Genomic DNA, 54823 nt, shown 5'->3' with positions numbered 1-54823 from the left:
GCCTTTCCCCAGCAGGGCCGCCTCGAGGCCGATCGGGAGTTCTCGGGCAAACCCCGTCAGGATGGAGAGCGGATGCTCGCTGCGGTTTACGGCCTGGCCCTCTACGCGCAGGGTGTACTCGAGGCGAATTACAAAGTGCTGCGGCACGTTCACCCTCATACCCTAACATCCCCATGCTGCCAGCGCTCGCGGTGGGGTATCGTGGGGCTATGCGGTTCCAGAAGCGCATCCCCGTAAGCGTGATCGGCGGTTTTTTGGGCGCCGGCAAAACCACCCTGGTCAACCATCTGGTGAGCACCGCCCCGTACCGGTTCGGGATCATCGTCAATGAGTTCGGCGAAACCGGGATTGACGGCAGCCTGATTGAAAACGTAGATACCGACGGCATCGCGGAGCTCTCCAACGGCTGCTTGTGCTGCGTGGGGCGCGACGACTTGGTCTCGGCGATGTTTAAAATCACCTCGCGAAAGGACCCCCCCGATTATCTCCTGATCGAGCTCTCCGGCCTGGCCGACCCCGTACCGGTGGCTCAGACGGTGATGGACCCCTTTGCCCGGACCAAATTCGAGCTGGATGGAATCATCGGTGTAGCCGACGCCCGCAACCTCGAGCAAACCCTGCGCGATGGCCCCGAGGGCGCAGTGCAGTTGGCCTATGCCAACACCATCGTGCTCAACAAAACCGATCTCGCCACCCCCGAGCAAATAGACCAGGCCGAGCAGCTCCTCCAGCAAATCAACCCCCTGGCCGAGGTACGGCGGGCCGACCATTCCAAAGCCGATCCCCAGGCCCTCTTGGGGCTCAAGGCCTTCGGCCTGGAATGGAAACCCCAGGGCTACCAACACCTCCACGCCCCCAACCTGCAAACCTTCACCCTCACCGCCGAGCGGCCCTTGGAGCGCCATAAGGTCAACGAGTTCATCGACAGCCATTTGATCTCGCGCCCCAACGCGGTGTTCCGCGCCAAGGGGTTTCTCCAGGTGCGGGGCTTCAAGCAGCAAATCCTGTTCCAATCGGTGCGGGAGATCTTCAGCCTCGAGCAGGCCAACCAACCGGCCCAGGCCCCTTCTAAGCTGGTGGTCATCGGTCGCGGCCTCAACCCGCTCGAGTACGAGGAGGCCTTCCGGGCCACCCAGCAGCGCTAACCCCTAGCGCTGAGGCCAGCGCCGCTCGAGGTAGTCCAACCTTTTCCCCCGCAGCAACCAGGCCGCTATCAACGTGGTCAGCGGCACTGCCAGCACCAGGGCCAACGAGCCCAAGAGCATCGAGACCAGCTCTCCAGCAAAGGCCTCTTGGTTGAGCAAAACCAGCAGAGGAACATCGCTGAGGTGTACCAGCAGCAGCAGCGGTAGGGCCCCCGCAGCGTAGGCCAAGATCAGGGTATTGACCAGGCTACCGATGTGGTCAAACCCCACGCTCATACCGCGGTTGTACAGCTCGCGCACGCCATAGCGTGGATTGGCCTGCACCAAGGCCTGCACCACCGAGGCCTGGGTCACGGTCACATCGTTCAGCGCTCCCAAAGCTCCCACCACCACACTGGCCAAGTACAGCGAGACCAGATCCAAGTTTCCCAGGGCAAATTGGGCCAAAAAGGCCTCCTCTGAGCTGAGGCCGGTGAACTGCATCCGCTCGGCAGCCAACACCGCCAGCACCAACGCCACCAACGCCGCCACTGTGGTGCCCAGCAGGGCTGCGCTGGTCTTGCGGTTGATCCCATGAACGAAGTAAATCGAGAGCACCAGAATGCCAAAGGCCCCCACGAAGGTGATGAGCAAAGGGTTATTTCCCTTAGCGATCTCGGGCACGATGAATAAGGCCAGCACCGCCATGCTGGCGAGGGTTCCGAGCAGGCCGCGCAGGCCCTTCCCCCGCCCCAACAGCCCCACCACCACCACAAATAAGGCCAACAAGCCCCACAGGTCATTCAGGCGGTAAGGCTCGGTGAGGTAGGCGGTACCCCCGCTCTCATAGACCACCACGGTCTGTCCGGCATGGAACTTGGGCAGGGAGATCTTGGTGGGAGCTCCTTGAGCGGTGGGGTCGGCGGTGGGGAGCTGGGCCTCGAGGTTGGCCCCGGCCACCTGCACGGTGGCGGTTTTCTCGCCCAGGCTTACAATTTTCCCAATGCGGTACTGCCCCTGGGCTTGGGCAGCATTACCGGCAGAGGGATCGCTCGAGGCACCTTGGGGTTGAGCCCAGGCTAAGGTAAACCACACACATAAAGCCAGCAACCAAGGCATAGGGCGACTCTATGCCCCTAAAATGAAGATGGGGTGTAAAACCCCCCCCTTATTTGAAGGACGCGCATACCGCTGCACCATTGGCTTCCAGGAGCTTTAGGTAGGTGTTGACGGTGCGGTCGAATGCGTCGGAGTAGATCAGGGCCACCTTGGCTCTGGTAGCCTCGGCAAGGGCCTTGGCTTCATTTTTGGGGAACTGGGGCTCCGCAAAAACCGTAGTGACCCCTTGACGCTGCATGGCCTGGGCCAACTGGGCAAAGCGGCGGGGGCCTTTTTCTTGACCGGCGAAATCCGCGATACTGCCTACATCGGTGATGCCGTAGTGCCTCGAGAAATAGGCCAGGGCTTCGTGTTGCGAGACCACCTTGCGGCGGGAAGGAGGTATCCCCGCCAGGCACGCTTGCACCGCTTGGTCGGCCTTTTGAATCGCCTGAATATAGCGGGCTGCGTTAGCGGTATAGGTGGCCCGGCCTGCCGGATCCAGCCGGATCAGGGTGTCACGAATGCGTTCGACGTAGCGAATCCCGTAGGTCGGATCGAGCCAAAGGTGGGGATCCGGCGTCCCTTCGCCGGTGGTGATCAGGCCGGGCTGTCCCTCGCCCAGCAGCACCTTCAAGGCATCCTGGGGAGCCTGGGCAGCAATCTTGGCGAAGAAGGGCTCGAGCCCCAAGCCATTGCCAAACACCACCTTGGCCTTGGAAACCCCCACCAAAGCCGAAGGCTTGGGTTCGAAGCTGTGAGGATCGGCAGTGGGGGGTGCAATCACCGTAAGGGCTATCCGGTCCCCCCCAACGTTCTTCACCATATCCGCGATGAAGCCCGTTGTGGCCGCCACCGGAAGAGGCCCCTTCTGGGCCAGACCCACCGTCAGCCCCAGGCCAACCATCAGTGTGAGCAGCGGTTTCATAAAGTTAATAATGATAATCCATTATCATTTTGTCAAGTACGGATTTGCTATCCTGGGGGTATGGAACGCAGTACCCGCCAACGCCAGGCCATTCGCGCGGTGTTGGAAGAGATAGACCGCCCGCTTTCCCCGCAAGAGGTGCTGAGCGCTGCTCAACACAAGGTGCCGGGGTTAGGAATCGCCACGGTTTACCGCACCCTGAAAGGCATGGTGGAAGAGGGGATGGCGGTAGCGGTTGAACTCCCCGGCAACCCCCCGCGTTATGAACGCTCCGGTAAAAAGCATCACCACCATTTTCACTGCATAGCCTGCGGCAAGGCCTTTGAGCTCGAGGGCTGCCCCGGCGACTTCGCCTTTATGGCCCCTCGAGGGTTTCAAACCCAGGGGCACGAAATCGTGCTGTATGGCCGCTGCGCAGAGTGTTGCCAGCGCAACCCAGGGGCTACAACCCCTTGAGGTAGGCTTCGAGCTGATGGGCCTCGAGCTGGCCTAAATGCTTGGCCACCAACCGACCGGTCCGGTCAAAGACAAAGGTGGTGGGTAACCCTGGAAAGCTCAGCAAATCCGCAAGCCGGGTGTTGACATCCAGGAGCACCAGGGGCAGGCTCAGCTGGGTTTCGCGCTCATAAACCCGGACGGCCTCTGGGCCCTCGCCTTGGTTGACAAACACAAAGATGACCCCCGGGTTGGCCCGTGCCGCATCCAGCAGCATCGGCATCTCCCGCCGGCATGGGCCACACCAGGAAGCCCAGGCATTGAGCACGACCGGTCGGCCCTTGAGCGAACCCAAGGCAAAGGGCTGCCCATCAAGGGACTTTAGGGTCAGGGTGGGTAAGGTTTGAGGTTTTGGCCCCACCGGCCGCATAAGGTACAAGACGGCTCCCACCGCTAAAATGGCAGCCACCAAAGCCACAGGCCATACGCGACGCATACCGTTTTAGCCTACGCTAAGACAGGAGAGAATTCCGAGGGACAAACCACCCTTACACTGGAAGGGTGCGGGTTCACTTGGTCGGAGTGCAGGCGGAATTGCGGCAAGAACACTACCGTTCGGCCCAAGCGTTTGGCTCGAGGGTACAGGCCCTCACCGCTCAAGCCGTGGCCGGGCTGCCGGTAGGTGAGGCCCGGGTGGTGGCTTTTCCTGAGGCCTTTGCCCTGCCGCTGTTGTTTTGGCTCGAGACCCCGGCCTCGGTCTACAGCGCAAACAGCGCCCTCAGGGCCGCTTTAGAGCTTCTGCGGCAGGAGTGGCGGCAAGCCCTACGCCTGGCGCTTCCCAGCCCCACCGCGTTTTATCACCTGCGGGCCCGCACCGTCTGGCCGCTCTACCAAGAAACCTTCGCTGAGGCGGCGCGCTCGGCTGGAGCCTACCTAATCGCCGGCAGCCTGTTCAGCCCCCGGATGGACTGGGAGCCGGCCCGCAGGCTGCACCCCCAGGGCTGGGGGGTGTATAACCTCTCGCTGGTGTTCTCGCCCCAGGGAACCGTGCTCGCGCGGGTCCCCAAGGTTAATCTGACCTCGAGCGAGCGCACGGCCCTGCTCTCGAGGGGTCAGAGCGGCCAGGGCCTCATTCGCACCCAGATCGGCACCCTGGCCAATCTGATCTGCCTGGATGCCTTTCACGAGTCCATGATCGAAGAAGCCGACCGCAGCGGGGCCTGGTTAGTGGTGCAGCCCTCGGCCAATGCCGCCCGTTGGGAAGGGCCCTGGTCAGGAGACCCCACCCAGCAAGAGGGCCAGGTCTGGCTGCGCGAGGGGCTCGCCCGTAAGCTCATCGGGCGGGAAAATCTGCGCTATGGCCTCAACCCCATGCTGAACGGCAATCTGTACGAGCTTTCCTTTGAAGGCCGCAGCGGGGTCTACGCCGCAGGCCAGCCACTGGCCTTAGCAGAATCCCCGGTGGGGGATGCCGTCGTCCGGGCCAGCGTGGTTATCCAGCCCACACAAGCCTCCTAAGCCAACTCCCCGCGTCAAGCGGGGAGTTGTGGCCACTTACACCTGAGCTACTGCTTCGGAGCGGCCTCCGAAGGACCCAGATTCTCCGGGAAGAGTTTGATGCCTACCTGGTCAGCCCTATGATCCAGGTACTTTTGCAGGGCCTCGCTTTGCACCCGCTTGCTGAGCTCAGGCTCGACCTCCTCAAACGATTGATACCCCGCGGGCTCGATCTTGCTGAGATAGATCACGTGAAAGCCAAACTGGGTCTGTACCGGCTTCTTGCTGGTCTCACCCGGCTTCAGGGCTACCAGCGCGGCCTCAAATGGGGCCACATAGGTACCCCGTGGCTCACAACCCAGGTCTCCCCCCTGATCCTTGCTGCCCGGATCCTGCGAAAGCGACCGGGCCAGCTCTGCGAACGCCTCGCCCTTGGCCAACCGGTCAATCACCTGCTGGGCCTCCTTAGCGGTCTTGAGGAGAATGTGAGCCGAGCAGTAGCGCGTGGGAACAGCAAAATCGCGCTTGGAGAGCACATACAGCACCTTTAGCGCGGCATCGCTGGGCTGGAATTTCCCCTCCAAGCTCTCGAGGTACGCGTTGTAGGTCAGGGCCTCATACACCAGGCGCCGGTAGGTGGCGAGGTCGGGAATCCCCGCCTCGGCAAGGGCCTTGTCCAGCGCTTCAGGCGAATCAAACTGCCCTTTGACTTCCTCAATGGCGGCATCCACCGCCTGGTCCTTGGCCGCAAACCCCGCGGCCTCAGCGGCTTGGGTGATTGCGGTCTCACGGGCCATGCGCTCGAGGAATTTGGGCTTGTAAACGTCCAGGCTGGCCGCAGCCTCAGCAGAATAGGGCAACCCCTGGCGCTGCAGCGCGTCGTGAACAAAAAGGTTGAATTGCAGATCAAATTCGCTCTTCAGGATATTGCTCTTGCCAACCGTAGCCACCACCGGGTCGGTGGGGGTGGTCTGGGCACTCGCCAAAGCCACTAAAACCAGTCCGCTCCAAAGGGCCGTTCGTATCATCATCTCCGCCTTTCCCTGCCAAAACCGGCCCACGCTGGGCCGGAGCCCCGTCATGTTAACATGCCGGGATGATCGGGGGATTTAGATGAACTCGGCCAGAATACGCTCGACCTGGTCGGTCTCGATCAGGAAGGCATCGTGTCCGTGGGGGCTGTGAATCTCAGCGTAATGCCCCCCAGCCAGCCGGGCAGCCTCGCGCACCTCGGCCGCGGTGTAGAGCAGATCCGAATCTATGCCCACAAACAGACTGGGAATGCCCTGGAGGGCCTCCAAAGCCCGATCTACCCCGCCTCTCCCCCGCCCCACATCGTGGGTATCCATGGCTCTGGAGAGGGTTAGGTAGGCGTTGGCATCAAACCGACGGGCGAACTTCTCCCCCTGGTAAAGCACATAGCTTTCACCCCGCTCCGGAGTATGCCCCCAACGCAAGTTAAAGGAGTCGGGGGAGCGAAAGGAGAGCATGGTTAGGGCTCGGGCCATTTGCAGCCCTAGGGGCTGCTCGGAATACTCCCCCGATTGGTAGGCTGGGTCTGATTCAACTGCCTCCCGCGCCAAACGGTTAAAGGCTCGAGCCCACGGCCCATGAACCGCAGGGGTTGCCAGCACCACCAGCTTGTTCACCCGCTCAGGGAAGAGCAGGGCAAATTCCAGGGCCACCATCCCCCCCAGGCTGCCCCCCAGCAAGGTGACCCGCTCAATGCCGAGAAAGTCCAGCAGCCGGGCCTGAGCCCTGGCCATATCCCGCACGGTGATGAGCGGGAACTCTGAGCCGAAAGGCCGTCCGGTCTGAGGGTTGAGCGAGGTAGGACCGGTGGAGCCATAGCAACTCCCGATGTGGTTGGCGCAGATCACAAACTGCTGCTCGGTGTCGAGCATCCGCCCAGGTCCGGCCAGTTCATCCCACCAACCCTCGCTCCCAAAGGCCTGGTCTAGCTTGGGCAAAGCGGCCAGGGTTTCATGGGTATAAGAGCCCGCCAGATGGGCCGACCCGGTCCAGGCGTGAAAGACCAAGACCGCGTTATCGCGCTCGAGGTTCAGGTGGCCATAGGTCTCGTAGCGCAGCCGCAGCTCGGGAAGAAGCCCACCGTACTCGAGCCGAAACCCTCCCGCCACCAAGGCTTCCGCCGGGACCGGCGGCGGAACCCGGCCTCGGCTCTTGGGCGGCTTGATGAGGAGAGCCTCGTGGTCCCCCCAAGCTTCTTGGATGAGGAGTTCGGTCATGGCGATTCCTTTGGCTCAGGCCCCCACTTTTTCCCGCAAGGCCTGCTTGAGATCGGCCTGGAGATCCTCCAGGGCTTCCAAGCCCACCGAAAGCCGCACCAGCTCAGGATTCACCCCTGCGCGAACCTGCTCCTCGGGGCGGAGCTGGGAATGGGTGGTGGAGGCCGGGTGAATCGCCAGGGTGCGGGTATCGCCCACATTGGCCAGGTGGGAGATCAGCTCGAGGCGGTTAATAAAGCCCTTGGCCGCCTCATACCCGGCCTTGAGGCCAAAGGTGAGCACTGAACCGGGTCTGCCCCCGAAGTACTTCTGGGCTTTGGTGTAGCTGGGGTGGTCATCCAGGCCAGGGTAGTTGACCCAGGCCACCTCGTCCTGCTCACGCAACCAGTGGGCCAAGGCCAGGGTGTTCTCCACATGCCGCTCAGAGCGGAGGGAAAGGGTCTCGAGGCCCAGCAAGAGCACCCAGGCCTCAAACGGCCCCAAGGCCTGGCCCTGGTCGCGCAGCCCATCCACTCGAGCTTTGAGGATAAAGGCCAGATTGCCGAAGGCTTCGGTGAGCTTCAGCCCATGATACCCCGGCTGCCCCTCGGCCACCAGCGGATAACGTCCATTGTCCCAGTTGAAGTTCCCCCCATCCACGATCAGTCCGGCGATGGCCGCGCCGTGCCCACCAATCCACTTGGTACCGGAGTGCAGCACCACATTGGCCCCCCACTCCAGGGGCCGAAACAAATACCCACCGTGGCCAAAAGTGTTGTCCACCAGCAGGGCGATCCCCCGTTCCTGAGCCGCCGCCGCAATGCTCTCAAAATCGGGGATATTGAGGGCCGGATTGCCCACCGATTCCAGATACCAGGCCCGGGTTTTGCTGTCGGTGAGGGCAATAAACTCCTCAGCGGTCTCGGCCCGCCCGGTGAAGCGGGCCTCGATGCCCAAGCGGGGCAAGGTGACCTTGAACTGGTTGACCGTACCTCCATAGAGGTTGGGGGTAGAGACCAGGTTGTCCCCGGCTTGGGCGATGTTGGTGATGCTCAGGAACTGCGCGGCATGACCCGAGCTGGTGGCCAGGGCCGCCACCCCCCCCTCCAGGGCCGCGATGCGCTTCTCGAGCACATCGGTAGTGGGGTTCATGATGCGGGTATAGATGTTGCCGAACTCCTGCAGGCCAAACAGCCGCGCAGCGTGGTCAGCGTCTTGAAATTGATAGCTGGTGGTGGCGTAGATCGGTACCTGCCGTGCCCCAGTGGTGGGGTCAGGGCGGTAACCGGCGTGGAGCTGCAGGGTCTCGAAGTGGAGTTTCTTGTCGGACATGGCTTTCTCCTACCTTTGCTCCCGGTGCAGGGAGCTGCCGCATGGATTTAGGGCCGGTCAAAACCATCCCGGTAGGAGTTTGGCCTAACAGCAAAACCCCCTACCCAGCGTTCTCTATCGAACTCGAGGAAGGGGGCTCAAACATTGAGTTAGCACCCTTCTCTTATCTTTCCCACAACGCCTGCGATTGTGCCTAATCGTGAAATGCTGTGTGCCTACAGCAAATCGGGGGCGTTCAGGTCGGAGTTAGCACCCTCTCAGAAGCGCCGGTAATGGGGCGACGATTCTGTTGGGTTGCTGCGGCTTCGCAGGGCCGAATCCCTCTGCCGCTCTGGATAAGAGAACTTATTGATTTGGTTTTCCCCGCGCCCCAGCGCGGATACCAGCGAGTGTAGTGGGGAGGCCTCGAGCTTGTCAAGTCAGGGAAGTGCCCCTCGAGGGGAGGCGGCCTCGAGGGGCACATACACCAGCCCACGGCAAGCTGGCGGGCGGAAACTCCACCTCGGAGCTTCAAATACGGCCAGGCTTAAGGTAGCAGGTCGGGCGTTATTTCCGCGTTATGCACTCGGGCGGGCTCTGGATCCAGTAAACTAGCCCAGGTATGGCAATCCACTCGAGCGATCCTGCTGCCCTTCGCCTCAGCGCCGCTGGATGGCGGGGAGTCATTGGGGAGGAGTTCACCTTTGCAAACCTGGGCGACCTGGCCCAGGCCTATGCCAGCGCCCTGCTCGAGCAGGGGGCAAAACGCGCGGTGGTGGGATATGACACCCGCTTCATGGCCGGGAAGTTTGCCCGCCACGCGGCCCACATCCTGGCGGCCAACGGCCTCGAGGTCCACCTCTCCAAGAGCCCTCTGCCCACCCCGGTACTTTCGTATGCGGTGCGGCAGCTCCAGGCCGACGGTGGGATGATGGTCACCGCCGGCCAGCGTCCGCCCGAGTACCTGGGGCTCGAGTTCAAAGGCCCCCAGGGGGAACGCGCGGGCTCCACCCTCATGAGCGAGATGGAAAAACGGCTGGGCCGCCCGGTCCAGACCGACCCCAGCGCTCCCATCCACCCCTTCGACCTGCGCAAACCCTACTACGATGCCCTGATGCACCAGCTCGACCTAGAGGCGCTGCGGGGCTACGAGGGGGTGATGTACCACGATAGCCTGGGAGGGGCCGGGGCCGGATGGCTGGCCGGGTTCGTCAAGCATGCCGGGCTGCGGCTCGAGCTGCGGGAGCTGCACGCGGTTCCCGATCCGATGTTCTATGGGGTCAAGCCCGAGCCCACCCCCCCCAACGAGTTCACCGTTATGACCGTGCTCAAAGCGGAGGAAGGCCAGACCTTTGCCGCGGTCACCGATGGCGACGCGGGTGGGGTCGGCGCGGTGTTGGCTGGAGGGGCCGCCTTGGGCAGCCATCAGGTCTTCGCGGTGCTGCTGGCTCACCTGCTGCGCAAAGGATGGCGGGGAGCGGTGGTGCAAGGCGTTGGGGGTTCCGGGCTGATCGAGCGCCTGGCCGGGGCCCGAGGGCTGGAGTACATGACCCTCTCCGCGGGCTCCAAGCCCCTCTCCGCCGCCCTGCTCGAGCCCGGGGTGTTGATCGGTGGGGAGGCTTCGGGCCGAATCGCGGTGGCCCGCCACCTTCCCGAGCCCGACGGACTCTATACCGCCCTGCTGCTCCTGGAGTCGCTAGTGGTGAGCGGGAAGGGCCTGGGGGAGCAGGTGGCCGAGCTCGAGGCCGAGGCCGGGTTCCGCTCCTACTACCAACACCTCGAGCTACAGTTCCCCACTCTAGAGCAGCTCCAGCGGGGGATGCGCCAAGCCCGCAGCCCTAAACCCCTTGCTGGGCTGACCGTGGTCAGCCAGGACACCCCGGACGGGATCCAGTGGGGCCTCGAGGGGAAAGGTTGGCTGCTGCTTTGCCCCTCAAATACCGAGCCCCTGCTACAGGTGTATGCTGAGGCTCAGGACGAAATAACCCTCAGGGCCCTTCTCCAAGAGGCCAAAGCCCTGATGGGAGCTTGAGGGGGACCGCTTGCGAGCGCTGATTGGCTGGGTTTGGTTGCTGTTGAGCCTCGCAGGGGCTCAAAACGCTGTGGTAGAACGGCGAATCTCCTCGGAGGGGGGCGTACTCCAAATCCCTGGAATCACCGTGACCATTCCCCCCCAAGCCCTCCATCTTCCGGTGCGGTTTCGCCTCGAGCGGCTGCGGGCAGTTCCCAAGATCCCTCCTCAAGACGGGGTTTTCTTCATCCAGCGGGTTCCCGAACGGGAGGTGATGGGAATTTATCGCCTCTCCAGCAGCGCCACCGACTTTCTGCGCCCCATCTCCATCGAGGTCAAGGTCAACCCCCCTTTCAAAGCCGGCAGCCCACCCACGGTCAGCGCGGTGTACCTCTGGGATGGTGACCGCTACGTGAGCAATCAGGTGCCCAGCAGCAGCGAGACCTTTGCCCAGTCTCGGCTCCAGCTGGGCCTAGGGGCCGGGGCTGGGGGGTATCCCGCAGGGCTGGTGGTGGTGGTGTTGCGGGCCAGCGAGTTCGAACTCAAACGCACCTGCCTTTCCTTAGGGGGCCGCTGGACTGGCACAAGCTGTGAAACCCGTTAGGGGGCCCTAGTTTCCCGCATGGACTACACCGCCGGCCTCGAGCACCTGCTGCCCCACCCGCTCCCCCAGATCCAGGCCCCCGGAGCCGTCGAGGAACCAATGGATTCCGGCCCCGATCCTCGAGTCGCTGGCCTCTTTAGCCATGGCCGCAAACGTGGCCGCCGCATCGGGTAGCAAGGCGGAGAGCACCGTGGCCGCGGCCCCACTGATGGTGGAGTGCCCGGACGGATAGGCGGGGAACTTGGGGGTGCGCAGGTAAGGAGCCCATTTTGGGTCCAGGGTCTTCACCCACTGGTTGGGGCGCGCCACATAGTAGGCGAATTTGTCCCGCCAGCAGGCAATAAAGGCGTTGTGCATGGCGATGTTGAGGGGGGTTAGTACGGCCACGGCTCCCTCCGCGCCGACCTGACGATCCTTGAGCATCGCCACCACCGCCTCCTGCCACAGCCCCGCCGGGGTGACCGTCCCCCCGTCCCCAGCCCATTTATCCGCAATGGCCTTGTCCCGATCGGTTAGCTGTTGCTGCTTCTGCCAGAACGCCGCGCGGTCCTGGGCAAACTCAGGGGAATCCCAGGCGGGAGGGGGGGTAGCCCGGGCCAGTTGAGCATTGGAGATACCGATGGGCACCAAATTCCCCCAGCCCGGCTCAACCGCGGTGTACCCTAAGGTGAGCTCCCAGACTCCCGGAGCAGCCTTGGGGTATTCAGGGATAACCTGGCGGTTGGCCCCATCCTTACGGGCAAAGGCCACAACCTGCATCCCGATCTGGCGCCCAGTCTCGCTCGAGGCCAGGAGGCTCTGAGGGCTGGCTCCGGCCTGTGCGGCGGCCTGGTAGAAGTCTCGCGCTGCTCCCCGCACGGCATCTTTGAAGTTGGGGAAGGTCGGGTGCAGGTACAGCATGACCTCTCGAGCGGCCGCGGCTACCGCCACATTGGCATCGGCCCCAGGCCGCTGGGCCAACGCCGCCAAAGTGTCGTTGGCGGCCACCGAAAGCAGGGCTAGGGCTCTGGCGGTACGGGGCGGGTTCAGCATCTGCGTTTGTACGGCCAGCAGCTCTAGCCGCTCCAGCTCGTCCAGGGTGGCCCATTCCAGAGGGGTGTAGGGGGTTTGGGGCAGCTGGGAAAGGGAGCGCTCGAGCGCCGGGGAAGGGGTTGCAATCCAGCTTTTGGCCTGGGCCAGCGATACACCCATCCAGGCCACAAACAGTCCAAGTCCCAGCCAGAAAACTTGCTTTTGCATGAGGTCAGTCTAAGTCAAAACATTCCCTTGTCCAGACTTCCCCAGCTCTCAGGTCTGAACTATGATGGCGCTGATGCACTCAAGCTGGAAAGTGACGCTCTCAGGCTTCTGTTTGCTGCTGGGCTGGGGCCTGGCCCAGGTTGCGGTTCCTCGATTCGTTGAGGAGACCGAGACCTCCGGGATTAACAGCCGCTACGATGGCGACTACGTGGTGGGGGGCGGGGTGGCGGCTTTCGACTGCAATGACGACGGCCTCCCCGATCTGCTGCTCTCTGGCGGCGACAACAAGGCCAAGTTCTACCGCAATGTGAGCCGGGTGGGAGGAGCTTTGGAGTTCCGGGAGCAAACCTCAGGCCTCGAGCTGCCCCAGGTCAGCGGAGCCTATCCCATAGATCTCGATGGGGACGGCATCACCGATCTGGTACTCCTGCGGGCGGGAGAAGACCTGCTGATGCGTGGGCTGGGGGGGTGCAGGTTTCAGCCCGCCAATAAAGCCTGGGGCTTCCAAAGCAACAAAAACTGGAGCACCGCCCTCTCCGCCACTTGGGAACGCGGACAAAGCTGGCCCACGCTGGCCATTGGAACCTATGTTCAGCGCGACAGCGCGTTTCCCTGGGGGAGCTGCACCGATAACCTGCTGTACCGGCCCTCGAGCTCAGGCCAGGGGTTTGCCCCACCCATCCCCCTCAGGCCCAGTTACTGCAGCCTCTCGATGCTCTTCAGCGACTGGAACCGCTCGGGCATCCCCAGCCTGCGCATCAGCAACGATCGTGAGTACTACCGGGGGGGACAGGAACAGCTTTGGCAAATCACCCCAGGCCAGCCTCCGCGGCTCTACAGCGAAAGCGAGGGCTGGAAGCGCCTACAGATCTGGGGGATGGGCATCGCCAGCTATGACCTTAGCGGCAACGGCTATCCGGTCTACTTCCTCAGCAGCATGGGCGATAACAAGCTGCAGGCCCTGCAAGATGGAAGCCAAGGGCCTACCTACAGGGATCTCGCCTTCAAGCTAGGGGCGACTGCCCACCGGCCTTACACCGGCGGCGATGTGCACATCTCCACCGCCTGGCACGCGCAATTCGAAGATTTCAACAACGACGGCTGGATCGACCTGTTCATCGCTAAGGGCAACGTGGGCTTCATGAAAGATGCAGCCACCAAAGACCCCAACAACCTCCTGCTGGGAAAGCCCGATGGGAGCTTCCAGGAAGCGGGGGACAAGGCTGGGCTGGCCAGCTTTCTGCGGGGGCGTGGGGCAGCCCTCGTAGACCTCAACGGAGACGGGCTTTTGGATGTGGTGGTGGTAAACCGGATGGACAAAGCCCAGCTCTGGCGCAACGTGGGGGCTGGAAGCGCCGAGAGCCCTAAAGCCATGGGGCATTGGTTGGCTGTGCGTCCGCAGCAGCCAGGCCCCAATCGGGATGCCATCGGGGGGTGGCTCGAGGTTCAGCTCGGAGATCGTGTCCTGCGCCGTGAGCTCACCATCGGTGGGGGTCACGCCAGCGGCAGCCTTGGGTTCACGCACTTTGGTCTGGGGGATATGGCCTCGGCCAAAGTTCGCATTCTATGGCCAGATGGGGTCTGGAGCGACTGGCAAACCACGCCGGCCGATCAGTACCTGTGGCTAACCCGCAGCCAAGGAATCCTCCCGGCCAAGATAGGAACCCCCTCCAAGTAGCCCAAATTCCCATCCTCATCAGACCTATAGGGCATTGACGAGAATCCAGGGGTACGGTATTTTCATGGCGAGTCGAATAAAGAAGGGTAGAGCGATTTTAGAAGTTTCGGCTCAGCTGTGTTTTGGAGGAGGACGCATGAAGCCAATCGTTAAAGCCGCGGCTTTGGTCGCCACCGTGACCCTCATTGGATTGGGGTTATTCCAGCCCACCCAGGCCCAGAAAAAGATCATCGTAGGGGTGAGCTGGGACAACTTCCAGGAAGAGCGCTGGAAAACCGATGAGGCCGCAATCAAGGCTGCGCTGGCCGCCGGTGGAGCCGAGTACATCAGCACCGACGCCCAAGGTAGCACCGAGAAGCAGCTCAACGATGTCAACACCCTGATCTCTAAGGGAGCCAACGCATTAATTATCCTAGCTCACGACAAGGACGCCATCGGCCCAGCCATTGAAGCGGCCAAGGCGGCCAAGATTCCGGTAATCGGATACGATCGTCTGATTGAAGATCCTTACGCTTACTACCTGACCTTTGACAACGTCGAGGTGGGTCGGATCATGGCTCGAGACGTGCTCAAGGTCAAGCCCAGCGGGGTTTACGTCTTCATCAAGGGGGACCCCGGCGATCCCAACGCTGAATTCGTCTATGGCGGGCAGCGTGAGGTGCTCGAGCCCTCCATCAAGAGCGGCAAGATTACCGTTGGAGCGGTACAGTCCACCGAGGGTTGGAAACCGGAAAATGCCCAGCGCAACATGGAGCAGATCCTGACCAAGCTCAACAATAAGGTGGACGCGGTGATGAGCTCCAACGACGGCATGGCCGGAGGTGTGGTGGCAGCCCTGACCGCGGTCAAGCTCGATGGCAAGGTGGCAGTATCGGGCCAGGACGGAGACAAAGCTGCGCTCAACCGCGTCGCCTTGGGCACCCAAACCGTGAGCGTCTGGAAGGATGCCCGGGCCTTGGGCAAGGCCGCTGGCGAGATCGCCATTGAGCTGGCCAAGGGTACTCCCCTCAGCGGTATCAAGGGTACCCAAATCTTCAAGGACGGCCCTAAAAAGGTGCCTATGCACGCCACCCTGCTGAAGCCCATCGGAATTACCCGCAGCAACCTCAACATCGTGCTGGATGCTGGTTGGATCAGCAAGGACGTGCTCTGCAAAGGCGTGGATCCAGCCAAGGTTCCCGTCTGCAAATAACCTAAGCTACGCCTACAGGTGAGCACGTACCCATGCGTGTTCACCTGTATTGCTTCATCAAGGAAAGCCCTCGAGCTGAATCCGCTCTACCCTACCCCAGCATCGGCCCTAAGCCTTCATCATCGAGTCATTGAGGAGTGCTTTGAGACCAACCATGCAAAACGCACCCACAACCCCCTCCGCGCCGCGTCGCTCGCTCTTAGAGAGCTTGGGGGTAGACCTCCAACTGCTGACCATGCTGCTGGCGCTGGTGATCGTGTGGATCGGTTTCCAGATCTGGAGCGAAGGCACCTTTCTTTCCCCCCGCAACCTGTGGTTCTTGGCGGTGCAGACGGCCGTAGTGGGGATTATGGTGGGCGGAATGGTGCTGGTGATCGTGGCCCGGCAAATTGACCTCTCGGTCGGCAGCGTTTTGGGTTTTACCGCCATGATCATGGCGGTCCTACAATCTCATGCCCTTTCAGGTAAGGGCTGGCCCTGGGAACTGGCCCTGTTGGTGGGGCTGGGGGTAGGGGTACTGATTGGAGCCTTCAACGGTTACCTGACCGCCTACTGGGGGGTTCCTGCTTTTGTGGTCACCCTGGCTGGGCTGCTGATCTTCCGCAATGCCACCTTCTCCGTCTCCAATATCACCATCTCCCCCTTAGACCCTACCTTCCAAATTCTAGGGGGGGGCAACAACGGTTCCATCGGCGGGTTCTGGACCTGGGTGTTCGGAGGGATCGCGGCCCTATTGATCATCTGGCAAACCCTCCTGGGGCGGGCCCGCCGTCAGAGAAACGGCTTTGCGGTGCGTCCGGTGTGGGCCGAGGTATTGGTGACGGGAATTACCCTGTTGATCGTCTTTGGGTTCGTCAAGGTTATGAACGACTACCCAATTCCCGGTACCAACCCCCCGGTTCCCGCAGGAATTTCGGTGCCGGTGTTGATCGCCGTTGTGGTTTTGGGGTTTCTGCACTGGATGAGCCGTAGCACTCGCTTTGGCCGCTACATTTACGCCATTGGGGGAAACCCTGAAGCCGCCCTCCTGGCAGGGATCAACGTCAAGCGAATGCTGGTCTATATCTTCATGCTGATGGGATTCCTCACCGCGCTCGCAGCAGCAGTCCAGGCGGCAAGGCTCAATGCCGCTACCCCTGGCTTGGGCATGAACCTCGAGCTCACCGTGATTGCCGGTGCGGTGATCGGGGGAACAGTGCTCTCCGGTGGCAGCGGCACCATCCTGGGAGCTGCCTTGGGCTCGCTGCTCATCAGCAGTCTGGTCAACGGCCTAGGACTGGTGGGGGTACCCACCGAACAGCAAAACATCTATGTTGGGATCGTCTTGTTGGTGGCGGTGCTTTGGAACACCATCACCAACCGCAGAAAGGGGAGCCGATGACCCCTTTGATCGAGATGAAGCACATCAGCCTGCGCTTTGGCGGCAACCAGGCCCTCAAGGACGTGAGCGTAAACCTCTACCCAGGCGAGGTGCTGGGGCTCTTAGGGCACAACGGCGCAGGGAAATCCACGCTGATCAAGGTGCTCTCTGGAGCCTACCAGGCCGACAGTGGGCAGATTTTCGTAGAGGGGCAGGAAGTCCAGGTCAAGACCCCCCAAGATTCTCAGCGCTATGGCATCGAAACCATCTATCAAAACCTGGCCCTGGCCGACAACCTAGATGCCGTGGCCAACGTGTTTCTGGGCCGGGAAAAGGTGCGCGGGGTGGCGCTGGACGAAGACACCATGGAGCTCGAGGCCCGGAACGTGCTGGATCGTCTGCGCATCCGCATTCCCAGCCTGCGGGTTCCGGTGCAAAACATGTCGGGTGGGCAGCGCCAGAGCGTTGCCATTGGCCGGGCCATCTATTTCAAAGCCAAGTGCCTCATCATGGATGAGCCCACCGCGGCCTTGGGCCCGGAAGAGACCCGCAAAGTAGGCGAGCTGATCAAAGCACTCAAGAGCGAGGGGGTGGGGATTTTCCTAATCAGCCATGACCTGCATGACGTATTTGACCTCTCCGACCGACTAACGGTGATGAAAAACGGAGCGGTAGTGGGTACGGTCAACACCAAAGACGTAACCCACGACGATGTGCTGGGGATGATCATCGGTGGGGTGATGCCCAAAGGCGTCCCCAGCGCCGACGATCAAGCTCCAACCGCCTAGGCCTTTACACTTTGCTTGGGCCCTCGGCCCAGGGTGTTCAGCACAATCACGCCCACCAAGGCGATCCCCCCACCCACCACAGCCAGCAGGGTGGGGATTTCGCCGCGCAAAAAGAAGGCCAGCAGGTAGGAGAAGATCGGAGAGACATATAGAAAACTGGCCACTCGGCTGGCCGGGGCAATCGAGAGGGCGTAATTCCAGGTCATGTAGGCCAGGGCGCTGGGCAGAAGGCCCAGGTATATTACGCTCCCCACCGAGGCCGCCGAGGCCCTCGAGAGCTCCCCGTAAAGCCCCGGCAGAAACACCAGCAGGGGTAGGGTTCCCGCCCAAATGGAGTAAACCGTAAACCGCAGGGCGCCATACCGGCGGACCAAGGTCCGTTGAAATACGAAGTAAATCGAGGTGGAGAGCGCGGCCAGCAAGATCAGCAGGGCGCCCGGCTCCAAACGGAAGGTCCCCGGATGATTGCCGATCGCAATCAGCCCAACCCCCACAAATGCGATGGCAATCCCCAGCCAGCCCATGTGCGTGAGGCGCTCACGCTGAAATATATAGGCCATCAGGGCCACGAATACCGGCCCACAAGCGATCAGAATGGCCGCGGGCCCCGAGGCCACGTTTTGCAACCCGGTGGTGAGGGCGGTGTGGTATACGCTGATGCCCAGAAACCCCAGCCCCAGCAGCCATCCCCAGTCGCGCCAAGCAGGAAGGGGTATCCGTGTGACTACCGCATAAACCGCCAGGGCCGCTGAAGCCACCAAAAAGCGCAGCAGCACCAGGTGTACCGGGCTGAAGTCGCTGAGGGCATTTTTGATGATTGGATAGACCGAGGACCAGGGCAAAAGGGTGATGAGGATGGCAACAAGGGCTCGAGGCTCCACTCAGGGATTGTATGAGCTAAACCCAGTTTGGCCAATTAGCGGCAGGACAGCTCAGCCCCAGCCGGTGAAGCCTGCGCTTTTAGTAGTACGATCCCGGAAAGGTCTGGTTCTGGCCGGAGCTCGAGGCTTCAGCCTGAAGCAGCCGGGCTCGAGCCAGTACCTCTGAGGCCGAGCGATGCCCACTCCGACCGGTATGTCCCAGGCTGAGGGTGACCTTGAGGCCGGGATGGAGGGTGTTCCAGTCCTGCTTGAACACCGCCATCCGCAATCGCTCGCATACCCCAAAGGCCCGGTCGCCCGTAGCTCCCCGTAGGATGAGGCCAAAGGACCCATCCTCCAGCCGACCGGCCACATCCCCCCGCCGCAAAGCCCGGGTCACCAGCCCGGCTACCCGCAGCACCACCTCATCGGCTAAAGCCGCTGAAAACAGGTTCGAGAGCTGATCAAACTGGTCTATGGAGAAGAAGACCACCGAGAAGTCCCCCTCCTCTGCCAGAGCCCGCTCGAGCGCAGTGCTGAACGCCTTGGCATTGGGCAGATGGGTCAGCTCGTCCAATTCCCCCGGTGTGACCTCATCCAGTAGGGTGCTGCGGGATTTGAGCAACAGCAGGTTGCGTTCTTGGGCAAGGCGCAGGGCCTCCTCCAGGAGGGAAACCGGCCCTCCATGGGTTTGGGCTTGGCTCAGGGCCTGCTCGAGCAGCTGGGCTAACCGCAGGTCTTCGTCGCGCAGTTTCTCAGGGTTCACGGGCCCCATTCTACGCGAGCCCCCCTGCAGCACAGGGGTTTTTGACCATACCCTGATCGGCTGGGCCTAGTCTCCCGAGGCGGTATAGCTGGATACGGGCCCTGGATGCACATAGGCAGTCCAGGGCGCGGGTTTGATCCCTTGGGCCAACAAGGCCTCCGCCAGGGCCGCTTTAAGCTCAGGCAACCCCTCTCCCTTCAGGGCGGAAACCGCGATCCCTCCCAAGCGTTCCCGCACGAACTCGAGGTCGTACCCCCCGGCCCGATCCGCTTTGGAGAGCACCAAAATGCGGGGCACCTCCACCCCCAGTTCCCCCAGCAGCCCCTCAACCACGGCATGGCGCTCGAGCGCCCCCTCCTGCGAGGCGTCCAGCACATGCAGCAGAACATCGGCATGGCGCAGCTCTTCCAGGGTCGAACGGAACGCCTCGATCAGCTCGTCTGGCATGTGGCGGATGAATCCCACCGTGTCGGTGTAGAGCACCTCGCCAATCTCGCCCAGAAACCCCCGCCGAGTCAGCGGGCGCAAGGTTGCAAAAAGCTTATTCTCGCCTGGGTCGCCGGCCTTGGCCAGGGCCTGCATTAAGGTGGTCTTACCGGCATTGGTATACCCTACCACACCCACCGTTGGAACCCCGGTTCTTTCCCGCTGCCGCCGGGCCTCAAAGCGGCGAGCGGCGATCCCGGAGAGCTTTCGGGTCAGCTCAGCGATGCGGTCTTGCAGGCGGCGACGGTCTTGCTCGAGCTTGGTCTCCCCCGGCCCCCGGGTGCCGATCCCACCGCCCAATCGGGACAGTTCCTTGCCCTGCCCCACCAAGCGGGGCAACAGGTACTTGAGCTGGGCCAGCTCAACTTGAACCTTGGCCTCAGGGGTACGGGCATGCTGGGCAAAGATATCCAGAATGAGCTGGGTACGATCCAGCACCTTGAGCCCGGTCACCGCCTCGAGCTCACGGGCCTGGGCCGGGGTCAGTTCAATGCCGAAGATCAGCGTGCCGGCATTCTGGTGATAGGCCTGGCTCAAAATCTCCTCGACCTTGCCCCGTCCCACGGCATAGCGGTTGTCCAGCGTAGGCCGGAACACCAGTTCCCGGTGGGCGACCACCGCCCCCGCCGTCCGGGCCAGCTCGCTGAGCTCAGCCAGGTCCATCTCGGCTTGGGGGCCCTCACCCTGATCTATCCCCACCAGCACCGCGCGTTCCCCGGAGCCGTCCTTGACATCCAAAACCTTGGCCTGTCTCGAGAGCTCTTCCTCTAGGGCCGAGACTGCCGCCGAGACATCCCAGTCGAGGTAGTCCAGATAGGATTTGGACGGGAGGATCTGCCAGTCCTCCTCATCGGCCTTGGGAGGAGACAACAGCGCCAGATGCAGCTGGCCCGGGTGCCCATCCTCGACCTCGAGGGCCGCCAGCGCATCCAAGCGGTTCAGGAACAATACCGAGAGGTCCGAGCGTGAAAGCCCCCCAGCCCCCAGGTGGGTGTGCAGCAGGCGGTATCCCGAGAGCCGGGTCTGGACCAGCGCGCTCTGGGGCACGGGAACCTCCTTGGCATCCCCTATCGCCACCCGCAACACCCGACCCGCCCGGTCCAAAAGCAGGGCAATGGGCTTCCCCAGTTCTCCCGACAACCCCGCCAGGGTGCGGGCCAGCTCTAAGGTCAGCACGCGGTTGGCTCCCACACGGCGGTTGTACAGGTTGACCAGACGCTTTTTTTCGCTGGGCTTAAGCCCCTGGGTACGTCCAAAAATGGTCTCCACTAAGCGATCACCGAGTCGGACAAAGCACACACGCCCTCCACCGCTGGGTTCACGGTCTGGAGGGCGTGTCGAAGTCTCAACTCGAGGGTTAGTATAGCATTCACTGTGTCAGCCCACCTTGATCCAGCTCACACGCCCAGGCCCGCCTCTCTGCGCGGGGTGTTCTTCGATATGGACGACACCCTGCTTCAACCCCGACACCCCCACCCACTCCCTCTTTTCAAGGCCAAGCACGGCCTGCCGTTAGACCAACTGGTCATCGAGGGGATCCAGGCCCGCCCGCCAAGGGAGCAACGGGCCATTCTCGAGGAGTTTCAGGCTCTAGAGCGCGAACTCTCCGCCACCTCTGAGCTGCGTGAGGGCATCCTCGAGCTGCTGGGCGAACTGAGGCGCCAAAACCTGCATCTGGCCCTCCTCACCAACAACCACCGCGACTCGGTGGAGGTGGTGCTTCGGCGCCACCGCCTATGGTTTCCCCTGATTCTCACCCGCGAGGATGCCCGGCCCAAACCCGCCCCCGACCTCATCCTACGGGCCTTGGCGCACTTCGGCCTCTCGCCCCAACAAGCTGTCTACGTCGGGGATTCCCTGGCCGACCTCAGCGCGGCTCGAGCCGCCGGGGTCCACGCGGTGTTCCTCGCCACCCCGGACAACACGAACTTTGTGCCCCGCCACGCGCATCCCGCTGAGCTGTTGCAGGCGCTGCGCCCCTACCTGGCGGTGTAGACTGAAGCGGGTCATGCGCTGGCTTGTGGCAATGTTTATCTTTGGGGCGCTGCTTTTGGCCTTTCCGGGGACAGTGAGCCGCGCCTTGGAGCACCTGCAGCCCCTGGCCCTTTCGCAGGCCAAAGCCCAGTCTGGACCGCTCAAAGCGGAGTGGATCGTGGTTTTGGGGGCGGCGCAGTACAACGGTCACCCCTCACCCATCCTCAAGAACCGGCTCGAGGCGGCCTTACGGCTATATCGTGAGGGCAAGGCCCGGCGCATTGCCACCACCGGTGGGCGCTCTCCCGGCGATGCCTACAGCGAAGGCCAGGTAGGCTGCCGTTATCTGATGGAGCGGGGGGTACCGAGGTCGGCGCTCTACTGCGAAAGCCGCAGCCGGAACACCTGGGAGAACCTCGAGAACCTGCTTTCGGTAGTGGGAAAGCACCCCATCCTGATCGTCACCGATGAACCCCATCTACCTCGGGCGCTGATCTTCGCTGAGCGGCTGGGGTTGCAGGCCCGCGGATATCCGGTGCAGGGGCAGTTCAAGGAGTCCTACCGCCAACGCGAGACCCTGCTGGCCTTTCTGGCTCAGCTTGGGCTCAAGTAGGCTCAGCTCAACTGCCGCCCACTCCATGCAGCACGAGGTCGGCGCAAAAGTGGGCCAGCATGGCGTGCTCGAGGCCCCTCTTCCAGTAGAGGTAACCGAAGCCCACCCCAGCGAGCGCATTAAGGGCTAAGGTGCGCACTACCACCCCAGCGGTGAGCGGCCAAAGGGTAGAAGCCGCGGGCAGGTGAGCGGCCCCAAATAGCAGCGCGGCCAGCAGGATGGCCGCCCAGAACACCCAAGGCGGCGTCAAGTCCTGGCGACGAACAAAGCTCCGCCTCAACAGCCAGGCCAGGAGGGTCATCAGGAACAGGCGCAGCAACAGCTCTTCGGTAATACCCCCATACCCTGAGGCCAGCAAGCGCTTCCATAAGGCCACTGTGGGCAGCGTGAGCCCGGCCAAAGGGGGCAGCAATGGGGCGAATAGGCGATCCAACAGCAACAATCCCCCGCCAATCATCAGTCCCGCCACCCCGGCACGAACCAGCGTAGAGGGGGGCTGTGAAGGCGGTTGCCGCTCGAGCCAGGCCCGGACCAAAGGGGAGTCCAGCCCCAGGGGCCTACCCAGGCGCAACCCAAGCCAGGAAAGCCCCAGCAACAGCACAAAGCTCTGGGCTACAGAGGCCAGAACCAGAATGCCCAGGGGTGGAAGCTGGGCGGCTCGAGCGGGATAAAGGGCCAGGGTATAGGGCAGCACTGCCACAGTCGCCAAGGCACCCAGCACAGCCCACAGCAGGGCCAGGTGGAGGAGGGACCTTTCGGGCAGGTTGAGGCGCATCCCCGCAATAATAGGAGTCCCCTTAGCGCTTGTAAATTCGCCGTTCAGCCTCGATAGCCTTTTGTGTTTCGGAAATCTCCCGCAATAAATCCACAGAGGGCTCGGTCTTGAGCTTGGCCTTAAGCTTGTCTAGGCGCAGCTCGTAGTAAACCTCCCGCAGCCGGGCCATCGCGGTGGTCAGGTGGGCCTCAAGGTTCGCCGGCTCGAAGGTCGGGCTCTTCATCAGCACATCGATCAGCCGGGCCCCCTCTCCTCGGGCTTCAAAGTGCTTGAGCACCCGATTTTTGCCCTGTTCGCTCCGGGCAGCGCTCATGAACTCGGCCAGCAGCGTGCCCTCCGGCGGCCAGGTATGGTCCTCCACGTAGCGGCACCACCCCACGAACTCCTCCTCGGCCACCCCGTACAGGAGAGCGATCACGTCCAACTCCCGCAGCAAGCGCTTCTCGGTCAGGTCGGGGCGAGCCAGCCCCACCGCCAGCCTGGGGTCAGGGCGAAGCGGGCCCCGGCGGGATTCCTGACGGCCTCGAGCCAAGTAGTCCTCGAGCACTCGGGCAGGGAGTTCCAGCCCACTCAGCACCTTGGCCTTGAGCCGCTCCACCACCGGGTCAAAGGGCTCGTGGGTCAGAAGCCGGGGTTTGAGCGCCTCCAATACCCTTTGCTTATGCTCTGCACGGCGCAAATCCAGCCCCGCCGCCGCCATTTCAAAACGGTACTCCACCTCGGGAAGGGCCGCCTCGAGGGCCCTTTGGTAATGCGTCTGACCGTCGGGCAGCAGCAGCAGCTCGCCGGGATCCTTGCCGCCTTCCAGAAGGACCGCATAGACCAAAAAGCCTCGAGCGATCTCCAGGTTCAGGCTCTGCAAGGTGGCCTTCCGCCCGGCCTCATCGGCATCGAAGGAGAGGTAGAGTTGGCTGGCCTCGGCCCGCTTGAGGAGGTGGGCCTGCTCCGAGGAGAGCGAGCTGCCAAGCACCGCGACTGCCTCGCGGAACCCCAGCTGATGCAGGGCGATGGCGTCAAACAACCCCTCTACCACAATGGCCCGGCCACTCTCCCGAATGCCCTGCCGGGCCTGGGGATAGGCGTAGAGGAGCAGGCTTTTCTTGAACAGAGCGGTCTCGGGAGAGTTGAGGTACTTGGGGGTATCCTCCGCCGACAAAGCCCGCGCGGTAAAGGCCACAATACGCGAAAGAGGGTCCTGAATGGGAAAGGTGATGCGGTTGCGAAAGCGGTCAAAGAAGCGCCCCTCCCGCTCCATCAGCACGCCGGCCTCGAGCCCTTCCTGGGGGCTTATCCCCTGAGCGTGGAGAAACTTGAGCAGCCCATCCCAGCCCGGTGGGGCATAGCCCAGGCCAAACTGCTCCACGGATGCCGCGCTCAAGCCCCGGCGCTGGAGGTAAGCCAGGGCCTCCCCCGAGAGATGCTCGCGGAAGTATTGCTGGGCCAACTCGAGCACCTGCAAGGTCTCTTTGCGCGGCCCTGTTTTGCCCTTGTGCTGCGGAAGCTCGACCCCGGTCTCCTGGGCCAGGCGCTCGAGGGCCTCCCGGAACTCGATCCCCTCGATCTTCTGCAAAAAGGCGAAGATATCTCCCCCATTCTTGCAGCCAAAGCAATAGCACAACCCCTTGGTCTCGTCCACTTGGAAGCTGGGGGTTTTCTCCTGGTGAAACGGGCACAGGCCTTTCCAGCGCCCCTTTCCCGCGGGCTTCAAGGCCACATACCGCCCCACCAGCTCATGGATGGGCATCCGTGAGCGGATCAGCTCAATAGCCTGGGCGCTTTGCAAGTCCACCGCCAACTCCGTTCGAACCATTCTAGGTCAAGTTGGGCCCCAGGGTTAAAGCCTGGGGGTTTATTAAGCCCCCCGATCAAGGCCGCAGCCCCGCAGGGGAACGGGTCCAGGAAGGGTATACTGTCCTGGATGACGCTTTCTGCAACCAAGGCCCTCGAGGCCCTACAGGTAGGCGCGGTAGATATCATCCCCCGCGAAGAACTCTTCAAGAAGCTCGAGTCCGGGCGCCGGCTCAAGGTCAAGCTGGGGCTAGACCCCACCCGGCCGGATATCCACATCGGCCATGCCGTGGTGCTGCGCAAGATGCGCCAATTCCAAGAGCTCGGCCACAAGGTCGTTATCATCATCGGGGATTTCACCGCAATGATCGGAGATCCCTCCGGGCGCAGCGCCACCCGCCCCCCCCTAACCCTCGAGGAAACCCGGGCCAACGCTCGGAGTTATGTCGAGCAGGTCGGAAAAATCCTGATCACCGAAGACCCCCAGCGCTTCGAGCTGCGTTACAACTCAGAGTGGCTCGAGAAGCTGGGCTTTGCCGAGATCATCCGGCTCACCTCCCAGCTCACGGTGGCCCAGATGCTCGAGCGCGAGGATTTCAAAAACCGCTACACCAACGGGATCCCCATCAGCATCCACGAGTTCTTGTATCCCTTCGCTCAGGCCTACGATTCGGTTCCGATTCAGGCCGATGTGGAGATGGGCGGCACCGACCAGAAGTTCAACCTGTTGGTCGGGCGTGAGGTCCAGCGGGCCTATGGGCTCGAGGAGCAGGTGGTCTTCACCATGCCGCTGCTGGTCGGGGGGGATGGGCGCAAGATGTCGAAGAGTTACGACAACTACATCGGCATCGCGGAGGAGCCCAGCGAGATCTACCGCAAGCTGATGAAGGTGGAAGACCTCTACCTCCAAACCTACTTCGAGCTGTGCACCGACCTGACCCCGGAGGAAATTCAAGGGGTGCTGGAGAAGGGTGGGATGGTGGGGGCCCACCGGGTGCTGGCCCGCTTGCTGGCGGGAGCCTACAGCCAGCCGCGAATCCCCCCCCGCCTCGACCGCAGCGTTTACGAGGGGATGGGGTATCGCCTCGAGAGCGCCGGGCAAGATGCCCTGCCAGGGGATTCGCTGGTGGCAGAAGCCGAGGCCCGCTACAATGCGATCGCCAAAGGCGGTATTCCCGAGGACATCCCGGTGGTCCCAATTAACCACCGCGACCTCCAAGGCGGCCAGATACCGCTGGCCCGGCTCTTTACCCTGGCCGGGCTCACCGCTTCCAACAGCGAAGCCCGGCGCGTAGCCGAGCAAAAAGGCCTGCGGGTCAACGGAGAGGTGGTTCGCGACGCCAACCAGCCGATCGCGCTGAACCAGCCCCTGGTCTTGCAGCGCGGCAAAGACCGGTTCGTGCGGGTTCAGCCCGGCGATTAGCCCTTCTCAAAGGGTCGGAACGGGATCTCGTATCCGGTGACGTAAAGCTCTGGGCCCACCTGCTCGAGCCGCAGCCGTGGCAAAGGGTACTCTGGAGGGCCATATACAGCCTTCCCCGCCTGCAAGGGCTCATAGGCCCCAAAATGGCAGGGGCAGCCTAGAAAAGGGTGATCGGTGCGGTGGTTGTAGGCGATCGCTCCGAGCTCGGGGTTGTCCACAAAATTCACCGTACAGCCCATGTGGGTGCAGACCCTCGAGAGTGCCAGGAAGTGCTGCCCACCCACGCTCAACCCGCCTGAGACCGCTTGGGGCAAGCTAAACACCACCGCCGGCAGTTCTCCCCCTCGGAAAGGATACCCAAAGTAGCGAAACTTCCAGGGGGCGTCCAGCTCCGCCAGAGACGCCACCAAAACCCTCGGGCCGTCTTTCCAGACCGGCTCCCCTACCCCTTTTTTCAAAAGCTGGATGTTGACGGTGCGCCAACCCAGCCAGGCGAAGAATCCAGCGGTAACCGCGCTGGGCACAATCCAGATAAAGTCGCGTCGGGTGAGCTTCATAACCCCTTCAAGTACTCCAACAAGGCCTGCAACTCCTGCGGGCCGAGCGGCACCGCCGGCATCTGCCCCCGCCCCTTGGTCACAATTTCGCGCACGGCTTCGGGCACCTTGAGCACGGGATTTCCCTTGAGGGCCGGCCCAATCCCCCCCTGGGCCTGGGCCCCGTGGCAGGCAGCACAGTTTTGCAAGTAGACCTGTTGCCCCGGCGAGGCCGCAGCGTTCAGCTGGGCCCTAGCGGTGTCAATGAGGCCCTGCACCCGCTCTTTGGCCTGGCCCCCAGCCTTTAAGTAGCCCTCCCAAGCCCGGATGGCCTCTTGGGGCTTGGCGCTTTGGAAGTAGGCGTTGCCCAAGAAAAGCCAGCCCTCAGGTTCATTGGGTTGGGCTTTGGTGGCGATCTCCAAGATTGGGATGGCCTGCGCGGTACGCCCCCCCATGAACAGCAGAATGCCCAGGCGGCGCAGCACCACCGGGTTTTTAGGGTCAAGCTCGGCAGCTTTGATGTAGGCCGGCACCGCCCGCTCGAAGTCCCGCAGGTCATAGGCTCGGTTGGCATAGGCCAGCCAGTCCGCGGCCTTTCCGGTGCGTTTGGCGGTGGCCTCGAGGTCCGCCAACTCGCGGGCCTCGTTGCGGCTGGTGATGAGGGTCTCTCCAGGCAAGCGCGGCACTGTGCTGCGCCACAGCCCCACCCCCAGCACCACCAAACCCAGCACCACCACGCTGATCACCCCCGGGCTCAGGCGGCGCAGCGAGGGGGTTTGGGAGCCCAGCTCAGCCAGCTCACGCTCGAGGCGCACCGCCTGGGCCAACAACCGCTTGCGCTCCTGCCCTTCGGCCTCCTTGGCCTGGGCCTTGAGCACCTCGATCTCGGCCTGCAGTTCGTAGGGGCGCGGGCTCTCCGGAAACGGCATCGGGGTGGCCCAGAAAGGCCGTAGCCCATAGCCTAAGCCCAGTAAAACCAGCACGCCAAGAAGGATGTAAGCGATGGTCATGAAATGAAAACCTCATTCAACGATCGGTGTTTGGCTTTGGGCCTTCCAGCTCGGCCTCGAGGCGCTGGATTTCCTCCTCGGGAACCTCGGCAGAGGCCATCTGGGCCCGCTGCCGAAGACGGCTCTGGTAGCGCCACAATACCCAGCCCAGCAGGCCCAGACCCAGCAGGGGCGAAAGCCAGATCCACAGCGTGGCCCCATGCCGGGGCGGATCATAGAGGATCCAGTCCCCGTAGCGTTGGACGAAATAGGCCTTGATCTGGGCTTCGCTCTTGCCCTGAGCCAGTTGCTCCGCGATGATTCGGCGCATCTCCACCGAGATATCGGCGTTGCTCTCAGCTGCCGACTCCCCCTGACACACCGGGCAGCGCAGCTCACGGGCGATGTCATACACGCGGCTCGAGAGATCCGGCGGAGGGCTCGAGTTCTGGGCAAAAGCCAGACCCACCAGCAACCCAATGGCCAGCATCCAACCCAGGAGGGCAGGCCGGCGAAGGCTCATCCGCCCCCCTGCTTGAGCATCGCGGCCAGGTCAGCCTGGCTCACCGGCCCCACGTGGCGCAGCCGCACCTTGCCGCTGGTGTCGATTAAAAATGTCTCGGGCACGCCATAGGTACCGTACTCAATGTACATCCGCCCATTGTCTTGCACGCTGGGGAACCCCAGGCCGTACTGCTGGATGAAGCTCAGCGCATCCGAGGGGTTTCTCTCCTGGGTGTTGATGCCCAGCACCATGATCTTGTCCTTGTTCTGCTGCCAGAAGGCGCTCAAGACCGGGCCTTCCTGCTGACAAGGAATACACCAACTGGCCCAGAAGTTGATCAGGATGGGTTTCTTACCGACCAACTCGGACAGCTCGAGCTCACGGCCCCACTCGGCCTGATATGGGGGTAGCACCGGTAGGGTAAAGGCCGGGGCCGGCTTGCCCACCAGCACCGAGGGCAGTGCGGTGGGGTTGGAGCGGCGCAGCCCCCACAAAAATAGGGCGCCCACCGCCAGCACAATCACCAAAGGCCACAAGAAACGCTGCATATTCATTTAGGTTTGCGGCAAGGCCGAACGCGCCGGGGCTCCAACCGTCCCCGGCCACAAGATGTAGAGCGTACCCAGCACCACGATCGCCCCCGCGATCCACAGCCAAAGCACCATTGGGGTCACGATGATCTTGAGGGTGGCCCAGCTGCCTTTTTCCCGATCAAACTCCTCCAGCACGAAGTAGTAGTCGTTGTACGGGGAATATTTGACCACCGGGGTGGCGATGGGCTGACCGCCCATCTGGGTGTAAAAGTTGAGCCGGGTCTCGTAGCGCCCGCTCGAGGCCCAACCGTCCCGGTTTAGCGCCCGCACCTCGAGCGGAGCGATCACCGCCACGCGGTTGCCTTCCTGGCGCACCCCTACCGAAAGCAGGCGGGCCTCCAAGCCGTGGGTTTGCCAGGTCCCGCCGACGTTCAAGGTCTTTTGTTCGGTGAAGCGGTAGGTCTGGCTAAACGCGATGGCCAGGGCCGCCAAGGCAATCCCCAGGTGAACCAGATGCGAGCCAAAGCGCCGCCGGTTTTGTCCGGCCAGGGCTAAAAAAGCCTGGAACCTCGAGATCCCCAGCGCCCTCGAGCGCTCCCGTATCCCCTGCCCCACCATCAGCCCCACCGCCGTCAGGTTATACGCGAACAATCCGATCGCCAGCGCAACCCCAGGGGTAAGCGACAAGAGCAACCCTATGAGCACCCCCACCCCCAAGGCGCTTCCCATCGCGATGAGGTTGCGCACCACCTCGGAAGTGGCTTGGCGCCAGGGCAGCACCGGCCCAATCCCCATCAAGAGCAGCATGAACACCCCTAGGGGCACCGAAACCTGGTTGAAGAAGGGCGCCCCCACCGAGACCTTCGCCCCCAGAACCGCCTCGATCACCAGCGGCCACAAGGTACCCAGCACCACCACAAAGGCAAAGGTGCCAAAAAACAAGGCCCCCGCCAGCAAGGCCCCCTCACGGCTCACCCAGCGCACCTCTCCAGCCTCCCGCAACTCCGAGCCCACCTTAGAGAGCAGCCCAAACCCCACCAGCAGGGTAAGCAACAAGAAGCCCAGGAATACCGTTCCCACCGGCCCATCCGCGAAAGCGTGAACCGATTGGATCACCCCGGAGCGGGTCAGGAAGGTGCCAAATACCGTGGCGGCAAAGGCCAGGGTGATGAAGGCGAAGTTCCAACCCTTGAACAACCCCTTGCGCTCTTGCACCTGAGCGGTGTGCAAAAAGGCCGTAGCCAAAAACCAGGGGATGATGCTGGCGTTTTCCACCGGATCCCAGGCCCAGTAGCCACCCCAGCCCAAAATTTCATAGCTCCACCACTTGCCGGCAAAAATCGCCGCGGTGAGAAACCCCCAAGCCACCAACGTCCACCAGCGGGTCTCAAAAATCCAGCTCTGATAGCGCCGGGCCACCATCGCCGCGACCGCATAAGCAAAGGGCACGCTGAGCCCCACGAAACCCAGGTACATCAAGACCGGATGCACCGCCATCATCCAGTGGTTTTGCAAAAGCGGGTTGGGACCACGCCCATCAGCGGGCGGGTTGGCTACGGGGTCAAAAGGGTGTACCACCAGGCTCATCACCCCGAAGAAAAACACCTGAATGGCGAAGAGGGTGGCCAGCGCAATGGGGGCCCGCCACACATCCAAGCTCTGCCCAGCCCGGGCACTGACCAAGGAGGTGTACAGGGTTTGCAGGGTGCCCCAGAGCAGAATCGAACCGGCCAGCGCCGCCCAAGGGGTAACCAGGGTGACCCAAAGGGGGTCTTCTAGGGAATGGTTGTCCGCCACGTAGGCCACGCTGAAATCGTTGGTCAGCAAGGCCCACTCCAGCGCTCCAAACGCGGCCAAGGCCCCGATGAGGGAAAGGGGGGCAAAGCGGCGAGCGGCCTCGAGGTAACGCCGGTCTCTGAGCAGCGCGGCCAGTACCGAAAGCCCCAGCCCAAGCACCGAGAACAGCAGCGTAGCGGCGAGGGCAAGGGTTCCCAGCAGGCCAGGGGTCACAGCCCCCTCCCAACCGCGCAGCTAGCTGCACGCCACTGGTTATAGGGAGCTCGAGCCATCAATTGGTCTCCTGGATGATCTTCTTGATCTGCTCCGGGGTGTAGTTGCCGGTTTTGGGAGCCTGATAGTCCTCGGAGTGCTTGACCAGCAGGTTGGTGCCCTGGAACTCCTGGCCCGCGAACTTTCCCTCCACCACCACCCCCTGGTTTTCTTTGAACAAGGCTGGAGGCGTGCCCACCGAGCGTACCGCTACCTCCCGCACCCCGTCGGTCACTACGAAGTTGAGCTGCAGGTTGTCCTTGTTGTAGCGAACCGTCCCCGCCTTGACCAGTCCCCCCAGCCGTACCGAACGGTTGGCGTACTTGGCCTCATTCTGAAAGTACTCACTGGGGGTGATGAAGTACACCAAGTTGCTGCTCAGCCCACCAAAAATCAGGTAGGCCAGTGCGCCCACGACCAGAACGATCCCGAAGATGTGTTTGGGCTTCATCCGCGCCTCCGCCACAACAAGTACCCCAAGTAACCGAAGATCAGGGCATAGGTGAGCAAATACACCCAGACCACAAAGGGATTAGCCGGATTGTGCAGAACCTCATCCATGTTGGGCCTCGAGCTTCTCCGCCTCGCGCTCGGCGATGATCCCGCGCAGGCGCACAAAAGCGATGTACAGCAGGGTGAAGGCCAGCAGGTTAACCATCAGGGCCAGCAGCATGGAGGGCTCCATGTTGACCTTACCGGTGGTGAGGTCAATGGTTTGGGTCTGGTGCAGGCTGCGCCACCACTTCACCGACATGTAGCTGATGGGTACATTGATAGAACCCAGGATCCCAATGGCCGCACTGGCGTTGGCCCGCAGTTCGGGGTCTTCGATCGCGCTCCGAACCACAAAATACCCCACATACACCGCGATCAAGATGGCGAAGGTGGTCAGCCGCGGTTCCCAAGTCCAGTACACCCCCCAGGTCGGGCGTCCCCATAAGGCCCCCGAGAGCACGGTAAGGGCGGAGAACAACAGCCCGAGCTCCGCGCTGGCCGCGGCCATCCGGTCATAGCGGGGGTTACGGCGCACCAAATAGGCGATCGAGTACCCCAGGGTGCCAAAAATGGCCAGATAACACAGCCAGGCCATGGGGACATGCAGGTACATGATGCGTACCAACCAGCCCTGGTTGACATCGGGGGGTGCACTCAAGGCCAGGTAAAAGCCCACCAACAAGCCCAACAGACCACCGGCCAGCAAAGCCGGGGTGAGGCCATCGCGTTTACCACTCGAGCGCGTCAGTTGCATGCGGTCTCCTCTATCTTCATGTCATTATGAGGCAATCAGATGAGACTCGAGTAAAGCGCCTTACCATGATGGCAAACCCCCTGACCCCGGCCCCCCGCTTACCCCTCGAGCACATAGGGAAACAACAGCCCCGAGGCCACCACATAGACCACATCAAACACCACCAGCAGCTGCCACCAACCCGCCACCTCCCCCGGAGGCACCCCCCCGGCCAGATCGCCCGTAGCCCGCACCGCCGAGAGCACCACCGGCACTACCAGGGGGAAGAGCAGCAGGGGCAGGAGCACCTCACGCCCCCGCAAGCGGGCCAGCATCCCGGCGTAGAAGGTGGAAATCGCGGCGTAGCCTAGCGTACCCAGCACCAAAGTCAGAAGATACCAAGGCCAGGGGCCCAGGGGAAGATAAAAAAGTCCCGCCGTGATCAAGAGCAGCAGCACCCCTACCCCCAGCAGCAACGCGAGCTGAAAGGCCAGCTTGCCCAGATAAATCCACTCCCTAGAACCCGAGGTCAACAGCAGATCATCCAGGGTACCATCTTCGATCTCGAGGCCGAAAGCCCGGCTAGCCAGGAGACTCCCAGCAAAGGCCAGGGCCACCCAAAACACCCCCGGTGCGGCGCGCTGGAGATCCTGCGGATTGGGGCCAAAAGCCAGGCCAAGGATGAAGAGCATCACCGCTAGAAAGAACACCACCGAGAGAATCCCCGCCCGCCCCCGGAATTCCAGGGTGAGATCGCGCAGGGCTAACCAGAGGCTACGCATAGCAGGCTCACTCTAGCCGATGTTTCGGGCTGCATCGGCAGAACTGGGCCGGTCTGGGTCGGCCTTCTGTAGGGCACCCAGGTCTAGGGCCCGGTCGCAGTGGGAAAGCCAGCCCCGGTCGTGGGTCGCGATCACCACCCCGTTCCGACCTCGAGCCTCCTGCACCAGCCCCTCGAGCAGTTCCCGCCCCTGTGCATCGAGGGCGGCCTCGGGCTCGTCGAGCAGCCAGATGTCCGGCTTCAGCAAGCGGATTCGTGCGATGGCCAGGCGCTTCTTCATCCCGCTCGAGTACGAGAGCACCGGCTTGCGTTGGGACAACCCCACCGCCTTGAGGGCGGCCTTCAGGGCCTCCGCCCGAATGGGCAACCCCTCGAGCCGCAGGGCATACCGCAGGTTTTCCTCCCCGCTAAAGTGCCGGTGAAAGGCCGGGGGATTGGCCAGCAGCCCCACCCGCCCCTGCCGCAACAGCTTCCCTTGGGTAGGGCGCACCAATCCCGCCAGCACCCGCAGCAAGGTGGTTTTCCCGGCCCCGTTAGGGCCGAGCAGGGCCACCACCTCCCCTGGGTTCAGGCGGAACTCAAGGCCCCGAAACACCCAGTCCAGGCCATAGCGCTTGCCCAGGTTCGAGGCTTCGATCAACCGATTCACCCCCCGATTCTAACCACGCCCCTCTGGCGGTGGGTGGGTTTGCTAGCTGGCTCCCAGCCCTTTACGATGTAACCTAATGATCCTCATCCTCAATGGTCCCAACCTTAACCGCTTGGGCAAGCGCGAGCCCGAAGTTTACGGCAAAACCACCCTCGAGGAGCTCGAGGAGCTGTGCGAGGACTGGGGGGCCGAGCTGGGATTTAGCGTGGCCTGCCGCCAGTCGAACTTTGAGGGGCAGATGGTTGAGTGGATTCAAGGGGCCTCCGAGGAGGGGTTTAAGGCCATCATCCTCAACCCCGCCGCCCTGACCCATTACTCTGTGGCCGTGCTGGACGCCATCCGCGCCCAGCCGCTGCCGGTGGTGGAAGTACACCTCTCCAACCTCCACGCCCGGGAGGAGTTTCGCCGCCACTCCGTCACAGCCGCCGCTGCCAAAGGCCTCATCTCCGGGTTCGGGCCGATGTCGTATCGGATGGCCCTGGTCTACCTGGCCGACCTGCTCGAGGGGGGTTGATGCGGTTACGGCTGGCCGAAGCCCTGCTGGTAGGGGCCGGGTTCTGGTTGATCAGCTTCCTGGTCGAGGGGCTGGGCGGGCGGGGCTGGCTGGATGCTCTGCTCGGGGGTTTCGTGGCAGGAGCATTGGTCAGCCTGGTCTATTTCGCTGTGCTGAGCTTCGTTCGCCGAAAACCGTGACCCAGCCCCCGGAAGCAATCCAGGGGGTGGCTGAATTGTCCCCCCGAGGCTCGAGTACCCTGTAACTGTATGACCCTGACCTTCACTGCTGCCTTTGTGGCTGGGTTGCTCTCGTTCTTATCCCCCTGCGTTTTGCCGCTGGTGCCCACCTATCTGCTCTACCTGGGCGGTGAGCGTGGGCGGCCCCTGTTCAACGCGGGGTTCTTTGTGCTGGGGTTTGGGCTGGTCTTCCTGATTCTGATTGGCCTACCGGCCACCCTGCTGGGAGCGCTGCTCAAGGAAAATCAGGCTTGGCTAAGCCGGGCAGGGGGGGTGTTCCTGGTGCTCTTTGGGCTGTATATGCTCGGGTTGCGGCCCGCGTTTCTGGCTCGAGGGGTTAACCTGCGCTATCAGGGGGACACCCGCCGCCCCTGGGGGGCCTTCGTGCTGGGGGTGGTGCTCGGTCTGGGGTGGACCCCCTGCATTGGCCCGGTGCTGGGGGGAATTATCGGCCTAACCGTGAACGGAGGCGGGGTGGGGCTGGTGCTGACCTACATCCTGGGGCTGGCCATTCCCTTTTTGCTGGTGGCCTTGTTCGCAGACCGAGTGCGGCCTGTGCTGCAGCGAGCGGGCCGCTTCTCTCACTGGGCTGAGGTGGTCTCGGGGCTGGCCCTGCTGGTCACCGGAGTGCTGCTGTTTTCCGGAACCTGGACCACCCTCAATGCGCTGTTCAATAGGATTGTCCCCTCCTGGCTGCTCGAGCGGTTATAGCCCTGAGCTAGGGCAGCTCCCGCTCCGTGACCTTCCTCATTGAAATCCGTTAGCATACCCCCATGCGGCGTGCATCCATAGGGCTGATCCTGGCCACCTCCTTGGCCCTGGCTCAAAGTACCCACGTGGTCCAACCTGGAGAGACCCTCTACAGGATTGCTCAGCAGTACGGCACCACCGTGGAGCGTCTGGAGGCCCTCAACAACCTCTCCAATCCCAACCAGCTTCGCGTAGGGCAGACCCTCCGGCTCAGTGGGCAACCCCCAACGCCTCCCGTCAATCGCCGGACCGACCTACCCACCCCCATAGAGGCGCTCGAGTGGCCCCGCCAAACCCTGCAGGGCAACGTGGCGGTACTGCGCTTCAGCGCCACCCAAGCCGTGCCGGGACAGGTGCGCTTCTTGGGCAGTACCTATCCAATTCAGCAAAACCGAGTGCTGCTACCGATTCCAGCCCTACAGGCTCCGGGCATATACCCCGTCGCGGTGGAATTGGAGGGCCAAGAAATTCGGCTGGAGATCCAGGTGGTGGCCGGTAGTTTTGGGCGCTTCATCCTACAGCTCCCCCCCGACCGAGCCGCCCTGTTGGTTCCCAATACGCTGAGGGCCGAGCGGGCCAAGGTGGTGGGGTCTTGCGACTGGAACCGTCCCCAGCAGTGGAGCGGCAACTGGAAAAAACCGGTGAACTCCAACCGCATCACCGATCCCTTCGGTACCCGCCGCAGCTACGACCAGGGCGCTACCTACTCCTTTCACGAGGGCATTGACTACGGCGTTCCGGTGGGAACTCCCGTGCGGGCCCCGGCCGACGGGGTAGTGGGACTGGCTCAGGCGCTCTTCGTGCGCGGCAATGGGGTCACCATAGACCACGGAGATGGGGTCTGCAGCGGATTCTGGCATCTCTCCAAGATCTTGGTCAAGCCGGGTCAGCGGGTCAAGGCAGGGGATCTGATCGGGCTTTCGGGGAACACCGGCCTCTCCAACGGCCCCCATTCCCACTTCGAGATCCGCATCCGCGGCACACCGACCAATCCGGCCCTTTGGTATTACGCTGCCCCCTGAGGGGTTGAGGGCCAAACCCCCGCCTCACTGGCGATGTAGCCCACAGGGATATCCCAGGGATCGGTGGGAAGGCGCTCAGCCACCAATGCTTCTGGCGCCACCCCCACCGTCACCACCCTCGGCCCCAGCCGGGCCAAGAGGCGATCATAAAAGCCTTTGCCATACCCCAACCGGTGGCCCTGGCGATCGAAGAGCAGCCCTGGAACCAAGATGGCCTGTAGAACCCTGGGGTCGGCGAGAGGGGCGTCAGGGGCCGGCTCGAGAAACCCGTAGCGATGCAGAACCAGCGGACAGGGCAGCGGATGAATCCGGAGATCGTAGCGGTCTACCCGGGGCAGGTAGTAGTGAGCGGGGTACTGCTCTGGAAGGGCTGAGAGGTCTATTTCGTCACCGAAAGCGCTGTACAGCAAAACCTGCTCGAGCCCCTGCTGGTGCAAAAACCCCGCCAGATGTGCGGTGATCTGCCGGGAAAGTCTGGGAATATCCAGCCTAGCCCGCACAGCCCGAGCCCAGCTGCGCAATTGACCCTTATCCATCGGCTCTAGTATGGCATCTGCCCCCACGCCTTAACCCCACTTGGACCAGATTGACAATCTAAGCGCGAGACTGTCAATATACTTGAGGGTAGAGGTGGAGCGATGCCCAAGTACGTTTATCAAAACCTGAACACCGGCGAACACTACGAGTTCGAACAAAGCTTCAACGATCCGGCCTACACCCATCACCCCCAGACCGGCGAGCCGATCAAGCGGGTGATCTTCGCCCCCGCAGTGATCTTCAAAGGTTCGGGCTGGTACGTCAAGGACAGTAAGGCCGCTGGAAACCCCGCATCCCCTAAATCCGAGGGGGGCGAGACCAAGTCCGAGGGCAAATCCTCAGGCTCAGCCCAGGATGTGGCGAGCGCCGCAGATTAGAGCGCTCTTCATCTATAGGGCTTTAGGGCTTTGTCCTGCATAGGACCGTAGCCGCCTGGAAACTCGAAACCCAAGCACCCCTGGGGTGGCCCCATCTGCGAGGGGCGCGATAACCCAGGTCAAGTTTCCTCCCCTTATCCCCGATACTGAAAGAGGAGGAGGGATACTATGGGGTTCTTTTTGTTGGTAGGGCTGGCCCTCGCAATCCTAGGAATTGTCCTGCTGGCGCAGCCAGGAGGCCGCAGGGCCCTGGGGGTGCCGCTGTTGCTGATCGGCCTGGTGTTCGCGGTGGTCTCGAGGAGCTTCGTGGTGGTTCCGGCGGGCCATGTGGGGGTGGTCTTCAACGTCTTTGGAGGGGTACAGCCGGGGGCTTTGGGCGAAGGGTTTCACATCTTGCTGCCTGGGGTGCAGAATGTAATCCTCTACGATGCTCGGCTTAAGGAAGTGACCCTGGCCCAGGGCAAAAGCGGCAACGCCAGCCCGGGCGAGGATGCCATCACCGCCCGCAGCAAGGAAGGGCTGGATATCGGGGTAGATGTGACGGTGCAATACCGCATCAAGCGTGAGGAGGCCCCGCTGCTGCACCGCAACCTGGGCCCCAACTACCTCGAGACCCTCATCACCCCCCAGATTCGCAGCAAGATCCGCGACGCGGTGGGGCTCTTCAATGCCGCTGAGCTGATCAGCACCCAAAGAACCCAGCTCGAGGCCGCGGTGACCCAGGGCCTCAAAAAGGATTTGAACGCCCAGCACATCGAGCTGGTCTCGGTATTGCTGCGCCGAATTGACATCCCCCCGTCGGTGGCGAAGGTTATTGAAGAAAAGCAAACCGCCGAACAACAGGTTCAGGTGGCCGAAAACCGCCGACGTCAGGCCGAGATTGATGCGCAGCGAATCGTAGCCCAGGCCAAGGGGGAGCGCGACGCTGCGATCCTGCGGGCCGAGGGCGAGGCCCGCTCGATCAGCCTGCGCGGGGCCGCGATCAAGGCCTCGCCGGAGGTCATCCAGCTCACCGTGGCTGAGAAGCTGGCCCCCGGCATCAACACGGTGATGTTGCCCTCGAGCGGAAACTTCCTGCTCGATCTGCGCAGTTTGCAGCAAGGGGTTCAGCAACCCCCCCGCTGAGCGGTTCTCGGGGTTCCCCCAGGCCCCAGGCTAGTTCCGAGCAGGGGACGCACCCGCCGAGGGGCGCACCTGGGTCACCGCCCAGGCCGAAAACCCTGTGGTTAGGGTCAGCAAGGCCAAAACCACGCCATAACCCCCAAAAGCCCCGTGTAGCAGCCCCGCCAGAAGCGGGGCTGCGGCTCCGGTGAAGGCGGTGGCCAAAGCGATAACCCCGTTCAACTGGCCATAGTTTTGTGGGCCGAAATTCTCAGCCAGGAGGGCAGATCTCACCAATGTAATGGCGCCGTTGCTTAGGCCGAACAAAGCAGCAAACCCCCACACCCCAGCCAACCCCGAAACCATCAGCAGCACCAAGGGGGCCAAGGCATGGAGGGCAAGGGTCAGGGCGGAGAGGAGGGACAGCGAGACCCTCGAGGTCAACGGCGTAAAGAAGAGGCGCCCGCCCAGTTGCATCAACCCCACCGAGCCCGCCGCTGCGGCGGCGAGGCCAGGGGTGAGGCCCCGCTCAAGCAGCAGCGGGACCAAGTGGGCCCCCAAAGCGCCCGCAGCGATACGGGAAGCGGCCACCGCTACCAGCAACCACCAGAACCCCGCGGTCCGGAAGGCCACCCTGGGGCTGAGGTTGGGCCCGGAGGGCGCGGGGCGGTGGGGATTGCGTAAAAAGCCATCGGGCTCCATCCCCACATCCTGGGGATGGCGACGCAAGACCAGCGCATGCAGGGGAACCGCCCCCAAGGCCAGCATCAACGCCAGGCCCTGCAGGGCCTGGCGCCAGCCAAGGGCAGCCACCAGCCAGGTCTCGAGCGGGACGAAAATCGTGCTGGCGAGCCCCGCTATCAAGGTGACGATGAGCATGGCTCGAGGACGCTCTCGATGAAACCACACCGCAATCACCGTAAACGCCACCTCGTAAAGCCCCATCGCCATCGCCAACCCCAGCCCGAAGGCCATCAGGTACAGCCCAGCCAAGCCCTGAATCTGCGACCAACCCACCAGGGTGAGCACCCCCAGTACCGACCCTGCGGTCATCAGCGCTCGAGCCCCTCGGCGATCAACCCAGCGCCCCACCGGGATCGCTGCGAGCCCCGCGACCAACAGGGCCAGCGAGAACGCCCCAGAGGTCTCGGCACGCCCCCAGCCGAATTCGGCCTCCATCGGCTTTATGAAAACTGCAAAGCCGTAGTAGAGCACCCCGTACCCCAGGGTCTGGGTGAACGCCAAAGTCCAGGCGATGCGCCAGCCGTAGTAAGGGGCCGAGGGTTGGGAACTGGAGATCAAAGACCGCCCTCCGATCAGGCCAGCTTTCCGCTAGCAGGGGTTTTCAGGGCCCCTCGAGGGGCTCTACCCCCATCCTCACAGCGCCAAGGTCATGGCCGCAGCCCTTTCAGAACAGACTCCCCTGAGCTCTTCGGAGGCCGCCAACGCCGGAGGAAGCGCAGAGCGCTCAACCGGCACAAATCCAAAGCGGGAGAAGTAATTCTGAGCGGTGGTGGTGAGCAATGAGACCGAGTGAAGCCCCCGAGACTCGGCCAACTCGAGGATGCCCTGGGTCAGCTTGCCGCCCAGACCCTGTGACCGATAATCCGCCTCCACAGCCAACGAGCGCAGCAACCCAGCCTCGCTGTGGGTCTCGAGACCTGCACAAGCCACCACCCGCTCGCCGTCAAGGGCCAAGATGAAATCGTGGATGTGCTCAGGAACCCCGGCGATGGGCAGTCCAGAGGCCTGTAGCAGCCGGAATACTTCAGGCAAATCCGCAGAAGTGGCGGTGCAAAAACTAATCACAGCATCCCCCTGGAAGGACCTCGAGCGGTATCGGGGCGGCCTGCTGAGGCGAGGCACACCCTTCGTTCGCCGCGCGACGATCGGCAGCTTTGCAGGTCACCCCAGGAGGGACCAGTTGCACAACCACCGCGTTGTCCTCGAGGTCAATGCGGCCAATGTGGTAGTGCATCGCGGGGGTCTCGCGATCCCCATACTCCAGCCGCAGCTCCGCCTCCGGGCGCACCGGAATCGCCGCAGTCACCCGCCGATAAATGCTGAGGAATTTATCGGTAGACATGTACTCAGGCTTATCTTTAGCCCTCGGCCCCTGGAGCTGCACCACGGTCTCGCGCCAAGCGTTGGCCTGCCCCCCGCAGTCCACGCTCTGGTAGTGAACGCTCATAATCTCGGTGACATGGTACCCCGGCGCAACCGCTTTGCCTTTGTCGTACTTGAAAACCAAAGCCTGGCCAGGGTGGAGCTCGATCAAACTCAAGAAACTCTGGGTATCCACTTTTCGCCTCCAATTGCCAAGAAAGCTTGAGCCAATGCGAAGCCCTCAGGGTCGAGGTGGTAGTACATCCATCGGCCCCGCTTCTCCGCCCGAACCAGTTGCGCCGCCACCAAGTTCCTCATGTGGTGGCTCACTGTGGGTTGAGATAACCCCGTGACCGCCTCGAGGTCACAGGCGCAAACCGAATCGGCCTCCGCCAACCCACAACACCCCCCATCAGGACGGTTTTGGGCCAGATGCACCAGGATTCGGAGCCGGGCCGGGTCGGCAAGGGCTTTGAACACCTTGGCCGCCACCTCCAATTCGAAATCCAGGGGAACGGTCACGGGTCCAATATATATTGATTTATCTAAATGTGTCAATCTATTTTAGGATCAACCCTTGAACAGGTCATCAAAAGCCTTCCCTGTCCCATCTTTGGGCTTGAGGCGGAACAGGTCGTTCTTGAGCTCGAGCTTTCCCTGGTCGAGTAGGCTTTGCAAGGCCCGCCGAAGCTCGGTTTTGGAGAGGCTCTCGCCTTCCTCATCCAGCCAGCGCAGGATTTCCTGCTCCCCTGCATAACGCAGAGCCTCTACCGCTCGCAGTACCCAGCCTTTGGTATCCACGGCTCGAGTTTACGCCGCAAGGCTCAAATTATTATCGCCCCGCGGAGACTGAGCCCACCCCAGGCCCAACCTCGCTCAGGTACATAGCTTAGACTCCTGTTAAACCCGAGCATTACGGAGGTGGGGTATGAAGTGGGAGGACATGCGCGAAAGCCAAAACGTAGAGGATCAACGGGGGCGGGGCCTGGGTGGGTTGGGGGGTGGAGTTCGGCTGGGACTCGGTGGGATCATCCTGGTCATCGTTGGCAGCTTGGTCTTTGGTCTTAACCCCCTCCAGGTGCTGAGCCTGCTCTCCGGCAGCGGGGGAACCCTGTCGCCCCAAACCCAGAGCCAGCCGGGAAACCCCAACGACCAAACCGCCCAGTTTGCCAGAGCGGTGTTGGGGGATACGGAAGACACCTGGAGTCGGATTTTCCAGCAGCAGCTCAAGGCCCAGTACCAACCGGCCAAGCTGGTGCTGTTTGAGGGCGGAGTAGATTCCGCCTGTGGCTTCGCCCAAACCGCAATGGGGCCATTCTACTGCCCACGGGACCAGAAAATTTACCTGGACATGAACTTCTTCCGGCAAATCCAAGCCGCTGCCGGGCCCAATGCCGATTTTGCCCGGGCTTATGCCATCGCCCACGAGGTGGGGCATCACATCCAGGACCTTCTGGGCATCTCTGATCAGGTACAGCGCAAGATGCAAAGCTCCGACTCGGCCACCGCCAATGCGTACTCGGTGCGGCTCGAGCTGCAAGCCGACTGCTTCGCCGGGGTTTGGGGCCACTACACCCAAGAGCGCGGCCTGATCAACGATCAAGACGTGCGATCCGCCCTTAGCACCGCGGCCCAAATTGGGGATGACTACCTGCAAAAGCGGGCCACCGGGCGCATAGTACCTGACGCTTTCACGCATGGCTCCTCGCAGCAGCGGGTGAACTGGTTTGAGCGGGGGTTCAGCAGCGGGGATATGCGCCAGTGCAATACCTTCGCCGCAAAGAGCTTGTAGCCATCTGCCGCCGCCAAAGCAGCACCGGTGGTGCCCATCCGCGAGCCCTATACATCTGCGCTTGACCGGAGGGAACCAGACCCGTAAACTACCCGAGATGTTGGTATACCGCGCCGACGACAATTGCTAAAGGGGTCGGAAATCCGCCCCCGGTGCTTCGCTGTACCGGGGGTTTTTTAGTGGAAGAGGAGCCAAGCAATGGAACGAACCTTGGTGAGTGAGCTGTCCGGTATGGTTGGTAAGACCGTCACCCTGCAGGGCTGGCTGCATTGGAAGCGCGATCTGGGGGGCATTCAGTTCGCCCTGCTGCGCGACCGCAGCGGCATCGTCCAGTTGGTGGTGGAGAAGGATGTGGATTTACCGATTGCCGAATCAGCCATGGAGGTGCGAGGGCAGGTGGTGCAAAACGCCAAAGCCCCAGGGGGCCTCGAGGTGCTCGCGCAGGAATTGCAATTTTTAGCCAGAGCCCTGGAACCCTCCCCGATTGAAATCCCTAAGGAGGAGTGGCGGGCCAACCCCGAGACCCTGCTCGAGTACCGCTACGTGAGCTTGCGGGGAGAAAAAGCCCGAGCTACGCTCAAGGTTCAGGCAGCGCTGGTGCGCGGTTTCCGACAGTACCTCGACGCTCAAGGCTTCACCGAGATCTTCACCCCCAAGATCGTCAGCGCCGGGGCCGAGGGGGGCAGCAACCTTTTCCCCATAGACTACTTCGAGCAACGCGCTTACCTGGCCCAATCCCCCCAGCTCTACAAGCAGATCATGGTGGGGGTCTACGAGCGGGTCTATGAGGTCGCCCCGGTGTTTCGGGCAGAGCAACACGCGACCAGCCGGCACCTCAACGAGTACCTTTCGCTGGATGTGGAGATGGGGTTTATCCGCGACGAGAACGAGGTGATGGACTTGGAGGAAAACTTGCTGCGGGCCATGCTGGAGGAGGCCAGAAGGTCCGTCTCGTCGGAGCTAGAGCTGCTGGGGGCGGAGTGGCCCAATCTGACCGAGATGCCGCGGCTCGAGCATGCCGAGGCTCGGCGCATCCTGCGGGAAGAACTCTCGATGCCGGTGGGCCAAGACTTCAATGAAGAAGCGGAGCGGGCCCTAGGAGCCTGGGCCAAGGAGAGGTGGGGGGTGGATTTCCTTTTTGTGAGCAAGTACCCCGAGGTTGCCCGTCCGTTTTATGCCTATCCGGAAGGGGACGGGCGTACCCGCGGCTTCGATCTCCTGTTTCGCGGCCTGGAGATCACCTCAGGGGGGCAACGGGTGCACGAACACCGCATGCTGGTGGAGCAGCTCGAGAAGAAAGGCAACGATCCGGCCAACTTCGCCGGTTACCTGGAGGTATTCAAGTTCGGCATGCCCCCCCACGGCGGCTTTGCCATCGGGGCTGAGCGGCTAACCCAAAAGCTGCTGGGGCTCCCCAATGTGCGCTACGCCCGGGCCTTCCCCCGCGACCGCCACCGCCTGACCCCTTGAGCTTTAGCCCCCCTCAGACCCCGGCTCTACCGTGTTGAGCTCAAGCCGAATCTTCTCGAGCTGGCCGTGTAACCCCTCGGGCGAAACCCCCAGGCGTTGGGCCATGGCCACCAGCCTTTGCGGGGTATAGAGGGTTCCAAGGGTTAGGGCCAGGGCCTCGCGGTACCTTGGCCCCAGCATCACCTCAATGGTCTTGAGGCGCAATTGCAATTCAAACCACTCGAGCTTTTCCGCTTCGTTCATCATAGGATCCTCGTTCATATCGTACTAGCGCAGCCGCAAAGGCAGCTTGAGCCACCGCGCAGCCACAAAAAACGCGGCCAACCCCATCAACCCCCCTGCGATCAGCGGGGGCAGGTTGTGCAGGAAGTAGCCCGGAAAGCCAAACCATCGGGCCACTCCATAGGCCACCGCCGCGCTGGGGAGTGCTGCCAGCACCACCCGTCCGCTGAACTCCAAAAGCCAGCGCAGAGAGAGCACCTGCAAGCGCTCGAGCCGCGCGGCATAGATCAGCAGACCCACCAACCCCGCCACCGCGGTCGAGAGGTTGAGGGCGAACAATCCGGTGTCTCGCAGCAACCAATACCCCAGCGCGTTGAGCACCAAGATCACCACTGAAACCTGCACCGCTCGAGCCACCTCCCCCAAGGCATAAAACCCCCGCAGCAAAAAGGTGTTGATGCCCCAGGGCAACACCGCAAAGCCCATTGCGGTTAGGGTCTGGCTGCTGTAAAAGCGGTTCTCTGGGGTGAAGTTGGCGCTGAAGGCGTAAAGGGCTCCCACAAGCCAAGGGGCCAGGGCCACCAATAACCCACCCGCCAGCCCCATCAGCACCACCACCCGCTCCAGGGCCCGCCGCAGCAGGTTCCCTAGAGCAACGGGGTCGTTCTGTTGGTCGGCCATGCGGGGATAGAGGGCCATGGCCGGAGAGGTGGAGAGCAGGCCCAGCACCATCAGGTAGATCACCTCGGCATTGTAAAAGGCATTGGTCGCACCGGCAGGGTACCGGGTCAGCACGTTGACCAGCACCAGATTGAGGATTTGCCGCAACCCAGTGGTAAAGGTGAAGGGACCCATCCGCCGCAGGGCCTCACCGAAGGCCCGGTGGGGCTTCCATTCCAGCCAGAACCCCCGCAAATAGGGCAGTTGTACCAGCGCCTGCAACAATCCCCCCACCGCTGCGGAAAGCCCCAGCGCGGTTGGATTCCCCGGCCACAACACAAAGAGGGCAATCGAGCCCAGGTTGAACATGATGGGGGCGAAACTGCTGGCCCCGAAGCGCTCCTCCGCCTGCAACACCGCGGTAAACAGGGCTCCCATTGAGATCCCCAGCAGGAACGGCATTACCAGGCGAATCAGGTAAACCACCTGGGCAAACTGCTCAGGCTGGTTGAGGTAGCTCGAGCGGTCAATGAGCAGGTGGGCAATCCAGGGGGCCAGCAGCCAGCCCAGTCCGATGAACAGCAGATTCAAGCCCAAAAGCAAAGCCCCAAAGCGGCGCAAGAAAACCCGGGCCTCCGCCTCGGAGAGCCCCTTGATGATCGGGATTAGAGCGTTCTGCACCGCGCCCTCAGCCAGAATCTCACGAAACAGGTTGGGAACCCGGTAGGCTACGGTAAACGCGTCCTTGAGCGCGTCAGGAAATAGATTGACAAAAAATTGCTGGCGCACCAGCCCCAGAACGCGACTGGCCAGGGTTCCGGCCATCACGACCAAGGTGTTGCGCAGGATACGGGGGGAGGCGCGGCTCACAACTCGAGCATCTTACAAGACGCCACCAAGAAGAGGGGCAGCCCCTCAGTCTTTCCAGGAGATCCGGCTCCCGGCCTGGGATTTCTGCACCAGCAGTCGCGCCGGGAGCCGCTCCGCCAGGGCCTCGACATGGGTCACAATCCCCACCAATCGGCCCTGGGTCGGCAGGGCTTCCAGCACCGCCGCCACCTGATCCAGCGTCTCGGCATCTAGGGTTCCAAACCCCTCGTCGAGAAACAGGGCCCCGATCCGGCCCCTAGACAGATGCTCCGACAGGGAAAGCGCCAGCGATAGGCTGGCCATAAAGCTCTCGCCCCCGGAAAGGGTGCGCACCGGGCGCGGGGTTTCGGTCCAGTGATCAAACACCTTGTACTCATCGTCCTCGAGCCGTAGGGTGTAGCGCCCCTGGGAAAGCGCCTGGATCAGCTCCGAAGCCCGTCCCAAAAGCCCCGCCTGGTAATGGCGCAGCAAGAAATCCTGAAAGCGATCCCCTTTGAGATCGGTAGCGAGCTGTTCCCAGAGGTCGGCCTCGCGGTCTAGGGTGGCTTTTTGGCGCAGGACTTGGCGCTTGCGCTCGATCTGCTCCTGCAGGCGCGTGAGGTCGGCGTGGCGTCCTCCAAGCCGCTTCTTCACCTCATCCAACCCGGTTTTGAGCCGGTCGAGCCGGTCCTTGGCTTCGCGGGCTTGGTCCTCGGTGACCGGGTCCTGTCCCGCCAGCTGGGCCTCCAGGCGCTTGAGGTTCTCGGTCAACACACTGCCCTCATGCTCATGGTCTCTGCGCCGGCGCTCGAGGGCCTCGATCTCGCCCGGCTCGAGCCGGGCGGCCTTCACCGCATTGGCCGAGCCGAGCCCCGCCTGCTCGAGCAAGGCCGCCAGACTTTCCTCCAGACCCCTTCGCCGCTCTTGCGCCCCCCGCGCGCGCTCCTCCTCTACTGCGGCCTTCTGCCGGGCCTCCTGAACCCGCGGCTCGAGCGTGGCCACCTCTTTCGCCCTGCCTTCCAGGGCCTTGATGTGCCCCTCCAGCCGCTCCGCATAGGCCTTGAGGCTCGTCCCGCCGATGATCCCCCGCAGCTCCGCCGCCAACCCCGCCAGACGCTGCTTCCGCTCCTCTCGGGCCGCCTCGGGGTCGTTGAGGCCCAAGAGACCGGCTCGCGCGGCTTCCAGCTCCTGGGCCGCTTCAGTGGCCTCCGCTGCGCGCTCGGCCTGCCGGCTGCGCAGCTTGGGCAGGTTCTCCTCCAGCGCTCTAAGACGCTCCTGGTCAAGCTTGAACTGGGTGCGCAGGGCCTCCAACTGTTCCCGGAGCTGAAGGGCGTGGGCCTCGAGCGCCTTCAGGTCGGGGGCAGCTGCCGGCGGGGGCAAAACCCGAACCACCTGCTCGCACAGCGGGCAGGGCTGGCCGGGCTGCAGCAGGTGGCGATGCCCCAGCACCCCCTGTCGCAGGCGCTCGGCCTCCAAGGCCTGTTCCGCCGCCTCGGTCTGCTGACGGGCCTTGCCCCCCTGCTCCCGCAGCACCTCGAGGTGGGCTTGCAGCTCCCGATGCTGAGCCTCAGCCCCGGCTACCTCGGCCCGGGCGGTCTCCAGGGCCCGGTCCAAGCGCTCCTGACGGCTCGAGAGCCGCCCAACCCGCTCGAAGACCTGCTCCGCCTCGCGCAGGGCCATGATCCGCTCTTCGTCGAAGGGCTGTGGAGCCGGGTGATCCAGCTCCAGGCTCCCACCGTAGCGCCGCAGCCGAGCTTCCTGCTCCTGAAGCCAAGGAAGCTGGGCCTGCTGAACCCGGAGCGCCTCGAGCTCAGCCGGGGAGAACCCCGCCCTTGCCGCGCCCAGCGCAGCCTCGAGCTGCGCTAGCTCCTTGCGGATGCCCTCCAGCGCCCGCGCCGCCTCCAGGGCCTCCTGGCGAGCCCGCTCGAGCGCCTCCACCTGTGGCCAGACCCGCTCAGCCAAAACCGCCCGCTCGATCAGCTCGGCAGTGCGAGCCATTTCCGGGGCTTGGGCCTGCCAACTGGACCAGCGGCGGCGCTGGGCCTCTAGCTCAGCGAAGCCCTTGCGGCGCTGCTCGAGGTCATGCAGTTCCCGCTCTAAAGCCTCGACCTGTCGGCCCAACTCGGTCTCCTGGCGCTCTAAAGCCCTGATCTCCTCGCGCACGCCCTCCAGCTGCGCCTCCTCTACCCCCTCGAGGGCCCTCAGCTCACCCTGCAATTGGGCGATCTGCTCCCGCACCCCCTTGAGCCGGTCCCCTACCCGATCCCGCATGGCCCGCAGGTTCTCGAGACCATAGAGCTTGATCAGGGTGTCGCGCCGCTCCGTAGGTTTGCCATGCAAGAACAGGTCGAACTCCCCCTGCGGCAGCAAAATGGCCCGGGTAAAGGTCTCGTAATCCATCCCCACAATCTGGACCAACCGGCTGTCAAGCTCCTTGACCTTCTCCGAGGCGGGGTGGGTGCGCCAGCCCTCACCGGTGAGGTACTCCAGCCGATTTTGGTTCTCCTGGCCCAGTACCCGCACCACCCGCCAGCTCTGCTCCCCTACCGCAAACGTCAGCTCGACCTTGGCCTGAGTCGCCCCAGGGTGCTTGAGTTCCCCCAAGCCCCTGCCGCCGATGCGCGGGGTGGATTTATATAGGGCAAAGGTAATCGCGTCCAGAAGGGTGCTCTTCCCAGCGCCAGTGGGGCCGGTGATGGCGAAGAGCTCCACATCATCGAAGCTCACCTCTTGGGGGATTTGGTAAGCTCCAAAGCCTTCAAGGCGAAGTTTGAGCGGTCTCATAGGGATCAGCAAACCCCCTGAAGGCGTTCAGCGTTGGGCGTCCTCGGCATGGGTTTCCTCGTAAATTTGGCTAAACGCGCTGAGCAGCTCAGGGCTGGGGGCGGCCCCCGTGGCCTCGAGCCGGTACTGGGCATAGGCCTCGGCCCAGTCCCAGTTTTCCGGGGCTTGGACTGGGATGGGCTCCTGGGGTTCAGCTGTGTTGAACTCCACCTCGAGCAGATCCGGCAGCTCGCGGAACAACCGCTCCCGCAGCCCAGCATTGCCCCGACCCTCCAAGATCAGCTTGGTGTAGCCGGGAAACGAGGCCACCTCATTCCAACGGGCGTCGAGGGCCTCGAGCTTGATCCGGAAGGTCTTGAGGGGCTTTCCCCAGCGCTCACGGATCGGATGCACCTTGGGCAAAACCCCTGGCTCCATCTCTACGATCAGGGCCCCTCTCGGGGCCTCCTCCCCCTCGCCAAAATCCAGCTGGATCAACGATCCGGGGTACCAAGCCACCGGGGACTCCCCTACCTGCTGCTGGCGGTGGATGTGCCCCAGGGCCACGTAGGATGTGCTCAGGGGAAACACCGAGGGCCGCACCGCATAGGAGTTGGTGGTGTAGAAGGTAAACTCCCCTCCCCCCAGCCGGCTTCCCTCCACGGTTAGGTGGGACATCAGCAGGTTGATCTGTGGGCCAAAACCGGCAGCCAAGTTGGCCAAAATGCGCTGTATGCCCTGGCCATAGAGGCCCTTCCACAGGCTGCCGTCGCCCTCGAGAAGATGGTTGGCCTTCACCAAGCGCCGCTCCGACAAAAAGGGCAGCAGGGCAGCCCGACCGCCGGGAATGTCCACCACCCCACCCTGCTCAGCAAAACGCACATCCCCAAACACCGTTGCACCGGTCAGGTACAGAAGCGGCGAAAGGGCTTCCATCCGCTCGCGGCTGTCGTGGTTCCCGGCAATTGCCAGGGCTGGAACTCCCAGCTCCCGCAACCCCAGGAAAAATTCAAACGCCGCCGCCTCAGCCTCGGTGCTGACCACCGCCCGGTCAAACAAGTCCCCCGCGACCACGACCAGCTCGGCCCGCTCGCTCCGCACCAGGTGGAGCAGCCCGCGCAAAGCCTCGGCGATCTCAGCGGTACGGTCCCGGCCCTTGAGCACCTTACCTAGATGCCAGTCTGCCGTGTGCAGAACACGCATGGCGTGATTGTACCGCCCAGTACCCGGAAGCGATAGCAGCGGCTGGAGAACGCTCAGGCCACTGCCACCGGCTTCTCGGCGATCTGCCCACTGGCGGCCTTGGTGCTCTCAATCGCGACCTCGATCATGTCGTCGGTAGGCTCCTTGACGGTGAGCATCTGAAAGCGAAAGCCAATCGCGCGCAGGAGGTTGGAAACGGGATCGGTGTGCGAAGCCGACCAGCGCAGCAACTCAAAAGCCACCCCCGCCACCAGCGGCAGGAATAGCACCCGCGCTCCCAAGCGCCACAGCAACACCTCCTGATGGGGAATCAGGCTGTACACCACCACGCTGGCCAGGATCACAAACGCGATGAAGGTGGTGCCGCAGCGGGGATGAAACGCAGGCTGAGCCCGCACGTTCTCTACCGTGAGGGGAAGGCCCTTCTCATAGGCCGCGATGGCCTTGTGCTCGGCTCCGTGGTACATGAAAAAGCGCTGGATGTCCGGCAGCCGCCCGATGAAGACCAGATACCCCACCAAAATCGCGGCTTTGATCAGACCGGCCAAAAGGTTGTACAGCACCGGGTGAGCCGCGGCATTGATGACCAACCCTGACAAAAACCCCGGCAGCACAATAAACATGGCCACACCAATCAGCAGGGACACGGCCATGGTGCCATAGAGTGCACCTTTAGACATCTGCTCCTCTTCTTCCCCAGCCAGGGCCGCACTGCGCGACATGGCCTGGTAAGAGACCGCCATGGAGTCATAGAGGGCCACCACCCCTCGCACCAAGGGCCACCGGGCCCAGGCATACCGCCTCGAGAGGGCCAGTTCGTCGTGTCGCTCGACATGAATGGTACCACTGGGCAGGCGCACCGCTAAGGCCCAAGCCTCGGGCGATTTCATCATTACCCCCTCGAGGGCCGCACTTCCACCTAGAGCGTTGGTCTTCATCGGGGCCATTGTATAAGAAAGCGGAACCGTAGGGGCAGAATCACATGAGAAAGGGGCTTTTTTTAGACAAGCGCTCTTTCTGGGCAATTCATGGTATATTTCGCAAGTTATGGAGCTTACAGTCAGATCTGCACGGCGCTACGTGGATGAGATTCCAGCCCCCTTAGCAGTGGTTGGGGTTTGGGGAGGAGAGCTGAGCGAGGAAGGGCAAAAACTCGACACCAAAAACCGGGGGGCGCTCTCGAGGATGCTGGAAGAGCTGCGCTTTAAAGGCGAGCTGGGTGAGACCTTGCTGGTTCCGCTGGGCAAAAGCTTCGGGCTGCTCTTCGGGTTGGGGCGCAAGCGCGGGGTTAGCCTCGAGACCCTGCGTAAAGCGGGGGCCAAGCTGGTAGCTGAGATCACCCGGCTGGGGTTTCGGGAAGCGGTGGCCGAGACCTTTTTGGCTGATAAATTCGGCAAAAAAGAGGCTAGCTACGCTCTGGCTGAGGGGGCCCTGCTGGGCAGCTACAGCTTTGGGAAGTACAAGTCGAACCCCGAGCATAAAAAGCTGCGGCTGTGGCTGGCCCGGAGCAGCGGCCCAGCCGTAGACCGGGCCCAAGTTGTGGCTGAGGCCGTGAACTACGCCCGCGACCTGGTCAATGAGCCGCCCAACAGCCTCACCCCAGCCGAGCTGGCCCGGCGGGCCCAGGCGCTCGAGGCCCTGGGGCTTCAGGTCGAGGTCTGGGATGAGGGTCGAATCCAGGCGGAGGGCCTGGGCAGCTACTATGGGGTGGCCCAGGGCTCGGCCAATCCACCGCGCTTCATTCAAGTGGTTTATAAACCCCAGGGTACCCCGGAGCGGGTGCTGGCATTGGTGGGTAAGGGCATCACCTTTGACACCGGCGGCTACTCCCTCAAGCCCAACGAGAGCATGCTCACCATGAAATGCGATATGGCTGGGGCTGCCGCGGTGCTGGCCACCATGCAGGCGGTGGCCAAGCTGAAGCCCCAGCTCGAGGTACGGGCCTATGTGGCCGCAGCCGAAAACATGATCTCGGGACAGGCTTATCGCGTTGGAGACGTACTCAAAAGCCTTTCCGGAAAAACCGTAGAGGTGCTCAACACCGATGCCGAGGGCCGATTAACCCTGGCCGACGCCATCACCTATGCCGATCGGCAGGGCGCGGATGCCATCGTGGAGCTGTCCACCCTAACGGGGGCCTGCGTGATTGCCCTGGGGGAAAAAGTTGCCGGGCTCTTCAGCAACGATGTGCGCCTGGGACGGGAGGTACAAGAGGCTGCCGAGCGAGGGGGGGAGAAGGTTTGGCCGCTGCCCCTCGAGGAGGAGTACCGCGAGATGCTGGTCTCCAGCGTGGCCGACCTCAAAAATGTCCACGGGCGCAGCCGCTACGCCGGGGCGGTGATCGCGGGACTGTTCCTCAGCGAGTTCACGGAAAAGCCCCTGGTTCACCTGGACATCGCCGGCCCCGCCTTCACCGAACGCCCCCATGCCCTAGGGCCTGCGGGTGGAACCGGATTTGGGGTGCGGACCCTGGTCGAACTGCTGGGCGTTTAGTCCCTCTCAGGGCCTTGGATCACTGGCAGTGGGGGCAGACCCCCCGCAGCTCGAGCCGGGCTTCCTCCACAAACCAACCGCTCATGGCCTCCACTGCCCTACGAATGGGCTCTGGGTCAAACTCGGCTAGCTCCTGCAGCAGCACATCCTCGATGGCGCCACACTGCAAGCAAAACAAGTGGTGATGCCGCGAGGTAAAACCGTCGTAGCGAGTATTGCCCTTCTGGTCTTTGAACTCCCACAACAACCCGGAGTCCCGCAGCACCTGCAGGTTCAGGTAAACGGTGGAGAGTCCGATGGCGTACCCCTTTTTCTTGAGTCCGTGGTAGAGCTCCTCGGGCGTAGGGTGAATACTTTTACGGTCCAGATAGGCCAAAATGCGCTCTCGCGGCAAGGTGTGGCGCAACCCCACCGCCTTGAGCCGCGAACGAAAGTTCTCTCGCTCTTTTGCTTTTGCCACAACTACCCCCCTGTACAACTTTCATGAGTATAAAATATCTTCCAAAAGTATCCCTATTTGGGCACATTTGCGGGTCTGGAGCTTGATACACTCGAGGCACCGTGGACACCCCTCTCACCCCCACCCTCGAGCAAAGCCTCCGCCGGGCCCTCTCCTTAGCCCAGCAGTATGGGCACGAGTACGCGGGGCTCGAGCACTTGCTGTTGGCTTTACTCGATGACCCCGACGCCGCACGGGTGTTGCGCAGCTGCAAAGTGGATCTCGCTGCGCTGCGGGCCACCCTTGAAGAATCCCTCCTGCAGCTCGAGACCCGGCCTGGGGCGGAACCCGAACCCACCTTGGCCTTTTCACGGGTTATCCAACGGGCCATCGCCCAGATGCGCTCGGCGGGGCGGGATCAGGCCAGCGGGGCCAACGTGCTGGTGTCAATCTTTGACGAGCGCCAGTCCGCTGCCTATGCCCTTCTGGAAACCTTCGGCCTGACCCGGCTGGATGTGCTCAGTGCGATCTCCAGGGGAAGCACCCCCTCCGGCACCACCCCTCAGCCCGCAGGCCAACCCACCCCCGAAGAAGAGGGGGGAACTGCCACCGACCCCCTCCAGGCCTATTGCTCCAACCTGACCGCCAAGGCGCAGAGCGGTGAGCTAGACCCCCTTATCGGGCGCGAGGCTGAGCTCGAGCGGATCCTGACCGTACTCTCGCGCCGCCAAAAGAACAACCCCCTGCTGGTGGGGGACCCTGGGGTAGGCAAAACGGCGCTGGTAGAAGGGCTGGCCCAGCGCATTGTGGAGGAAGCCGTTCCCGAGAAGTTGCTGGGGGCGGAGGTCTTTGCCCTGGACATCGGCTCCCTGCTGGCGGGAACCCGCTTTCGCGGCGACTTCGAGGAACGGGTCAAAGCGGTGATGCAGGCGCTCGAGCACCGGGCCAATGCCATTTTGTTCATTGACGAAATCCACACCATCGTGGGCGCGGGCAGCACCACCGGCTCCACGGTAGACGCCTCCAACCTGCTCAAGCCGGCCCTCACCGGCAAGCTTCGCTGCATCGGGGCCACCACCTTCGGGGAGTACAAGCACTTCGAGAAGGATCGGGCTATCGCTCGCCGCTTCCAGAAAATTGACGTACCCGAGCCCTCCCCGGAGGACGCGGTGAAAATCCTGCACGGGCTCCGCTCGCGGCTCGAGACCCACCACGGCCTGCCCTACACCGACGAAGCCCTGCGCCGTGCGGTTGAACTGGCCGCCCGCCACCTTTTGGAGCGCCGCCTGCCCGACTCCGCCCTGGACGTTTTGGACGAGGCCGGGGCTGCACAGGCCCTTAAACCCGCCCATGAGCGGGCCAAGGAGATCGGGGCCGCCGAGGTCGAGGCCACCGTAGCCCGCATCGCCCGCATCCCCCCCACCCATCTCAGCCGGGAGGACGAGGTGGTGCTGCAAAACCTCGAGGCCGAGCTGAAGGGCGCGGTCTACGGCCAGGACAGCGCCGTGGCTGAGGTCGCTAGCGCCATCAAGTTGGCTCGAGCGGGGCTACGGGACCCCCAAAAACCCATCGGGGCTTATCTCTTCTCCGGACCGACGGGGGTAGGTAAAACCGAGCTGGCCCGGCAGTTGGCAGCCTCGCTGGGGGTCTCGCTGCTGCGCTTCGATATGTCAGAGTACATGGAGAAGCACTCGGTCTCCCGGCTGATCGGGGCCCCTCCAGGATACGTGGGCTTCGACCAAGGGGGGTTGCTGACCGATGCCGTATTGCAACATCCACACTGTGTGGTGTTGCTTGACGAGATTGAAAAAGCCCACCCTGACCTGTTCTCGGTGCTGTTGCAGGTGATGGATTACGGCAAGCTCACCGATCACAACGGCAAGGCGGTGGATTTTCGCAATGTGGTGCTCATCATGACCACCAATGCTGGGGCCGCGGAAGCCAGCGAAACCCGGGTGGGGTTTTTAGGGGGAACCAAGCAGGAAGCCACCGACGAAGCGCTCAAGCGAATGTTCACCCCTGAGTTTCGCAATCGCCTGGATGCCATCGTGCACTTCGCCGCGCTTTCTCCCGCGGTGATGCGGCAGATCGTAGAGAAGTTTTTGCGGCAGCTCGAGGCTCAGCTCGCCGAGCGCAGGGTGCGGCTCAACCTCACCGAAGCGGCCCTGCAGTGGCTGTGCGAGAAGGGCTACGATCCGCTGATGGGGGCACGGCCCCTTGCCCGAGTGATTCAGGAGCATATCAAAAAGCCGCTGGCCGACCTGCTGCTCTTTGGGGGTTTGAAAAATGGAGGCCAACTCACCCTAGGGGTCCAAGGGGGGGAACTCGAGCTCCAGGTTTCCTGAAGCTGCCCTCCCCCCGCTACGCGGATCACTTCGGTCGGGTGGGCTCGTCAGCGTCCGGCAACGAACCAGCCAAATCTGGTATTAGCCCTCCAGTATGGCCTTAAGCTGGGGCATCTGCTTTAGCACCAAGTAGCGGATCACCCCACTGCCCCCCGAGCCTCGCACCACCAAGGCCAGCACCGATCCCTCGGAGATGTGGTTGACCAGTACGGTTTTACCCAGATATTCCAGGCTCAAGCTCTGGAGCGGAGAAAATCCGTGTTTGTCCCCCAACACCCTCGAGATGGAAAGGAGCGTGCGCAGGTATGCCGCAAAGGTCTCGACCTCCTCGACCGGACTCCCCGCCGTAGCCAATAAGCGGCCCTCGCTGCTCATCACCAATACGCTCTCCACCTCGGGCTTATCCAAGAAGGGACGCAACTCGTTCGCCAAGCGGTCCGAGGGGATGGGCGGCGGGGAGTCCGGTCGAGGAGGTCGAGACCTTTGCGGCATACCTGCGCACGCTCCTTTCCAT

General features: G+C 62.8%; 57 protein-coding genes and 1 riboswitch (1 of these 58 cut by a window edge). Of the genes, 22 read left to right on the top strand and 35 right to left on the bottom strand.

The window, feature by feature from the left end; genetic code table 11:
- On the bottom strand, nucleotides 1-159 hold the 5' portion of the coding sequence (locus Mgrana_RS09575; protein ID WP_240631312.1) for an FKBP-type peptidyl-prolyl cis-trans isomerase. It extends 318 nt beyond the left edge of the window; only the first 159 of its 477 coding nucleotides appear in the window; its start codon is at nucleotides 157-159; the stop codon falls past the left edge of the window.
- A gap of 14 nt (nucleotides 160-173) precedes the next feature.
- Here Mgrana_RS09575 and Mgrana_RS09570 point away from each other — a divergent pair, with 14 nt between their 5' ends.
- Entirely contained in the window at nucleotides 174-1145 is a 972-nt protein-coding gene (locus Mgrana_RS09570) for a CobW family GTP-binding protein (RefSeq protein WP_240631311.1), read from the top strand.
- Nucleotides 1146-1148: 3 nt separating this feature from the next.
- Here Mgrana_RS09570 and Mgrana_RS09565 read toward each other — a convergent pair whose 3' ends face one another.
- Both Mgrana_RS09565 and Mgrana_RS09560 read right to left on the bottom strand, forming a co-directional pair.
- Complete coding sequence (locus tag Mgrana_RS09565) at nucleotides 1149-2243, bottom strand: YibE/F family protein (protein ID WP_119357374.1); 1095 nt, start codon at nucleotides 2241-2243, stop codon at nucleotides 1149-1151.
- Nucleotides 2244-2292: 49 nt separating this feature from the next.
- On the bottom strand, nucleotides 2293-3150 hold the full coding sequence (locus Mgrana_RS09560; protein WP_119357373.1) for a metal ABC transporter substrate-binding protein: 858 nt from the start codon (nucleotides 3148-3150) through the stop codon (nucleotides 2293-2295).
- A 60-nt stretch (nucleotides 3151-3210) separates the two neighbouring features.
- On the opposite strand from Mgrana_RS09560, the gene Mgrana_RS09555 reads away from it, so the two are divergent.
- Nucleotides 3211-3606 carry a Fur family transcriptional regulator gene (locus Mgrana_RS09555; protein ID WP_119357372.1) on the top strand — a complete coding sequence of 132 codons (396 nt, stop codon included), beginning with the start codon at nucleotides 3211-3213 and terminating at the stop codon, nucleotides 3604-3606.
- Here the strand turns inward: Mgrana_RS09555 and Mgrana_RS09550 are convergent.
- Nucleotides 3593-4081 (bottom strand): TlpA family protein disulfide reductase, encoded by a 489-nt coding sequence (locus Mgrana_RS09550; RefSeq protein ID WP_119357371.1) that lies wholly within the window; start codon nucleotides 4079-4081, stop codon nucleotides 3593-3595. The genes Mgrana_RS09555 and Mgrana_RS09550 overlap by 14 nt on opposite strands.
- Nucleotides 4082-4146: 65 nt before the next feature.
- Here Mgrana_RS09550 and Mgrana_RS09545 point away from each other — a divergent pair, with 65 nt between their 5' ends.
- Entirely contained in the window at nucleotides 4147-5103 is a 957-nt protein-coding gene (locus tag Mgrana_RS09545) for a carbon-nitrogen hydrolase family protein (RefSeq protein ID WP_119357370.1), read from the top strand.
- Nucleotides 5104-5150: 47 nt separating this feature from the next.
- On the opposite strand, the gene Mgrana_RS09540 is transcribed toward Mgrana_RS09545, so the two are convergent.
- The 3 genes from Mgrana_RS09540 to Mgrana_RS09530 all read right to left on the bottom strand — a co-directional run bounded on the left by Mgrana_RS09540 (nucleotide 5151) and on the right by Mgrana_RS09530 (nucleotide 8642).
- Nucleotides 5151-6113 carry a peptidylprolyl isomerase gene (locus Mgrana_RS09540; RefSeq protein WP_119357391.1) on the bottom strand — a complete coding sequence of 321 codons (963 nt, stop codon included), beginning with the start codon at nucleotides 6111-6113 and terminating at the stop codon, nucleotides 5151-5153.
- Nucleotides 6114-6191: 78 nt separating this feature from the next.
- Complete coding sequence (gene metX / locus Mgrana_RS09535) at nucleotides 6192-7331, bottom strand: homoserine O-acetyltransferase MetX (RefSeq protein ID WP_119357369.1); 1140 nt, start codon at nucleotides 7329-7331, stop codon at nucleotides 6192-6194.
- Nucleotides 7332-7346: 15 nt separating this feature from the next.
- A complete protein-coding gene (locus Mgrana_RS09530; protein WP_119357368.1) occupies nucleotides 7347-8642 on the bottom strand; it encodes an O-acetylhomoserine aminocarboxypropyltransferase/cysteine synthase family protein in 1296 nt (431 codons plus the stop codon).
- 191 nt (nucleotides 8643-8833) lie between these two features.
- Nucleotides 8834-8984, bottom strand: a riboswitch (SAM riboswitch).
- Nucleotides 8985-9243: 259 nt separating this feature from the next.
- Here Mgrana_RS09530 and Mgrana_RS09525 point away from each other — a divergent pair.
- Complete coding sequence (locus Mgrana_RS09525) at nucleotides 9244-10653, top strand: phosphohexomutase domain-containing protein (protein WP_119357367.1); 1410 nt, start codon at nucleotides 9244-9246, stop codon at nucleotides 10651-10653.
- A 10-nt stretch (nucleotides 10654-10663) separates the two neighbouring features.
- Nucleotides 10664-11236, top strand: coding sequence for a hypothetical protein (locus Mgrana_RS09520; RefSeq protein ID WP_240631310.1), 573 nt, complete (start codon nucleotides 10664-10666; stop codon nucleotides 11234-11236).
- A 6-nt stretch (nucleotides 11237-11242) separates the two neighbouring features.
- On the opposite strand, the gene Mgrana_RS09515 is transcribed toward Mgrana_RS09520, so the two are convergent.
- A complete protein-coding gene (locus Mgrana_RS09515; protein WP_240631309.1) occupies nucleotides 11243-12475 on the bottom strand; it encodes a vanadium-dependent haloperoxidase in 1233 nt (410 codons plus the stop codon).
- A 73-nt stretch (nucleotides 12476-12548) separates the two neighbouring features.
- Here Mgrana_RS09515 and Mgrana_RS09510 point away from each other — a divergent pair, with 73 nt between their 5' ends.
- The 4 genes from Mgrana_RS09510 to Mgrana_RS09495 all read left to right on the top strand — a co-directional run bounded on the left by Mgrana_RS09510 (nucleotide 12549) and on the right by Mgrana_RS09495 (nucleotide 17493).
- A complete protein-coding gene (locus Mgrana_RS09510) occupies nucleotides 12549-14153 on the top strand; it encodes a CRTAC1 family protein (RefSeq protein WP_119357388.1) in 1605 nt (534 codons plus the stop codon).
- A 136-nt stretch (nucleotides 14154-14289) separates the two neighbouring features.
- On the top strand, nucleotides 14290-15345 hold the full coding sequence (locus Mgrana_RS09505; RefSeq protein ID WP_119357366.1) for a substrate-binding domain-containing protein: 1056 nt from the start codon (nucleotides 14290-14292) through the stop codon (nucleotides 15343-15345).
- A 154-nt stretch (nucleotides 15346-15499) separates the two neighbouring features.
- A complete protein-coding gene (locus tag Mgrana_RS09500; RefSeq protein ID WP_119357365.1) occupies nucleotides 15500-16726 on the top strand; it encodes a sugar ABC transporter permease in 1227 nt (408 codons plus the stop codon).
- Nucleotides 16723-17493 (top strand): ATP-binding cassette domain-containing protein, encoded by a 771-nt coding sequence (locus Mgrana_RS09495; RefSeq protein ID WP_119357364.1) that lies wholly within the window; start codon nucleotides 16723-16725, stop codon nucleotides 17491-17493. The genes Mgrana_RS09500 and Mgrana_RS09495 overlap by 4 nt, the downstream gene beginning before the upstream one ends.
- Here Mgrana_RS09495 and Mgrana_RS09490 read toward each other — a convergent pair.
- From Mgrana_RS09490 to hflX, 3 genes are all read right to left on the bottom strand, one after another.
- Complete coding sequence (locus tag Mgrana_RS09490) at nucleotides 17490-18374, bottom strand: DMT family transporter (RefSeq protein WP_119357363.1); 885 nt, start codon at nucleotides 18372-18374, stop codon at nucleotides 17490-17492. The genes Mgrana_RS09495 and Mgrana_RS09490 overlap by 4 nt on opposite strands.
- 79 nt (nucleotides 18375-18453) lie before the next feature.
- Nucleotides 18454-19128, bottom strand: a complete 675-nt coding sequence (locus tag Mgrana_RS09485) for a GGDEF domain-containing protein (RefSeq protein WP_240631308.1) — start codon at nucleotides 19126-19128, stop codon at nucleotides 18454-18456.
- Between the two features lie 57 nt (nucleotides 19129-19185).
- Nucleotides 19186-20874 (bottom strand): GTPase HflX, encoded by a 1689-nt coding sequence (gene hflX, locus Mgrana_RS09480; RefSeq protein WP_119357362.1) that lies wholly within the window; start codon nucleotides 20872-20874, stop codon nucleotides 19186-19188.
- A 105-nt stretch (nucleotides 20875-20979) separates the two neighbouring features.
- Between hflX and Mgrana_RS09475 the strand changes: the two genes are divergently transcribed.
- Together Mgrana_RS09475 and Mgrana_RS09470 are read left to right on the top strand one after the other, a co-directional pair.
- Nucleotides 20980-21600 (top strand): HAD family hydrolase, encoded by a 621-nt coding sequence (locus Mgrana_RS09475; RefSeq protein WP_240631307.1) that lies wholly within the window; start codon nucleotides 20980-20982, stop codon nucleotides 21598-21600.
- Between the two features lie 13 nt (nucleotides 21601-21613).
- On the top strand, nucleotides 21614-22192 hold the full coding sequence (locus Mgrana_RS09470) for a YdcF family protein (protein ID WP_240631306.1): 579 nt from the start codon (nucleotides 21614-21616) through the stop codon (nucleotides 22190-22192).
- Nucleotides 22193-22199: 7 nt separating this feature from the next.
- On the opposite strand, the gene Mgrana_RS09465 is transcribed toward Mgrana_RS09470, so the two are convergent.
- Both Mgrana_RS09465 and dnaG read right to left on the bottom strand, forming a co-directional pair.
- Complete coding sequence (locus tag Mgrana_RS09465; RefSeq protein ID WP_119357361.1) at nucleotides 22200-22967, bottom strand: CPBP family glutamic-type intramembrane protease; 768 nt, start codon at nucleotides 22965-22967, stop codon at nucleotides 22200-22202.
- 22 nt (nucleotides 22968-22989) lie between these two features.
- Nucleotides 22990-24777, bottom strand: a complete 1788-nt coding sequence (dnaG, locus tag Mgrana_RS09460) for a DNA primase (RefSeq protein ID WP_240631305.1) — start codon at nucleotides 24775-24777, stop codon at nucleotides 22990-22992.
- Between the two features lie 108 nt (nucleotides 24778-24885).
- On the opposite strand from dnaG, the gene tyrS reads away from it, so the two are divergent.
- A complete protein-coding gene (tyrS, locus tag Mgrana_RS09455; protein ID WP_119357360.1) occupies nucleotides 24886-26178 on the top strand; it encodes a tyrosine--tRNA ligase in 1293 nt (430 codons plus the stop codon).
- Here the strand turns inward: tyrS and Mgrana_RS09450 are convergent.
- The 9 genes from Mgrana_RS09450 to Mgrana_RS09410 all read right to left on the bottom strand — a co-directional run bounded on the left by Mgrana_RS09450 (nucleotide 26175) and on the right by Mgrana_RS09410 (nucleotide 33448).
- Complete coding sequence (locus tag Mgrana_RS09450; protein WP_119357359.1) at nucleotides 26175-26735, bottom strand: QcrA and Rieske domain-containing protein; 561 nt, start codon at nucleotides 26733-26735, stop codon at nucleotides 26175-26177. The two genes, tyrS and Mgrana_RS09450, sit on opposite strands and share 4 nt — an antisense overlap.
- Complete coding sequence (locus tag Mgrana_RS09445) at nucleotides 26732-27724, bottom strand: c-type cytochrome (RefSeq protein ID WP_119357358.1); 993 nt, start codon at nucleotides 27722-27724, stop codon at nucleotides 26732-26734. Before Mgrana_RS09445 ends, Mgrana_RS09450 begins: the two co-directional genes overlap by 4 nt.
- 16 nt (nucleotides 27725-27740) lie before the next feature.
- A complete protein-coding gene (locus tag Mgrana_RS09440; RefSeq protein ID WP_119357357.1) occupies nucleotides 27741-28226 on the bottom strand; it encodes a cytochrome c-type biogenesis protein in 486 nt (161 codons plus the stop codon).
- Complete coding sequence (locus Mgrana_RS09435) at nucleotides 28223-28756, bottom strand: TlpA family protein disulfide reductase (protein ID WP_119357383.1); 534 nt, start codon at nucleotides 28754-28756, stop codon at nucleotides 28223-28225. The genes Mgrana_RS09440 and Mgrana_RS09435 overlap by 4 nt, the downstream gene beginning before the upstream one ends.
- 6 nt (nucleotides 28757-28762) lie before the next feature.
- Nucleotides 28763-30751, bottom strand: a complete 1989-nt coding sequence (locus Mgrana_RS09430; RefSeq protein ID WP_119357356.1) for a heme lyase CcmF/NrfE family subunit — start codon at nucleotides 30749-30751, stop codon at nucleotides 28763-28765.
- Nucleotides 30752-30809: 58 nt separating this feature from the next.
- Nucleotides 30810-31241: a cytochrome c maturation protein CcmE gene (gene ccmE, locus Mgrana_RS09425; RefSeq protein ID WP_119357355.1), complete on the bottom strand. Its 432-nt coding sequence runs from the start codon at nucleotides 31239-31241 to the stop codon at nucleotides 30810-30812.
- Nucleotides 31242-31343: 102 nt separating this feature from the next.
- Nucleotides 31344-32039 carry a cytochrome c biogenesis protein CcsA gene (gene ccsA / locus Mgrana_RS09420; protein WP_119357354.1) on the bottom strand — a complete coding sequence of 232 codons (696 nt, stop codon included), beginning with the start codon at nucleotides 32037-32039 and terminating at the stop codon, nucleotides 31344-31346.
- Nucleotides 32040-32137: 98 nt separating this feature from the next.
- Complete coding sequence (locus Mgrana_RS09415; protein WP_119357353.1) at nucleotides 32138-32800, bottom strand: heme exporter protein CcmB; 663 nt, start codon at nucleotides 32798-32800, stop codon at nucleotides 32138-32140.
- A 12-nt stretch (nucleotides 32801-32812) separates the two neighbouring features.
- The gene (locus Mgrana_RS09410) at nucleotides 32813-33448 is read right to left on the bottom strand and encodes an ABC transporter ATP-binding protein (RefSeq protein ID WP_186813089.1); all 636 of its coding nucleotides are present in this window, start codon (nucleotides 33446-33448) and stop codon (nucleotides 32813-32815) included.
- Nucleotides 33449-33524: 76 nt separating this feature from the next.
- On the opposite strand from Mgrana_RS09410, the gene aroQ reads away from it, so the two are divergent.
- The 4 genes from aroQ to Mgrana_RS09390 all read left to right on the top strand — a co-directional run bounded on the left by aroQ (nucleotide 33525) and on the right by Mgrana_RS09390 (nucleotide 35952).
- On the top strand, nucleotides 33525-33962 hold the full coding sequence (gene aroQ / locus Mgrana_RS09405) for a type II 3-dehydroquinate dehydratase (protein ID WP_119357352.1): 438 nt from the start codon (nucleotides 33525-33527) through the stop codon (nucleotides 33960-33962).
- Complete coding sequence (locus Mgrana_RS09400) at nucleotides 33962-34141, top strand: hypothetical protein (protein ID WP_119357351.1); 180 nt, start codon at nucleotides 33962-33964, stop codon at nucleotides 34139-34141. Before aroQ ends, Mgrana_RS09400 begins: the two co-directional genes overlap by 1 nt.
- Nucleotides 34142-34210: 69 nt before the next feature.
- Entirely contained in the window at nucleotides 34211-34891 is a 681-nt protein-coding gene (locus tag Mgrana_RS09395; protein ID WP_119357350.1) for a cytochrome c biogenesis CcdA family protein, read from the top strand.
- Nucleotides 34892-34953: 62 nt separating this feature from the next.
- Nucleotides 34954-35952 (top strand): LysM peptidoglycan-binding domain-containing M23 family metallopeptidase, encoded by a 999-nt coding sequence (locus Mgrana_RS09390; protein WP_119357349.1) that lies wholly within the window; start codon nucleotides 34954-34956, stop codon nucleotides 35950-35952.
- Here Mgrana_RS09390 and Mgrana_RS09385 read toward each other — a convergent pair.
- Nucleotides 35937-36488 carry a 5-formyltetrahydrofolate cyclo-ligase gene (locus tag Mgrana_RS09385; RefSeq protein WP_119357348.1) on the bottom strand — a complete coding sequence of 184 codons (552 nt, stop codon included), beginning with the start codon at nucleotides 36486-36488 and terminating at the stop codon, nucleotides 35937-35939. The two genes, Mgrana_RS09390 and Mgrana_RS09385, sit on opposite strands and share 16 nt — an antisense overlap.
- A 102-nt stretch (nucleotides 36489-36590) precedes the next feature.
- Here Mgrana_RS09385 and Mgrana_RS09380 point away from each other — a divergent pair, with 102 nt between their 5' ends.
- Nucleotides 36591-36866 (top strand): FmdB family zinc ribbon protein, encoded by a 276-nt coding sequence (locus Mgrana_RS09380; RefSeq protein ID WP_119357347.1) that lies wholly within the window; start codon nucleotides 36591-36593, stop codon nucleotides 36864-36866.
- A 168-nt stretch (nucleotides 36867-37034) separates the two neighbouring features.
- Nucleotides 37035-37991, top strand: coding sequence for a prohibitin family protein (locus Mgrana_RS09375; protein ID WP_119357346.1), 957 nt, complete (start codon nucleotides 37035-37037; stop codon nucleotides 37989-37991).
- 30 nt (nucleotides 37992-38021) lie between these two features.
- Here Mgrana_RS09375 and Mgrana_RS09370 read toward each other — a convergent pair whose 3' ends face one another.
- The 5 genes from Mgrana_RS09370 to Mgrana_RS09350 form a co-directional block, all read right to left on the bottom strand.
- Nucleotides 38022-39269, bottom strand: coding sequence for an MFS transporter (locus Mgrana_RS09370; protein ID WP_240631304.1), 1248 nt, complete (start codon nucleotides 39267-39269; stop codon nucleotides 38022-38024).
- 75 nt (nucleotides 39270-39344) lie between these two features.
- The gene (gene arsN2 / locus Mgrana_RS09365) at nucleotides 39345-39776 is read right to left on the bottom strand and encodes an arsenic resistance N-acetyltransferase ArsN2 (protein ID WP_119357345.1); all 432 of its coding nucleotides are present in this window, start codon (nucleotides 39774-39776) and stop codon (nucleotides 39345-39347) included.
- A complete protein-coding gene (locus tag Mgrana_RS09360; RefSeq protein ID WP_186813090.1) occupies nucleotides 39769-40269 on the bottom strand; it encodes a DUF6428 family protein in 501 nt (166 codons plus the stop codon). Before Mgrana_RS09360 ends, arsN2 begins: the two co-directional genes overlap by 8 nt.
- Complete coding sequence (locus Mgrana_RS09355; protein ID WP_240631303.1) at nucleotides 40248-40595, bottom strand: ArsR/SmtB family transcription factor; 348 nt, start codon at nucleotides 40593-40595, stop codon at nucleotides 40248-40250. Before Mgrana_RS09355 ends, Mgrana_RS09360 begins: the two co-directional genes overlap by 22 nt.
- Before the next feature lie 48 nt (nucleotides 40596-40643).
- A complete protein-coding gene (locus tag Mgrana_RS09350) occupies nucleotides 40644-40874 on the bottom strand; it encodes a hypothetical protein (RefSeq protein ID WP_119357344.1) in 231 nt (76 codons plus the stop codon).
- 127 nt (nucleotides 40875-41001) lie between these two features.
- Here Mgrana_RS09350 and ypfJ point away from each other — a divergent pair, with 127 nt between their 5' ends.
- Both ypfJ and aspS read left to right on the top strand, forming a co-directional pair.
- Entirely contained in the window at nucleotides 41002-41865 is an 864-nt protein-coding gene (ypfJ, locus tag Mgrana_RS09345; protein ID WP_119357343.1) for a KPN_02809 family neutral zinc metallopeptidase, read from the top strand.
- A 198-nt stretch (nucleotides 41866-42063) separates the two neighbouring features.
- The gene (aspS, locus tag Mgrana_RS09340) at nucleotides 42064-43335 is read left to right on the top strand and encodes an aspartate--tRNA(Asn) ligase (RefSeq protein WP_119357342.1); all 1272 of its coding nucleotides are present in this window, start codon (nucleotides 42064-42066) and stop codon (nucleotides 43333-43335) included.
- A 3-nt stretch (nucleotides 43336-43338) separates the two neighbouring features.
- Here the strand turns inward: aspS and Mgrana_RS09335 are convergent, their stop codons facing one another.
- From Mgrana_RS09335 to Mgrana_RS09315, 5 genes are all read right to left on the bottom strand, one after another.
- The gene (locus Mgrana_RS09335; protein WP_119357341.1) at nucleotides 43339-43581 is read right to left on the bottom strand and encodes a hypothetical protein; all 243 of its coding nucleotides are present in this window, start codon (nucleotides 43579-43581) and stop codon (nucleotides 43339-43341) included.
- Nucleotides 43582-43602: 21 nt separating this feature from the next.
- On the bottom strand, nucleotides 43603-45066 hold the full coding sequence (gene murJ / locus Mgrana_RS09330) for a murein biosynthesis integral membrane protein MurJ (RefSeq protein WP_119357379.1): 1464 nt from the start codon (nucleotides 45064-45066) through the stop codon (nucleotides 43603-43605).
- Nucleotides 45067-45132: 66 nt separating this feature from the next.
- Nucleotides 45133-47850 (bottom strand): AAA family ATPase, encoded by a 2718-nt coding sequence (locus Mgrana_RS09325; RefSeq protein WP_119357340.1) that lies wholly within the window; start codon nucleotides 47848-47850, stop codon nucleotides 45133-45135.
- Nucleotides 47851-47877: 27 nt separating this feature from the next.
- Entirely contained in the window at nucleotides 47878-49032 is a 1155-nt protein-coding gene (locus tag Mgrana_RS09320) for a metallophosphoesterase family protein (RefSeq protein ID WP_119357339.1), read from the bottom strand.
- Between the two features lie 53 nt (nucleotides 49033-49085).
- On the bottom strand, nucleotides 49086-49970 hold the full coding sequence (locus Mgrana_RS09315; RefSeq protein WP_119357338.1) for a DUF1385 domain-containing protein: 885 nt from the start codon (nucleotides 49968-49970) through the stop codon (nucleotides 49086-49088).
- A 109-nt stretch (nucleotides 49971-50079) separates the two neighbouring features.
- On the opposite strand from Mgrana_RS09315, the gene Mgrana_RS09310 reads away from it, so the two are divergent.
- Complete coding sequence (locus Mgrana_RS09310; RefSeq protein ID WP_119357337.1) at nucleotides 50080-51525, top strand: leucyl aminopeptidase; 1446 nt, start codon at nucleotides 50080-50082, stop codon at nucleotides 51523-51525.
- A 19-nt stretch (nucleotides 51526-51544) separates the two neighbouring features.
- Here the strand turns inward: Mgrana_RS09310 and Mgrana_RS09305 are convergent, their stop codons facing one another.
- A complete protein-coding gene (locus tag Mgrana_RS09305; RefSeq protein WP_119357336.1) occupies nucleotides 51545-51985 on the bottom strand; it encodes a Fur family transcriptional regulator in 441 nt (146 codons plus the stop codon).
- 101 nt (nucleotides 51986-52086) lie between these two features.
- Between Mgrana_RS09305 and clpA the strand changes: the two genes are divergently transcribed.
- Nucleotides 52087-54309 (top strand): ATP-dependent Clp protease ATP-binding subunit ClpA, encoded by a 2223-nt coding sequence (clpA, locus tag Mgrana_RS09300; RefSeq protein ID WP_119357335.1) that lies wholly within the window; start codon nucleotides 52087-52089, stop codon nucleotides 54307-54309.
- Nucleotides 54310-54390: 81 nt separating this feature from the next.
- Here the strand turns inward: clpA and Mgrana_RS09295 are convergent, their stop codons facing one another.
- Complete coding sequence (locus Mgrana_RS09295) at nucleotides 54391-54741, bottom strand: roadblock/LC7 domain-containing protein (protein WP_240631302.1); 351 nt, start codon at nucleotides 54739-54741, stop codon at nucleotides 54391-54393.
- Between the last annotated feature and the right edge of the window lie 82 nt (nucleotides 54742-54823).

Source organism: Meiothermus granaticius NBRC 107808, from assembly GCF_003574355.1.
Lineage (GTDB): Bacteria > Deinococcota > Deinococci > Deinococcales > Thermaceae > Meiothermus > Meiothermus granaticius.
This window is presented reverse-complemented; position numbering and strand designations above follow the sequence as displayed.

Excerpts from the sequence above, each read along its gene's own strand:
- Mgrana_RS09570 (WP_240631311.1), top strand. The coding sequence starts at position 174 with ATGCTGCCAGCGCTCGCGGTGGGGTATCGTGGGGCTATGCGGTTCCAG.
- Mgrana_RS09565 (WP_119357374.1), bottom strand. The coding sequence starts at position 2,243 with ATGCCTTGGTTGCTGGCTTTATGTGTGTGGTTTACCTTAGCCTGGGCT.
- Mgrana_RS09560 (WP_119357373.1), bottom strand. The coding sequence starts at position 3,150 with ATGAAACCGCTGCTCACACTGATGGTTGGCCTGGGGCTGACGGTGGGT.
- Mgrana_RS09555 (WP_119357372.1), top strand. The coding sequence starts at position 3,211 with ATGGAACGCAGTACCCGCCAACGCCAGGCCATTCGCGCGGTGTTGGAA.
- Mgrana_RS09550 (WP_119357371.1), bottom strand. The coding sequence starts at position 4,081 with ATGCGTCGCGTATGGCCTGTGGCTTTGGTGGCTGCCATTTTAGCGGTG.
- Mgrana_RS09540 (WP_119357391.1), bottom strand. The coding sequence starts at position 6,113 with ATGATGATACGAACGGCCCTTTGGAGCGGACTGGTTTTAGTGGCTTTG.
- metX (WP_119357369.1), bottom strand. The coding sequence starts at position 7,331 with ATGACCGAACTCCTCATCCAAGAAGCTTGGGGGGACCACGAGGCTCTC.
- Mgrana_RS09530 (WP_119357368.1), bottom strand. The coding sequence starts at position 8,642 with ATGTCCGACAAGAAACTCCACTTCGAGACCCTGCAGCTCCACGCCGGT.
- Mgrana_RS09525 (WP_119357367.1), top strand. The coding sequence starts at position 9,244 with ATGGCAATCCACTCGAGCGATCCTGCTGCCCTTCGCCTCAGCGCCGCT.
- Mgrana_RS09515 (WP_240631309.1), bottom strand. The coding sequence starts at position 12,475 with ATGCAAAAGCAAGTTTTCTGGCTGGGACTTGGACTGTTTGTGGCCTGG.
- Mgrana_RS09510 (WP_119357388.1), top strand. The coding sequence starts at position 12,549 with ATGCACTCAAGCTGGAAAGTGACGCTCTCAGGCTTCTGTTTGCTGCTG.
- Mgrana_RS09505 (WP_119357366.1), top strand. The coding sequence starts at position 14,290 with ATGAAGCCAATCGTTAAAGCCGCGGCTTTGGTCGCCACCGTGACCCTC.
- Mgrana_RS09500 (WP_119357365.1), top strand. The coding sequence starts at position 15,500 with ATGCAAAACGCACCCACAACCCCCTCCGCGCCGCGTCGCTCGCTCTTA.
- Mgrana_RS09495 (WP_119357364.1), top strand. The coding sequence starts at position 16,723 with ATGACCCCTTTGATCGAGATGAAGCACATCAGCCTGCGCTTTGGCGGC.
- Mgrana_RS09485 (WP_240631308.1), bottom strand. The coding sequence starts at position 19,128 with ATGGGGCCCGTGAACCCTGAGAAACTGCGCGACGAAGACCTGCGGTTA.
- Mgrana_RS09470 (WP_240631306.1), top strand. The coding sequence starts at position 21,614 with ATGCGCTGGCTTGTGGCAATGTTTATCTTTGGGGCGCTGCTTTTGGCC.
- Mgrana_RS09465 (WP_119357361.1), bottom strand. The coding sequence starts at position 22,967 with ATGCGCCTCAACCTGCCCGAAAGGTCCCTCCTCCACCTGGCCCTGCTG.
- dnaG (WP_240631305.1), bottom strand. The coding sequence starts at position 24,777 with ATGGTTCGAACGGAGTTGGCGGTGGACTTGCAAAGCGCCCAGGCTATT.
- tyrS (WP_119357360.1), top strand. The coding sequence starts at position 24,886 with ATGACGCTTTCTGCAACCAAGGCCCTCGAGGCCCTACAGGTAGGCGCG.
- Mgrana_RS09450 (WP_119357359.1), bottom strand. The coding sequence starts at position 26,735 with ATGAAGCTCACCCGACGCGACTTTATCTGGATTGTGCCCAGCGCGGTT.
- Mgrana_RS09445 (WP_119357358.1), bottom strand. The coding sequence starts at position 27,724 with ATGACCATCGCTTACATCCTTCTTGGCGTGCTGGTTTTACTGGGCTTA.
- Mgrana_RS09440 (WP_119357357.1), bottom strand. The coding sequence starts at position 28,226 with ATGAGCCTTCGCCGGCCTGCCCTCCTGGGTTGGATGCTGGCCATTGGG.
- Mgrana_RS09435 (WP_119357383.1), bottom strand. The coding sequence starts at position 28,756 with ATGCAGCGTTTCTTGTGGCCTTTGGTGATTGTGCTGGCGGTGGGCGCC.
- ccmE (WP_119357355.1), bottom strand. The coding sequence starts at position 31,241 with ATGAAGCCCAAACACATCTTCGGGATCGTTCTGGTCGTGGGCGCACTG.
- ccsA (WP_119357354.1), bottom strand. The coding sequence starts at position 32,039 with ATGCAACTGACGCGCTCGAGTGGTAAACGCGATGGCCTCACCCCGGCT.
- Mgrana_RS09415 (WP_119357353.1), bottom strand. The coding sequence starts at position 32,800 with ATGCGTAGCCTCTGGTTAGCCCTGCGCGATCTCACCCTGGAATTCCGG.
- aroQ (WP_119357352.1), top strand. The coding sequence starts at position 33,525 with ATGATCCTCATCCTCAATGGTCCCAACCTTAACCGCTTGGGCAAGCGC.
- Mgrana_RS09400 (WP_119357351.1), top strand. The coding sequence starts at position 33,962 with ATGCGGTTACGGCTGGCCGAAGCCCTGCTGGTAGGGGCCGGGTTCTGG.
- Mgrana_RS09395 (WP_119357350.1), top strand. The coding sequence starts at position 34,211 with ATGACCCTGACCTTCACTGCTGCCTTTGTGGCTGGGTTGCTCTCGTTC.
- Mgrana_RS09390 (WP_119357349.1), top strand. The coding sequence starts at position 34,954 with ATGCGGCGTGCATCCATAGGGCTGATCCTGGCCACCTCCTTGGCCCTG.
- Mgrana_RS09385 (WP_119357348.1), bottom strand. The coding sequence starts at position 36,488 with ATGGATAAGGGTCAATTGCGCAGCTGGGCTCGGGCTGTGCGGGCTAGG.
- Mgrana_RS09380 (WP_119357347.1), top strand. The coding sequence starts at position 36,591 with ATGCCCAAGTACGTTTATCAAAACCTGAACACCGGCGAACACTACGAG.
- Mgrana_RS09375 (WP_119357346.1), top strand. The coding sequence starts at position 37,035 with ATGGGGTTCTTTTTGTTGGTAGGGCTGGCCCTCGCAATCCTAGGAATT.
- ypfJ (WP_119357343.1), top strand. The coding sequence starts at position 41,002 with ATGAAGTGGGAGGACATGCGCGAAAGCCAAAACGTAGAGGATCAACGG.
- aspS (WP_119357342.1), top strand. The coding sequence starts at position 42,064 with ATGGAACGAACCTTGGTGAGTGAGCTGTCCGGTATGGTTGGTAAGACC.
- Mgrana_RS09335 (WP_119357341.1), bottom strand. The coding sequence starts at position 43,581 with ATGATGAACGAAGCGGAAAAGCTCGAGTGGTTTGAATTGCAATTGCGC.
- Mgrana_RS09325 (WP_119357340.1), bottom strand. The coding sequence starts at position 47,850 with ATGAGACCGCTCAAACTTCGCCTTGAAGGCTTTGGAGCTTACCAAATC.
- Mgrana_RS09320 (WP_119357339.1), bottom strand. The coding sequence starts at position 49,032 with ATGCGTGTTCTGCACACGGCAGACTGGCATCTAGGTAAGGTGCTCAAG.
- Mgrana_RS09315 (WP_119357338.1), bottom strand. The coding sequence starts at position 49,970 with ATGAAGACCAACGCTCTAGGTGGAAGTGCGGCCCTCGAGGGGGTAATG.
- Mgrana_RS09310 (WP_119357337.1), top strand. The coding sequence starts at position 50,080 with ATGGAGCTTACAGTCAGATCTGCACGGCGCTACGTGGATGAGATTCCA.